Raw genomic sequence first — 56,728 nt, forward strand, 5'->3', positions numbered from 1 at the left:
CGGGCACATGTCGATCGTCGAGCGTCCCGCCGCCGCCGCCGATGCCGTCAACCGATTGATAGCCAAGGGTCAAGCACGATGACACCGCGCCACGCCACGTTCCTGCTCGCCGCCGCGATGCTGCTCGCCGGCTGCGAGAAACCCGATCCGAAGATCGCCGAAGCGGCCAAGGCCGCGCAGCGCGAACAGGAGGCCGCGGTCGAAGCCAAGAACTTCGACGCCGCCTACGGCCAGCAGAACTGGGAAATGGCTTCGGCCTACGGCGAGATCGTCACCTCGCGTTATGCCGGTACGCCGACCGCCGACCGCATCGCCGCGCAGTACGAGGAGGCCAAGACCAAGGCCAAGCAGATGCGCGAACAGCGTCGGGTCGAGTCGCTGTGGTCGTACATGAGCACGCCGGTGAAGACCGCCAAGGGCAAGGCCGGCACCCAGCTCTCGGCGTCGATCTACGCCAAGGCGAACGTGGAGACCGACGGCGGCGTGCCGCGCCCGGTGCAGCTGATCTTCCGCGATCACCCCGATTGGGGCCGCAGCGCCTACCTGGTGCTGCAGACCGGTGACTTCAATTGCTACGGCGGCTGCAAGCTGAAGGTCGTCGCCGACGACAAGCCCAAGACCCTGCCCGGCAGCCGGCCCAAGACCGACGAGGCCATCGCCATGTTCGTCGAGGACGAACGCGGCTTGTGGCGCATCGCCGGCGCCGCCAAGGAACTGAGCATCGAGTTCCCGGTCAAGGCCGGCGGTACGCGCACGGCGAGCTTCGAAGTCGGCGGTTTGAAGCCGGAGAAGATGCCGGGTTGGAAGTGAGGGCGTAACGACCGTCGATTCGTTTCGACGCTATTGCCAGGGATGAGCGAATGGTTTTCGCATCGAAAGCTTGCGACCGTAACGGTCGCTCCATTGGTTGCGGCGTTGGCATTGCGTTGGCGGCGAAACCGGGCTGATGCATGGCCAGTCTTCGTGCCGTGCCGATAGCGGCGAGCGCGGACGCGCGAATCCAGGCGGCGAAGCCGCCTGTGGGTTGCGGGCCGCCCGATGAATAATGCCCGGAGGTGGCTGGTCGGGACGGCCGCAATCGGGCTGCTGATCGGTGCCGTTTTCGTTTCGGCGCGGTGGTGGTTCCTGCATTGGCAGCCCGATCGAATGCGTTACCCGCTGCGCGGCCTCGATGTCTCGCATCATCAGGGCATCGTCGATTGGCCGGCCGTGGCGCGGGACGATGTCGCTTTCGTATATCTGAAGGCCAGCGAAGGCGGCGATCATCGCGACCGTCGCTACGCCGACAACGAACGCGGCGCGCGGGCGGCCGGGATCGCGGTCGGCGCCTATCACTTCTTCACCTTCTGTCGCAGCGGCGCCCAGCAGGCGGCGAATTTCCTCGCCGCGGCGCCGGCGCGCGGCGATGCGCTGGCGCCGGCGGTGGACCTGGAGTTCGGCGGCAACTGCGGCCGGCGGCCCGACGCGGCGGCGATGCGCGCCGAGCTGGACGCGTTCCTGGCGCCGGTCGAAGCGGCGTACGCCAAGCCCGCCTTGCTGTACGTGACGCCGGAGTTCTTCGAGGCTTATCGCGCCGCGCTGCCGGCGCGGCCGTTGTGGCGGCGTTCGATCCTGAGCGCGCCGGAGGCGTCGGCGGCGTGGACGTTGTGGCAGTACCACAACCGGGGCCGGGTCGCAGGCATCGACGGACCGGTGGATCTGAACGTGCACGTCGGCGATGCCGCGGCGTTCGCCGCCTGGCGCGCGCAATCGGGCGTCGCGCGCTGAGCGAACTGTGACCGGCGCGCGGGAGCGGGGCAGGGCGGTCGTTATGATCGAAGCCATGAACGCCGTTTCCGATTCGAAGATTGCGTTGCGCTCGCGTCGCGCCGATGCGGAGCGCGCATGAGCCGCGGCGGGGTGCCGGTACAGGTCGAGCTGCTGGCCGCGCATCGCTCGGCGGTCCCGGTCTTGCAGCGCATGTTCGAAAGCGAATGGCCGGACTATTACGGCGGCGACGGTCCGGGCGACGCGGCCGCGGACTTGGCCTCGTTCTGCCGCGACGATGCGCTGCCGCTGGGCGTGGTGGCCTTGCTCGGCGGCGAGGCGGTCGGCGTGGCCGCACTCAAGGACGCTTCGATCGATGCCTATCCGCAATTCTCGCCCTGGGCGGCGGCGGCTTGCGTTGCCTCGGGCTGGCGCGGCCGCGGCATCGGTGCGCAGCTGATCGTCGCCCTGGAAGCGCAGGCGATGCGCCTGGGGCATCGCGCGATCTACACCGGCACCGCGACCGCCGGCAGCCTGATGCGGCGCCTGGGCTGGGAGTATCTGGACACCACTCCGCAGCACGGCGTGCCGGTGGCGGTGTTCCGCAAACGCCTGTAGCGCAGGTGGCGAACCCCGGGGCGTTGCTTCGGTTGAGGGCTTCCTGGCCGGGGTTCTACGCGGTTTCGTCGCGGCTACCAGGGCCCGCGACGACCTCCGGGGTAGGCGCGACGCGAGTCGCGGCCGTGATGCCGCAGATGGCGTCGTTGTTGCGGGGCGTGGTCGCGACTTGCGTCGCACCTGCCCTCAAAGCGGGGGGGGCGCTTCGGCGAGGGCGTTGTAGCCGCAGGTTCTGCGCGGTCTCTGTCGCGGCTTACGCCGCTCCTACAATGGGGCGTTAGTCGCGGCGAGAATGCAGGCGAAAAAAATCCCGGCCGGGGCCGGGATTTTTCGATCGACGTGCGATGCGGGTGGGGCAGCGGAACGCGGATTCAGTCCGCCGGCATCCGCCTCAAACCAATCCCCAATCGCGAATTTCCCATCCCGGCTTAAAGCGCATACCCGAACTGTTGCTTGAACTGTTCGGCGAATTCTTCGTAGTCGAAGCGCTGGTTCTGGGTGCCGGGGTGTTCGACCTTCAACGCGCCCATCAGATTGCCCATGCGGCCGACGGTCATCCAGTCGTAGCCCTTCTCGATGCCGAAGATCAGGCCGGCGCGGAAGGCGTCGCCGCAGCCGGTCGGATCGGTCACGCGGCGCTCGTGCGCCGGCGGGATGTCGTAGGTCTTGCCGAGCGTGTGGATCTGCGAGCCGTGCGGGCCGCGGGTGGTGATGTAGGCCTTGACCCGCTGGACGATGTCGTTCTCGCTCCAGCCGGTGCGCTCCTGCAGCAGGTTGGACTCGTAGTCGTTGACGGTGACGTAGTCGGCCTGCTCGATGAAGGCGCGCAGCTCTTCGCCGTTGAACAACGGCATGGCCTGGCCCGGATCGAAGATGAAGGGAATGCCGGCGTCGGCGAACTCCACCGCGTTCTGCAACATGCCTTCGCGGCCGTCGGGGCTGACGATGCCGAAGCTCACGCCCTTCACGTCGCGCACGTGGTTTTCGTAGGAGCGCATCATCGCGCCCGGATGGAAGGCGGTGATCTGGTTGTTGTCGTGGTCGGTGGTGATGAACGCCTGCGGCGTGAACAGCTCCGGGATCTCCTTGACGTGGTCGAGGCGGATCTTCTGTTCGTCGAACCACTCGCGGTACGGGCCGAAGTCCTGGCCGACGGTGGCCATCGGGATCGGATCGCCGCCGAGCAGCTTGAGGTTGTAGGCGATGTTGCCGGCGCAGCCGCCGAACTCGCGGCGCATGCGCGGGACCAGGAACGAGACGTTCAGGATGTGGACCTTGTCCGGCAGGATGTGGTTCTTGAACTGGTCCGGAAACACCATGATGGTGTCGTAGGCCAGCGAGCCGCAGATCAGCGCAGACATGTTCACCCCGAAAATTTTTTGAAGTCGCGACGCAAAAGCGGGCGGTCGATAGACCGCCCGGCGGCGTAGGGTAGCGGCTGAAGCGGCGCGCGGCCAGTTTTTGCGTACGCGGGGGGATGGTCGCGGGCGGCCGGGCGGTTTTCCGGCCTCCGGCGCGGAGACCGCCGGGGCCGGGTCGGCCGGGCCGGAACCGGGTGGGCGGCGACCCGGCGAGGGGGCGATTCCGGACCCGCCGACCCAGGGTTATCCCCAGGGGGCGGGCGCCGCTCCTGAACAGCCGGGCAGCCGTGAAACCGTTGATTTTCCTTGCTCGCAGGGGGGGCGATTGCTAGGCTAACGGCCCCGCTTCGCCCATACTTTTGACGGCCCAATCCCCCGATGTTCAAGAAGTTTCGCGGCATGTTTTCCAATGACCTGTCCATCGACCTGGGCACGGCCAACACCCTCATTTACGTCCGCGGCCAGGGGATCGTGCTGAATGAGCCGTCCGTGGTCGCGGTGCGCCAGGACCGGATGATCGGCGGCAACCGTACGGTGGCGGCGGTCGGCGGCGAGGCCAAGCAGATGCTCGGCCGGACTCCGGGCCACATCACCACGATCCGGCCGATGAAGGACGGCGTCATCGCCGACTTCACCTACACCGAGGAAATGCTCAAGCATTTCATCCGCAAGGTGCACAAGTCGCGCTTCCTGCGCCCCAGCCCGCGGGTGCTGGTGTGCGTGCCCTGCGGCTCGACCCAGGTCGAGCGCCGCGCGATCAAGGAATCGGCCGAGGAGGCCGGCGCGCGCGAGGTCTACCTGATCGAGGAACCGATGGCCGCGGCGATCGGCGCCGGCATGCCGGTGACCGAGGCGCGCGGCTCGATGGTGGTCGACGTCGGCGGCGGCACCACCGAGGTGGCGGTGATCGCGCTCAACGGCATCGTCTACTCGGCTTCGGTGCGCATCGGCGGCGACCGCTTCGACGAGTCGATCATCAACTACGTGCGCCGCACCTACGGCACCCTGATCGGCGAAGCCACCGCCGAGCGGATCAAGCTCGAGATCGGCTGCGCCTACCCGCAGGAGCGCGCCAGCACCATCGAAATCTCCGGCCGCAACCTCGCCGAAGGCGTGCCGAAGATGGTCACGATCAACTCCAACGAGGTGCTCGAAGCCCTGCGCGAGCCGCTGTCGGGCATCGTCTCGGCGATCAAGCTGGCGCTGGAGCAGACCCCGCCGGAACTGTGCGCCGACGTCGCCGAGCGCGGCATCGTCCTGACCGGCGGCGGCGCCCTGCTGCGCGACCTGGACCGCCTGATCAGCGAGGAAACCGGCCTGCACGTGCAGGTCGCCGACGACCCGCTGACCTGCGTCGCCCGCGGCGGCGGCCGCGCGCTGGAGCTGGTCGACATGCACGGCAACGAGTTTTTCGCTCCGGAATAAGCCGGGATTTGGGGTTCGGGATTCGGGATCGGAACAGCGCCCGGCTCTCGCCTCCCGCGTCTTCGACGCGCCCGCCTAGCGTCACCCGCAGTCCGGCAAGCGCGCGCAGCGGTCACTCGCTGCGTTCGCGCTTTTCCAATCCCCAATTTCGAATCACGACTCCCGGCCTCAATGCCCCCCTACGCCGGTCCCTCCACCGCAGCCCGTAGCGGCGAAGTCGCCGACACGCTGCGCCTGCTGGCGTATCTGGCGTTGGCGCTGGTGCTGATCGTGCTCGACCATCGCGGCGGCTGGCTCAGCCAGGCGCGCAAGCAGGTCGCCACCGCGGTGGCGCCGTTGTGGGCGGTGGCCGGCATGCCCGGACGCCTGATCGAACGGGTCAGCGACGACGCCGGCACCCTGAGCCGGCTGACCGAAGAGAACCGCCGCCTGCGCAACGAGGCCTTGGTCAACCAGGCGCGGATGGCGCGGCTGCAGTCGGTCGCCGCCGACAACCAGCGCCTGCGCGGCCTGCTGGAAGCGGCCGAGCGCGGCAACCTGGACGTGGTGCTGGCGCCGATCCTCGACATCGATCTCGACCCGAGCAAGCAACGGCTGGTGCTCGACGCCGGCAGCCGCGACCGCATCCGGGTCGGCCAGAGCGTGATCGACGCCGGCGGCCTGCTCGGCCAGATCACCGGCATCACCGCGATGCACGCCAGCGTGCTGCTGATCACCGACCCGTCGCACGCGGTGCCGGTGGCGGTGGCGCGCAACGGCGTGCGCCTGGTGGTGTACGGCGAAGGCCGCAGCGACCACCTGACCCTGCGCAGCGTGCCGCTGTCCAGCGACGTGCGCGAGGGCGACGTGCTGGTGACCTCGGGCCTGGGCGGGCGATTCCCGCCGGGTTTTCCGGTCGGCACCATCACCGCGCTCAAGCCCGACGACAGCCGCGCCTTCCTGGTCGGCGAAGTGCGGCCGGCCGCGCAGCTGGACCGTGGCCGCGAAGTGCTGGTGCTGCTGTCGTTGCCGCCCGCGCCGGCGCCGAGCGAGCCCTTCGACACCCAGCCGGCGATGGCGCAGGCCGCAGGCGCGGCGCCCGCCGCGAACCACCCAGCGGCCGGCGCCGCGGGCAACGCAGCGAATGCCGCGGCCAGGCCCGGCGCCGCTCCGGCACCGGCGGGCACCGCCGCGAGCCGCCCGGCGACGGTTGCGCCGCCCGCGTCGCCGTCCACCGCGCCGCGCCGCCCGGCTTCGCCCGCGACCGGCCCGGCCGCGCCCGCCGCCAGCGAGGACACGCCGTGACCCGCGCCCGCCACCATTGGGTGCTGCCGACCAGCCTGGTCGTCGCGCTCGCGCTGAGCCTGTTGCCGCTGCCGCAGTTGCTGCAGCCGCTGCGGCCGTTCTGGCTCGGCCTGGTGCTGGCCTACTGGGTGATCGAGGACCCCGAGCGGGTCGGACTGGGCTTCTCGTTCCTGGTCGGCCTGGCCGGCGATCTGGTCTCCGACGGCCTGCTCGGCGAGCAGGCGCTGCGGCTGGTCATCATGGCCTTCATCCTGCAGCGCTTCCGCGCCCGGTTGCGCTTCTTCCCTTTGTCGCAGCAGGCGCTGGCGATCGGCGGGCTGATGCTCAACGACCGCATCGTCACCTTCGCCATCCACACCGTGCTGCGCGAGCCGACCCTGCCGGCGGCGTTCTGGCTGGCGCCGCTGGCCGGCATGCTGCTGTGGCCGCCGATCTTCCTGCTGCTGGACGCGCTGCGCCTGGGCAGCTGGCGGAGACGCTGAGATGCGGCCGCGCCGACGGGTGCTGAAAAACAACGCGGCCGAGGCCGACCAGTTCCGCGCCCGCGCCGCGATCGCCTTCGCCTGCGTGCTGGCGGGCGTGATCGGCCTGGGCTTCTGGTATTTCCGCCTGCAGGTCTGGCAGCACGCCGACTACGCGATGCGCTCGGAAGCCAACCGGGTCAAGCTGCGCCCGGTGGTGCCGGGACGCGGGCTGATCTACGACCGCCAGGGCCGCATCCTCGCCGACAACGTGCCCGCGTTCCGGATCGAGGTCACCCCGATGGAGGCCGGCGACAGCGACAAGTGGCTGCCGCAGTTGGCGTCGGTGGTGAACCTGTCGCCGGAGGACATCAAGCGCTACGAGAACGAGCGCAAGGCCACCCGCGGCTTCAAGCCGATCGTGCTGAAGATGCGGGTCAGCGACGAAGAGGTCGCCGCGTTCGCGGTCGACCGCTGGCGCTTCCCCGGCGTCGAGCTGGTGTCCTACCTCAACCGCCGTTATCCCTACGGCGACCTGTTCGCGCACGTGATCGGCTATGTCGGCCGGGTCGACACCAAGGACCAGGAGTCGATGGGCGCCAACGCCGGCGTGCTGACCCACACCGGCAAGACCGGCCTGGAACGCTTCTACGAATCGCAGTTGCGCGGCCAGATCGGCTACGAGCAGATCGAGACCAACGTCGACGGCCGCCCGATCCGCCAGGTCGGCCATGTCCCGGCCAAGCCCGGCGCCGACCTGCGTTTGAGCATCGACATGGACCTGCAGCGCGCCATGGTGGCCGCGTTCGGCGAAATGGACGGCTCGGCGGTCGCGGTCGACCCGCGCACCGGCGAAGTGCTGGGCATGGTCAGCCTGCCCAGCTACGACACCAACCTGTTCGTCAACGGCATCTCCAGCGCCGACTACAAGCGCCTCAACGAAGACCCCTCGCGGCCGCAGTTCAACCGCAACGTGCTCGGCGGCGGCCCGCCGGGTTCGACCATGAAGCCGTTCGTGGCCCTGGCCGGCCTCGACAGCGGCTTGCGCCGGCCCGAGGACCGCACTCTGTCGACCGGCGAGTTCCACATTCCCGGGCAGAAGCGCGGCTACCGCGACTCGCACGGCGGCGGCCACGGCTGGGTCGACCTGCGCGAGTCGATCGCGCAATCGGTCAACACCTACTACTACAAGCTGGCGCTGGAGATGGGCATCGCCCGCTTCGACCAGTACATGCTGCGCTACGGCTTCGGCCAGCAGACCGGCATCGACCTGGCCGGCGAGAACACCGGCATCCTGCCGTCGCCGGAGTGGAAGGCCAAGCGCAACAAGAAGGAAGGCTGGTATCCGGGCGAAACCGTCATCGCCGGCATCGGCCAGGGCTATTGGGTGGTGACCGCGCTGCAACTGGCGCGCGGCACCGCCGCGATCGCCAACGGCGGCCACCTGCAGCAACTGCACCTGGTGCGCGAAATCCGCACCGGCTACGAGGCGCCGTGGGTGCCGAACGTGGTCAAGCCGCCGAGCCTGATCACCGACCATCCGCAGCACCTGCGCGCGGTGCGCGAAGGCATGGAGGCGACCATCCACGGCGGCCGCGGCACCGCGCGGATCATGGCCCGCGGCGCGCCCTACCGCATGGCCGGCAAGACCGGCACCGCGCAGAAGGTCAGCCGCAAGGGCAACGTCAGCATGAATCCGCATTCGCTGCCGTACCACCTGCGCCACCAGGCGCTGTTCGTCGGTTACGCGCCGGCCGAGAACCCGACCATCGCGGTCGCGGTGGTGGTCGAGCACGGCGGCTACGGCGGCAGCACCGCCGCGCCGATCGCGCGCAAGATCTTCGACGCGTGGCTGCTCGGCAAGATGCCGGAGACCGAACCGTCCAAGGACGCGCCGGCGGTGCCCAGCTTCGCCGACGTCTCGGTCGAGTCCGGCACGGTCGCGGGCGCGGAGCCGGCGGTGGTGCCGGTGGCGGTCAACGGCGCCTGGGCCGCGGCGGTCGCGCAGGCCAACGCGCGCGTGGCCGCGCAGCCGGGGCGCGCGCCGCAGGCGCTGGCGCGGCCCGCCTTGCCGGGACTGCCGGCGCCTGGCGAACGCGATGCGGGCGCCGGCGCGGCAGGCGACGCCAGCCGGGCCGATGCCGCCGCCGAAGCGCCGGCCGAGCCCGCCGCCGACACCGGTGCGGCGCCGGCGACGGAGCCGCAACGATGAGAGTGATCCTGCGCTACCTGTGGGACCTGGCCCAACGCTTCGCCCGCACCCTCGACCTGCCGCTGCTGGGCGCCTTGCTGGCGCTGATGGCGATCGGCCTGGCGGTGCTGTACAGCGCCGGCGAACATTCCACCCGCATGGTCTTCGCCCAGGGCTCGCGCTTCGCCGTCGGCCTGGGAGCGATGTGGGGCCTGTCGCGGCTGCCGCCGTCGCAACTGCGCAACTGGACGCCGCTGGCCTATGCGTTCTCGATGGTGCCGCTGCTGCTGGTGCTGCTGATCGGCACCGGCAAGCACGGCCGCCATTGGATCGACCTGAAGGTGTTCTATTTCCAGCCGGCCGAACTGCTCAAGCTCAGCCTGCCGATGATGGTGGCCTGGTTCCTCAATCGCCAGGCGCTGCCGCCGAAGGTCGGCACGGTGCTGATCGCCGGCCTGCTGATCGGCGCGCCGACCGGACTGATCCTGCTCCAGCCCGACTTCGGCACCGCGATGCTGGTCGGCATCAGCGGCGCGTTCGCGCTGTACCTGGCGGGCCTGCCGTGGTGGTGGTTCGGCGCCGCCTTCAGCGCGGTCGCCGCGATCGCGCCGGTGGCCTGGTTCTGGCTGCTGCGGCCGTACCAGAAAGACCGCATCCTGACCTTCCTCAACCCGGAAACCGACCCGCTCGGCACCGGCTGGAACATCATCCAGTCCAAGATCGCGATCGGCGCCGGCGGCATGACCGGCAAGGGCTGGCTGCAGGGCTCGCAGTCGCACTTGAACTACCTGCCCGAACACACCACCGACTTCATCTTCGCCGTGCTCAGCGAAGAGTTCGGCTGGGTCGGCGTGGCCACGGTGCTGGCCTTGTATCTGTTCGTGGTCGGCCGCTGCCTGTGGATCGCCGCCGAGGCGCGCGACGGCTACTCGCGCCTGATCGCCGGCGCCCTGGGACTGGCCTTCTTCGTCTACGTGATCGTCAACGGCGGCATGATCTCGGGCCTGCTGCCGGTGGTCGGCGTGCCGATGCCCCTGCTCAGCTACGGCGGCACCTCGGCGGTGTCGTTGCTCGCCGGCCTCGGCGTGGTGATGGCGGTCAAGGCGCATCGGCCGGTGCATAGCGGCCGCTGAGCCGGCTGCAGCGCCGGGCTCCGGGCTCTCCGGGGTAGGAGCGGCGTGAGCCGCGACCGCGAACCATCACGCATGCCAGCACAAACACAGGCTGCCGTAAATTCGACTACGGTTTCATTGTGCGCGGTGCCCATTCGACTACAGCCACGCGGCATTCGCGTAGGTAGACTCAACGATAGGCCGTCCACTGAACACAACCGTCGCGCGGCCGCCAGGACCTGGGACGAAGGACGCTGCCATGCCCCCTGCTCGATGGCTCCACCCCACCGCTGCGCTGATCGCCGGTCTGGCCTTGCTCGGTTGCGCACGCCAGCCGGCGCAAGCCGCCGCCGATACGGAAAAGGACTCCGCCGTGACTCAAACACAAGCCCCGCAGGGCGGTGAGGCCTCCGCCGATGCCGTCGCCGCACAGTTGGATCGCATCGCCGAGCAGTCCGTTTCGCCGTCCACGCCTTCCATCGCGCCTGTGCCTTTGCCGCCGGTGCCCCCCGGGCCTGAACTGACCGCAGAAGCCTGGCGTACGCGCATCCTGCGGCTCATCGACGGCCTGAAGACCCCGCTGGACACCCGGCCGGAACGCGTCGCCGAATGGCTAGGGCTGACCTTGGTGGATAGAAACGGCAGCCACGAGGCGACCGGCCTATTGCCGGGCGGAGCCACGTACAAGGTCTGGGTGGACGCGCTGTATCGCGAATCGCCGGACAAATGGACGGTGGGTTTGTCGCAGACAGTGTACGAAGGACCGGTTGCCTGCCTGTTCGAACTGGACAGCCTGCGTCGCCACGTTCAACCGCTGGGCTACGCAGGCAAGGAGGGCTGGCGCGACCGCGCTGGCGACGAACATGCCTCGTACTCCAAACGCACCGCCGAAGGCACCGTGATCGCACTGCTGGCGGACGTGATTACGGTGTCGGGCCAGTCTTGCGTGCGCAGCCTGCGCATCGACGCCTTCAAGGACGAGGCGCATGGCTGAAATACACGGCGATATCCGCCTCTTGATCGATGAGCTGTCCCATCAACCGGGATTGCCTCCGGGGGCCGTGAAGGATCTGGAAACGGCCATCGCGAGCTCGCCATATTTGGCTAACGTCTTGGCGTCGTCGATCCAAAGCGGCGACCTCAAGCATCTGGCGATCTCGAATCATCCCAACGAAGCAGGGCGCTACGACAGCAAGACGGGCACCATTTCCCTGGTTGCCGAAAATTTCGACCGCCAGCGCTGGCACGACCCGCAATTGCGCCAGGACAACATCGCGGTGGTGCTGGGCCATGAAGCCGGCCACGCGTTGCTGGCGGAGGCCGAGCGGCGCGAGCGCTATCTGCTCAACTACAACGCGACCGAAGCGGTGCGCCAAGCGTCGCATGAGGGAACGTCTGCAGACGTAACCGCCCCGGTCGAGCGCTATCTCAAGTTCACGCGACGCAACGAGGCGATGGCCGAGTTGGTGGGCATGAACGCATTGGCCAGCCGTACCAGCGGCGGACAAGCAGCCGAGTTCAATCGGGAGGAATTTCTGCGGCGGGCAGACCCTTCCACGCCGTGTGTGGAGAACGGCGTATTGGCGTCCGGGGTTCGCCTCTCCCCCGATGGGATCCAGCGAACCGGCAACAAGCTGGTCAGCCCGGCGGTGGAAGCCGTGGCGCAGTGCTATACCGATCGGGCGTCACGCCTGGGCCTGCATGGCGATTCCGGCTACGCGGCCTATTACGGCGCCTACGCCATGGAAACCTTGCACGAGGCGAGGCGCAACTATGCCCGGGGGACGACGATGCATGTGCCGGACATCGAACTCGATTTGGCCGCCCTGAAGCTCGACCCACGCAAGATCGAGCGGGCCGGTGTCGACCTGGGTGGGGAGGGGCAGTCGTTCGCCTATGTCGATATCAGCCACGGGCAGCGCAACTATGAGGCCATATCGCACACCCACTCGCGCGTCGCGCCGGGGTCGCGCAAAGACGTGGCCGAGGTCGCGCAACCGGCAGTGCCGAGCCAACCGCGTGCGGACCATCCATCGCATCCGGACTTCGCGGCCTACAATTTGATCCGGCAAGCCGTCCGTAGCGACGGGCGATGGAGCGAACAGCAATCCGACAACATCGCGGCTGCGTTGCTGCGTGAACACAAGGCCGATCCGCTGAGCAAACGGCTGGATGAGGTGGTGGTCGGCCGCCCTACCGAACAGGGTGAGGTGAACGTCTTCGCGGTCTATGCGCCATTCGGCAAGCAAGGGCCGTTCTTCACCACCCACGTGGATACTCATGCCGCATCGCAGGTTCCTGCTGAGCGGAGCCTCGCCAAGGTAGAGCAGATCAACCAGCAGCGGGCGCAAGAACCCGCCCAGGCGCAGTTGCTAGAGCCAGCGCCGGCGCAGGGCGGACCGCGGCTAGCGCTGTAATCGAACTGCGGTTGGCTTCCGGGCTGCCTACTTGTCTCAGCTCAGCTATGCCAGCAGCTCGGTGGTGCCATGCTCGCTGAACTCGTCCTGATAATCGCGATCAAGACCTTCGCCCCATGCACAGCGGCCACTCTGCTTGCCCACTCAGAGAGGCAGGGGCGGCGCCAGCCGCGATCACGACGTCCGCGCGCCGGCGCAAACCGCACCCAGGGGGCGCACCGGCCGTCTGCGTGACAGGTCGCTATCCCGATTTGCGAACCGCTCTGGCGCGCCTGCCTTGCCGCGACTTGCAAGCTGTGTCGGGGCACACATCCCGCGAAGGCGACGCCGGGGCTTCGCCATCTGCCAACCGCCGCGCCAAATCGGGATGCTCTCGGCAGAACCGCGCGTTAGCTGCCAATCCGCCCCAGTGCTGCGCGTAGGCCAGAGCATCGTCCGCTCGCTCCACAAAACGACGTTGTCGCTCAGGAGAAAGATCTGCCTCCATCGACTCAAGGGCTACTTCCAGGAACTCTCTTGCCTCGGTCACTGCCCGGTGATGCAGGTCCGATGCTTTGGTGTGCAGATAGTCGAGCACAGCCATGTCTAGGCGTGCGAGCTGCAGGGGCAGAGTTACGGCGTCTGGAGTCGATTCAAGTAGCTGGAGCAGGAGTGATGTTCCTTGCGGCGAGGTTGGGGCTTCAGACATAGCGGCTCTCCATGCGTTCGAAGTCTTCGGCGGATGCGACTGCCGCAGGGCGGTGTCCTACGGCTGTCGCATTGGCGTAGTTATATCTGTTTTTCCGATATCTGAAAAGTAGATATAGCGTTCTTGTGGACCGTGTCACGACAAGGCCACAGAGATGCCGAAGAAGTCAGTCCATCAGGAAGAACATGCAGTGCTTGTCAGGCTACTCAAGGAGGTACGGTTGGCATCGGGAGTCACTCAAGTAGGACTAGCGGAGGCTTTGGGCCGTTCGCAATCTCACATTAGTGATATAGAAAACGGTACGCGTAGATTGGATCTAATTCAGCTCCGCGAATACTGCCTGGCTTGCGGCGTATCGCTCGTTTCATTCGTTAAAAGGTTTGAATCCGAAGTGACATAGTATTTATATATTCGAGAAGGGGTGGGGAATGGTTGCAATATCGGACAAGTTAGCACTCGAAATCATCAGGAAGGCTTTCCTTCCCCTTCACTGTGGAGCGGAGGTTTATGATTACGAAGAAAAAATTAGGTTTCGTGTGGTCAATGGCCAGGGCGAGACGATCCTGGATATCACTAACTTGCGGCGTTCAGAGTTTTCGGATAGCGATCAGCTTGAAAGGATTTTGAATGGCTTCAGGGAGGATCTTGCCGATCATAGAGGTATATTTCTAGATCCCTGGGCTATGCAGATTCGGTTGATTTAAGGCTCTTGCTCGATGTGGTGGTGGCCGAAAATCTACCTTTTCTGTTCGGGCTGAAAGTGGGAGCAGATTAACTCGGGAAGGGGCAGCGCTCCGGCGTGAACTGTTAGGGCTTAAAAATGGACTTCATGCAGATAATGCAAGGGCTTCCTGCTCCAGTGTGGGGATTGGCTGGAGCAGTCGTTGGCGTTGTTGGAACACTTGGCGCTAACTTCTTGTCGAATAGAAGTAATGACCGACGCTTTGATCGACAGCTGGTGCATGACGCTACACAAAAGGCCAAGGATCGAGCATCTCAGCTTCGACGTGACGTTTACCTTACGGCGATGGATGAGGCTGTAGCGATTAGCGAGTTCATTGGGTTGCTCGCTAGTCTTGATCCTACTGATAGAGCCGCGCTTGCGAGTGGATTCAGCAATTTTCAGCGGGCCTGCGCGCGGGTGCAACTGGTAGCTAGTGAAACCACTCGGGTGAAAGTGTCTGAGTTGTCGAATGCTTACGGAAAGCTATTTGTTGATCTGATGGGGGAGGCAAGCATCGCTCATAATTTGAAGATTGCTTTGAATGTCAATCGCGAAAGCTATGAGGGCTTGATGGCTGAACGCGTCAGATTGACTTCGGCAATGCGGATGGCTCGAGAAGAAATGGATTCGAAGTATCAACTGGGCGCCCTTCTGGCTTCTTTTGAGCTTACTGTAAAGTCGTTCGATGAGCTGGTGCTGGAGTACTCTGAACTGTCTGATCAGTACAATCAGGCGCTGATGAACTACGGGGCGGAGGTCGCGAGGAGAGTTGCCGATCTCGCAGTTTTGCAGGCAGAGGTGTCTGCATCGCTTCGTTCAGAGTTTGATCTGGATGTTGATGTGGAGAGCATGAGGCGTCAAGCTCGCGATCATGCTTCTCAGGCTGCGAATTCTATGGATGGTTTCTTTAGAAAGCTAAAGGAAAGTGGTGATGAGTGAAGATTCTCAGCTAAGAATTCGAAAGCTTACTCCAAGCGTATTTGGTATGACTCTTGGCTTTCTTGCTTAGGCCATGTTTCTTCTTTCTTCATGCGCATGGATCGAGACCCCGCCGCCCTAGACCGTTCGCAACACCCTCTCATTCGCCAAGGCGACCTCTTCTGGATCGAAGCCGACCCCTCGCGCGGTTCGGTGCCCGGGGTGCCGCATCCGCACGTGGTCGTGCAGGACGATCTGTTCAACGCTTCGCGGATTTCGACCGTGGTGGTGTGCGCGCTGAGTTCGAACCTGGGCCGGGCCAGCGAGCCGGGCAATGTGTTGCTGGAGCCGGGCGAGGGCGGGTTGCCGCGGCAGAGCGTGGTGGTGGTGTCGCAGGTGTCGTCGCTGTACAAGGCGCGGCTGGGCGAGCGCATCGGCGCGCTGTCGTCGCAGCGGGTGGCGCAGATCCTGGCCGGGCTGGGGTTCGTGCAGGCGGCGTTCCAGCGTGTCTGACGCGTGGCCATGACGTCCGTCTGGCTTCCCTCCACCGGCACTCTGCGCTACAGCCCGCAACTGGGCCGCGGCGGTCATCGGCGCCGCGACGGCGGCAGTACCGTGTGGTGGCTGATCGTGGATTGCGACCCCGAACTCGGCCGCTATCTGCGCCATCAATACCTGCTCGGCCATCGGCGCACGCGCAGCCTGCAGGCGCCGTTGTGGGGCCCGCATATCTCGGTGGTCCGGGGCGAAACGCCGCCGCGGCCGGCGACGTGGAAGCGCCTGGACGGAGCGACGGTCGGTTTCGACTACGACCCGCAGGTGCGCGAGGCGCAGGGCTATGTCTGGTGTCCGGTGCGTTGCCCGGCCCTGCTCGGTCTGCGCGAGGAGCTGGGCCTGCCGCGCGAGCCGCAGCCGGCGCTGCACCTGACCATCGGCAACGCCAACGGCTAGCCGGCACCGCGCGCTCTGGCGCCGATTCGCAATCGCGGGCCAAGGCGGCGGCCGGCGCGGGCGCTATCGTGCGTTCTCGCCAGGGGTGCGCGCCGCCGTGGCGCGAGACCGCCGACGGATCGCCCGCGATGCCTCGATCGTCCTTGCTCGTGCGCCTGTTCGAACGTTGCGGCCATCCTTTGCTGATCGCCGCCGGCCTGGCGCTGTGGTGGGCGCTGGGCGGCGGCGAGGGCGCCATGCTGGCGACCGCGGCCGCCTTGTTGCTGGCGATGGAAGGCCTGGAGCGATGGCGGCCGGCGATGCCGCAGTGGCGGCTCAGCGGCGTCGCCAAGCTCAAGCCGGTCGGGGTGTATCTGTTCGGCGTCGTGGTCGCCGCGCTGCTGGTCGGGCTGTACGAGGCCTGGCTGCCGCGGCTGCTGGCCGGCGCGCGCGGGCCGGTGGGCGCGGCCCTGTGGCCGCACCATTGGCCGTGGCCGCTGCAGGCGCTGCTGCTGTTCTTCGTCGGCGACCTGATCTATTACTGGGTCCACCGCGCGATCCACCGCTGGGCCTGGCTGTGGCGGCTGACCGGGCACGGTTTCCACCACGGCTTCCACAACCTGCACGCGCTCAACGTCGGCAGCAACCATCCCTTCGAAGCGGTGTTCCTGGCCCTGCCGCTGACCCTGGTCGCGGCGCTGACCGGGATCTCGGCGCAGATCGTCGCGGCGGCGGCGATGCTGTCGCTGCTCAACACGACCCTGGCCCACGCCAACCTGCGCCTGCACACGCCGCTGTGGAACCTGTTCTTCACCGCCGGCCATCACCACCGCCGCCACCACTCACAGGTGTTCGAGCACAGCAACAGCAACTACGCCTGCAACGCCATCGTCTGGGATCGCGTGTTCGGCACCTTCGGCCGCGGCGCGGTCGAACAGACCGGGATCGGTCCGGAGCAGCCGTCGATCTGGCGCATGTACCTGCTGCCGTTCCGCGAGCCGGCCAGCGCCGACACGGTGGCGACGCGGGCCAAGGCGCGGCACTGACGGAGCGCTCCAGAGCCGGCGCGCGCTGCGCACGGCTGCATCGGGGCTTCGGGTCCGGCCTCTGCGTCGGCGAATCGAACGCCGCGAACGTGCGCGTCCGCGCCGTGTGGACGGATCGGCGAGGTTCGCAACATCTGCAGCCGGCGGGCCAGCGTCCGACCGCTTCGACCGCGCTACCGCTTGCATCGTCGTCGGCGGGGTCTGCGAGTCTGCTGCGCTCGACGGCGGCAACGCAAGCGCTGGGCGATCGCCGGTCTCTGCGCAGGGGGCCTAGGAAGATTCTTATAGGAGTATTCCGTATACGACTTTCCGCGCGTGCGTGCCTAAATGTTCGCGGGTTATGGCGCAGCAGGGTTTAGCGGGTGCCGGAACACGACTCAGGCACCGCCGTCGCGACGATGGCGAACCGCTCGACCGAGCTTGCCGTAGCCGCACGCGGGCGGTGATCGATCACTGCCTCCAATCGCAACGTTCAGGCCGTATCTGCCGTGCGCCTCGATCAGCATCGGTGGCAGCCAGCATCGCCTGATCCTGAACAGGAGGGTTACGATGTTGCACTCGAAGAAGAAAAACGTCGGCTTCATGGCGGTCGGCGCGGCATTGCTGAGTTTCGTCCTGGTCGGGGTGTCCACCGAGGGCGACGGGAGCGCGGTGTCGGATGCTCGCGATCGCGCGCCCGGTCCGGTGGCCGTGGCCGATGCCTGGCTGGCGAAGATGTTCGGCGCGGAAAAGCCGGGGCGGTTGTCGGCGCAGGATGGGAACTACGCGCTGCTCGGTCCCGGCGGTACTCCGTTACCTTCGCGCGATGCCTACGCGATGGGCGGGGAGGACCACAGCCATTCTCGTTCGGGGCGCCCACACTCTCCGGCCGGCGCGTATTCGCGCCCGGGGCCTGCGGCCTCGATGAGCGAAGCGATGTTCGGCGGCGCGCATGTCCAGGCGCGGCCGCTGGAACCGGCGCTGGTGCCGCCGAGCCGTGACCCGCAGGCCTATCGGGTCAAGATCGGCGAGGAGCAAGCCGCGATCGAAGCATTCGACCGCAAGCGTCCGTCGCAGAAAGCGCAAGCCAAGCGTGCGAACCCGGGGCAGGACGCGTTGCACGCAGCCACGGGCGCCGGCAGCCGCGCGCTGCTGGGTGCCGCCGGAGATGAGGGTTGCGCGTTCGCGGATGCGGCCGGCGCGGATCTGCTGGGAAGGCTCAAGCATGCCGATACGGCCTGCGTGAACTCCCTGTTCGGTCTGTCCCGGGACGACGCGCTGCGGACCTTCACCAACGAGAAGATGGCCGCCGTTGCCGACGAAATCGCCCGGCTCGCGCCGGGCTACGATGGCGACAACGACCAGGATATCCTGCAGCTGATCATCTTCGTTCGCGCCGGTTACTACAATCAGTTTAAGTACCGTGACCAGGGGCTGGGGGCATTCAACACGGCCGTCGCCCAGTCCGTGCGCGCCGCGCTCGATGCGTTCTTCGCAAACAACGTGGCCCTGGCTTTGGAGAACGACGCGCACGGCGAAATCCTGGCCGAAGCCGTGATCATGATCGACTCGGCCCGTGAGAACGCCCGGTTCCTGCCGCAGGTCCGCACCCTGCTCGCAAACTACGACGATGCCTACGGCTACTTCATGGAGCGGGCGCTCAACAACTGCTTCTTCGTCTTGTTCAACCAAGGCGTCGAGCTGCCCGGCCTGACCGAGCAGGCCGCTTCCGGCTTGGCCGATACGCTGTCGAGCTTCATTCGCAGCAACCTCGGCAAGCTCGGCGGCGGCAAGGAGTATCTGGTGCTCAACGCCGCACGCGAGCTGTCGCGGCAGATGCGGTACCCGGGCGGCATCAAGGACTACGCCGCCGCCAAGGTCGACCAGCTGGTGGAGCTGACGGCGTTCAACAATGCGACGGCGCCGTTGCGCACCATCTTCGGCCAATACGTCGAAACCTACGATCGCGATAATTGCCAGAGGTACGGCCTGTGCAACTACAGGGACGATCTGCGCGCGGCGGTGTTGCCGGTTCAGCACGCCTGCAGCCCGACCATCAGCATCCGCGCGCAGAGCATTTCGGCCGATGAACTGCGCAGCGCCTGCGATTCCGTCGCCGGCGAACAGGCCTACTTCCATCGCGCCCTGGCCACTAGGAACCTGCCGGTCGGCAACGACAACAACACCGCGCTGGAAATGGTGATCTTCAACAGTTCGTCCGACTACGCAAGGTATTCCAGCGCGATCTACGGCAACGATTCCAACAACGGCGGCGTCTATCTGGAAGGCAATCCCGCGGTGGCCGGCAATCAGCCCCGCTTCATCGCCTACGAGGCCGAATGGGTCCGGCCGACGTTCCAGATCTGGAATCTGGAGCACGAGTTTGTGCACTACCTCGACGGCCGCTACAACCTGTACGGCGACTTCATGACGGGCTACAGCCAGGGCACGGTGTGGTGGACGGAAGGGCTGGCGGAATACATTTCATGGTCCTATCTGAATCAGGAAAACACCCGCGCCCGCGAACAAGCAGCGCGCAAACCCTGGACGCTCAGCCAGTTGTTCCAGAACGGCTACGGCGACCAAGCGCGGGTCTACCAGGGCGGGTATCTGGCCGTGCGCTACATGTTCGAGAAGCGCAGCGGCGATGTGAGCACCATCCTGTCCTATCTGCGGCCCGGACAGTACGATCGCTACAAGCAGCACATCGCGGCGATCGGGACCGGCTACGACGCGGACTTCGGCAACTGGCTGGACTGCGTGGCCGGCAGCGCCAGTTGCCAGTCCGCCGGTAACAGCGGCTGGTACGTCTATCGCAACACCGTCGTGGCGCTGGACGCCGCCAGCGGCCGCGCGAAGTGCATCACTCCGCGCGGCAACCCGACCGGCTGCTACCAGTTGCCGCGAACCGATCGCGAGTACCTTTTGCAGCTCATCGGCGAGGCGGTGCCGGCTGGCGATGTGCTGACGTGCGGTAGCCCGACCTACGTGGCGGCCTGGGGGCCGGTGCCGAACGATTGGTCTCATTGGTGCAATGCCTTCCCTAACGATCGGACGGGGTTGCCGCAGATCTAGCGTCGCAAGAGGTGCAGCAGCGGGGCATGTTTCCGGCACAAAGGGACGCAGGGGGTTAAGCTCGCTCAACCCCCTCGTCCCGGCCACTGCATGAGCCGCAACTACCGCGTATTCCAAGTCGACGCTTTCACCCGCCGGCGCTTCGCCGGCAACCCGGCCGGGGTGGTGCTCGACGCCGACGGCCTGAGCGAGGCGCAGATGCTGGCGATCGCGCGCGAGCTCAACAACTCCGAAACCGCCTTCGTGCTGGCGCCGCGCGACGACAGCCACGAGGTGTGGATCCGCTACTTCACCCCGACCGTGGAGGTGCCGGTGTGCGGCCACGCCACCGTCGCCGCGCACTACGTGCGCGCGCAGGTCCTGGGCGCGCGCGGCCGGCTGCGCCAGCTGACCGGCGCCGGGGTGATGCAGATCGATATCGAGCCGGCCGAAGCGGGCGAGGTGCGGGTGTGGATGCGGCAGAACCCGCCCTCGTTCGAGCATGCATTCGACGCTGCGCAACGGCAGGCGCTGGCGGACGCGCTCGGCATCGCAGCGGCGGAGTTCGGCGAGGGCCCGATCCAGGTCGTGTCCACCGGCCACTCCAAGGTGATGGTGCCGCTGCGTTCGCGCCGGCGCATGGACGCGCTGACGCCGGACGGCCCCCGGCTGGCGGCGATCAGCCGCGCCATCGGCTGCAACGGGTTTCACGTGTTCGCGCTCGACGCGCCCGAACCCGGCGTGCTCGCGCACGGACGCATGTTCGCGCCGGCGATCGGCATCGCCGAAGACCCGGTCACCGGCAACGCCAACGGCCCGCTCGGCGCCTACCTGGTGCGCTACGGCCTGATCGAGCGCGCGCGGTACCGCGACGGCCTGTCGGCGACGATGGGGCAGGGCGAGGCGATAGGCCGGCCCGGGCGGGTGCGGGTCGAAGTCGCGGTCGAAGGCGACGTGCCGGTGTCGGTGCGGATCGGGGGCGACGCGGTGATCGTGTTCGAGACCGCGATGGTGCTCTGAGCGCGCGCTCAGGCGATCGGCGCCGCGCCCAGTTCGGCCAGTAATGCGCGCAGCTTCGGCGAGGCGACCAGGGCCGGGCGGGTCGCGGCCTGCACGCGGCGGCTCAACGCCGCGCCGGCGGCCGTGCGCACCGCCACGCCGTCGATGCGCGAGGGTTCCAGCGCCAGTTGCGGCACGAAGCCGACCCCGAGACCGGCCGCGACCATGCGCAGCATCAGGTCGTAGTCGTCGACGGTGTGGCTGATCCGCGGCGCGAAGCCGGCGGCGGCGCAGGCGCGCTCGGCGAGCAGGCCGTCGTCGGTCTGGCGCGAGCCGACGATCCATTCGGCCTCGGCCAGCGCCCGCAGTTCGACCGCGCCGCGTCTGCGTCGCCACGACGGCGGCAAGGCCAGTCGGACCGGCTCTTCGAATACCGTGCGCGAGGCGAGGTCGGCGGCGACGGGGCGCGGCACCAGGCTGTAAGCGAAGCTGAAGGCGAGATCGCAGCGACCGTCGCGCACGGCATCCAGCGCATCGGGCGGTTCGAGTTCGCGCACCACCACGCGCAGCGCCGGATGACGCTCGCGCAGGCGCAGGATGGCCGGCAATAGATGGCGCTTGGCGTAGCTGGCGAAGCAGGCGACCTGCAGTTCGCCCTGCGGCGACTGCGCGGCGCCGCGCAGGTCCAGCGCCGCGGCTTCGACCGCCTGCAGGATGCGTTCGGCGTGCGCGGCCAGGCGCTCGCCCTCGGCGGTCAGGCGCACGCGGCGGCCGACCTGCTCGAACAGCGGTGCGCGCGCCTCGCGCTGCAGGGTCGCCAGCTGCTGCGATACCGCCGACGAGGTCAGCCGATGCGCCTGCGCCACCGCGGTCATGGTGCCGAGGCGGGCGAGGTCGCGCAGCAGGCGCAGGCGGGCCAGATCGAACATCAAGAAAATCTAACCGTATCGATCAGTTTTGCGAAGTAGACCTGCGCAAAGGCCGGGGGCTAAGGTCGCCGCCGGTGCTTCGACCGCCTTGCGAGACCCTCCGCCATGACCGCGCTATCGCTGCTGGGCATTCCCAACGACGACAACTCCTCGTACCTGAAAGGCAGCGCGTTGGCGCCGCCGCTGATCCGGCGCGAGCTGCACTGCGACGCCTACAGCATCCGCAGCGAAAGCGGGATCGATTTCGGCGCGCCCGGACGCCTGCTCGATCACGGCGACCTGCGCTTCGACGACGGCGTCGACCCGTGGCAGACGATCGAGCGCGGGGTGGAGCGCGCGCTGGCCGCGGGCGGGCCGTTGCTGTGTCTGGGCGGCGATCACGCCGTCACCCATCCGATCCTGCGCGCGGTGCGCCGCCATCAGCCGCGCCTGACCATCGTCCATATCGATGCGCATGCCGATTTGTACGACGCCTATCAGGGCAATCCGCATTCGCACGCCTCGCCGTTCGCGCGGATCATGGAAGAAGGTTTGGCCGACCGCTTGATCCAGATCGGGCTGCGCACGATCAACGACGAACATCGCGCGCAGTTCGAACGCTTCGGGGTCGAGGTGATCGAGGCGGCGGCCTGGCGCGAGGGCTTGCGCCTGCAACTGGACACGCCGGTCTACGTGTCGCTGGACCTGGACGGACTCGACCCGGCCTATGCGCCGGGCGTGTCGCACCGCGAACCCGGCGGCGCCTCGCCGCGGCAGGTGATCGATCTGCTGCAGGGCATCGCCCAGCCGATCGTCGCCGGCGACATCGTCGAGTACAACCCGAGCTGCGATATCGCCAACCTGGCCGCGGCGGTGGCGGCGAAGCTGGTCAAGGAACTGGGCGGGCGGATGATCGAGACCGCGCCGCACCGCGACGGAGGGGATTAGTCGCGGACGCTTAATCCCTTCCGCCCCCTTCAGCCCTCTTCAGCCTGTTCATGTTTGCCGGGTCGCGAGCGGGCCGCCGCGGCCGTCGCGTCCGCGGGTTCCGCTTCGACAACCTCACATGAATAAAATCGGTTAAGTCCCGAAGTCCCAAGGTTTTTTTCGGTCGCGGTCGCATGCTAACCTCGCCCCGATGACCCGACGTCCCTACGCCCGTTGCGCCCTGCTCGGCGCCCTCACCTTGGCGTTGGCCGCCTGCGCTACGCAGGCGCCGACGGCGCCGATCGCTTCCACCCCCGTCCAGCAGAAAGCCCCGGCTCCGGCCGCGGCGCCGCCTCCGGCGGTCGGCACGCCGGCCTTGCCCGACCCGGTGGTGCCGATGCCGATCGAGCAGGCGCGCGCGCAGTTCGTGCGCGATACCGCGGCCAAGTACGCGATCGACCCGGCCTACATCGAATCGGTGCTGGCCAAGGCGCAGATCCGCGACAGCATCGTCGCGGCGATGTCGCGGCCGGCCGAGGCCAAGCCGTGGCGCGATTACCGGCCGATCTTCATCACCCAGGCGCGCATCGACGGCGGCAAGGCCTTCCTCGCCGAGCATCGCGCGCAACTGGCGCGGGTCGAGGCCGCGACCGGCGTGCCGGGCGAAGTGATCGTGGCGATCGTCGGCGTGGAAACCAGCTTCGGCAAGAACACCGGCAAGTACAGCGTGGTCGATGCGCTGTACACCCTGGCGTTCGCTTATCCGCGCAGCGGCGACCCGGCCAAGGCCGATCGCGAGAACCGCCGCGAGGCTTTCTTCCGCGGCGAGCTCGCGCAGCTGTTCGCGCTCGGCAAGGAAGAGAAGATCGACATCGCCACCCTCACCGGCAGCTACGCCGGGGCGATGGGCTGGGGCCAGTTCATGCCCTCGAGCTACCGCGAATTCGCGGTGGACGGCGACGGCGACGGCAAGCGCGATCTGTTCACCGATCTCGACGACGTGTTCGCCTCGGTCGCCAATTACTTCGTCAAGAAGGGCGGCTGGGTGCGCGGCGGCCCGGTGGTGGCGCGCGCCAACCGCGACGCGACCGCGCAGGACTTCGTACCGGACAACCTGGACCCGGTGTACTCGCTCAGCGATCTGGCCGCGCGCGGCTATCGTCCGCTGACGCCGGTGGCGTCGACCGAGACCGCGACGCTGCTGAACCTGGACGGCGTCAACGGTCCCGAATACTGGCTCGGTTTCCGCAATTTCTACGCGATCACCCGCTACAACATCTCCAAGCACTACGGCATGGCGGTGTACCAGTTGGCGGAAGCGATCGCCGGACGGGAGAATCCCTTGGCCACCGATACCGCATCCAACGCCGTTCCCGCCGCGCCGGCCCGCCCCGCGCCCGCCAAGGCGCCGCAGGCATGAGCGGCCACGGCACGAAGCGGCCGCCGATCGCGACGATCGGGCGGCTCGCCGCCGCCGTGCTGCCGCTGGCCCTCGCCGCCTGCGCCAGCGCCCCCAAGAAATCCAATTCCGAAGCCCTGGCCCTGCCGGACCGCGATCGCGTCCACAGCAGCGGCCTGCCGGCGCACGCGCCGGGACGCGGCAAGAAATCGCCTTACGCGCCGGCCCAGGAAGACCTGAGCAAGCGCGGCAACTACAAGGCCGGCGGCCTGTACGCACCGGGGGTCAAGGACTCCACGCCGGACTACATCCCCGACGTCGATGCGATTCCCGAGCCGGAGGTCGTCGCCGAGGCGCGCTCGCAGTTCGGCAACCGTTCGCCGTACAAGGTGCTGGGCAAGAGCTACAAGGTGTTGGACTCGCACGAGGACTACGTCGAGACCGGCACGGCGTCCTACTACGGCCAGAAATTCCACGGCCGCCGCACCTCCAACCTGGAGGTGTACGACATGTACGCCTTCACCGCCGCGCACAAGTCGCTGCCGCTGCCGAGCTTCGCCCGGGTCACCAACCTGGACAACGGCAAGGCGGTGACGGTGCGGGTCAACGACCGCGGCCCGTTCCACGACGGGCGCGTGATCGATCTCAGCTACGCCGCCGCGGTCAAGCTCGGCATCACCCAGCGCGGCACCGGCCGGGTCGAAGTGCGCGCCCTGCATCCGGGCGAGGCGCCGCCGCCGGTCTACGCCCGCGCCGCCAACAACCCGCCGCCGGGCAGCGAGAAACCGGTCAAGCCGAGCGCGATCGACCGTCTGGTGTCGGCCATGCCGATCGCCAGCGCCAACGCCGGCGAACTGCCGCCGGGCGTGCGCATCGCCACCGGCAAGCCGGCGCCGGTCGCCGCGGCCGCTCCGGTCAAGACCACGGTCGCCACCGGCAAGCCGGCCGCCGCGGCCGCGACGGCCGCCACCGCCACCGCGAGCGCGGCCAAGCCCGCCGGCGGTGCGTACGACTACCGCTTCGACATGATGCAGAACGGCAAGTCGATGACGGCGGACGAATTCGACGCCTGGATGAAGTCGCGCCAGGTGCGCGTCGCCACCGGCAAGGGCGTGCAGCTTGCGCCGCCGAAACCGCTGACCCGGGCCGAGCAGCGCGCCCTGGCCAGGCAGCAGAAGGAACAGGCGCGCGCGCTGGCCGCGGCCGAAAAGGCCGCGCGCAAGGCCGGCAAGGCCGCTCCGGCGACCGCCGTGGCCGCGACCGCGGCATCGTCCGCGGCCCTGCCGGCACCGCCTGCCGCGCCGCCGCCGCCGAGCCCGGCCAAGGCCGCCGCGGTGGTCGCCGCCGCGGCGCCGCGCGACGGCGACGTGACCTTGCAGGTCGCCAGCTTCTCCGCCCGCAGCAACGCCGATCGCGCCCTGTCGATGCTGCGCGGCGCCGGCATCGACGAGGCCCGGTTGCTCGACGGCAACGCCGCCAACGGCCAGAAGATCTGGCGCCTGCGGGTCGGTCCACTGCAGGCCGCGGCCGCGCCGGAACTTGCCGCGCGCATCGTCGGTCTGGGGTTCGGCCAGCCCCAGCGCGTGCGCGAGTGAGCGCGCGCGGCGGGCGTCAACGGCCTTTTGGGCTGCAAGCTCGGTCGATCTGAGGCAGGATGCACGGTTTCGCGGACCGGGTAGGAGCGCCCGGTCCGGCCCGATCCGCAGCGTGCGCCAGGACGGCGGCGCCGGACCCTTCCCGTCCCCGGCCGTTCCGGTAGCGGCCTCCGGAGTAGTTCAACGATGAAATTCCGCTTCACCCCGCGCGCGGCCGCCCTCGCGCTGTCCTCGGCCTTCCTGGTCACCACCGCCGCCGGCCTGGCCGCCGCGCAGGCGCCTGCGGGGGCGACCGCCGCGCCGGCCGCCGCGCAACCGCCGGCCAGCGACGCGTTGCCGGTGCCGCCGCCGCCGGCGATCCAGGGCACCGCCTGGGTGCTGATGGACGCGGCCAGCGGCAACGTCCTGGCCAGCCACAACCCCGACCTGCGGGTCGAGCCGGCCAGCATCACCAAGGTCATGACCAGCTACGTGATCGCCGCCGAAATGGCCGGCGGCAAGGTCAAGGACACCGACCAGGTGATGATGACCGAGAACGCCTGGCGCAAGGGCGGCGCGGGCACCGACGGCAGCTACTCGGGCTTCGAGGTCAACAAGAGCGCGCCGCTGGTCGAGATGGAAAAGGGCATGGTGGTGCAATCCGGCAACGACGCCGCGATCGCCCTGGCCGAACACGTCGCCGGCAGCGAGGACGCGTTCGCCGCGTTGATGAACCAGTACGCCGCGCGCATCGGTCTGAAGAACTCGCACTTCGTCAATCCGCACGGCCTGTCCGACCCGAACCATTACTCGACCGCGCGCGACCTGGCCCTGCTCGGCCGCGCGATGGTGCGCGACTTCCCGGTCGCCTACTCGTACAACAAGATCAAGGAACTGACGGTCGGGCCGATCACCCAGCCCAACCGCAACCTGCTGCTGTGGCGCGATTCTTCGGTCGACGGCATCAAGACCGGCCACCACTCCAAGGCCGGCTACTGCCTGATGGCCTCGGCCAAGCGCGGCGACCAGCGCCTGATCTCGGTGGTGATGGGTTCGACCTCCGAGGCGCAGCGCGCCACCGACAGCCAGGCGCTGCTGAACTGGGGCTTCCGTTTCTACGAAACCCACAAGCTCTACGACGCCGGCAAGTCCATCGCCAAGCAGAAGGTGTGGAAGGGCGCGTCCGACGAGATCCAGCTCGGCGTCGCCGAGCCGCTGCTGGTGACCGTGCCGCGCGGCAAGTACCCGCTGCTGAAGCCGAGCATGGACGTGCCCAAGACCCTGGTCGCGCCGATCAAGAAGGGGCAGGCCATCGGTTCGGTCAAGGTCATGCTCGGCGGCAAGGTGGTCGCGCAGCGCCCGCTGGTGGCATTGGCCGCGGTCGAAGAGGGCGGTTTCTTCAAGCGCCTGTGGGACGAGTTCTGGATGTGGTGGGAGTCGTGAGGCTGGTGCGCTGAGGTAGCGCAAGCGCGATCCCCGCCCGGCCCCCTTTTCCGACGGGGGGCGAACGACGACGAGCCGGCATTGCCGGCTCGTCGTCGTTTGGGGCGGCGCGCATATCGCCGCGCGGCGTGCGTTAGTCGATGCCGTTCATGCTCATCGCCACGTCGGTGGCGCGGGCGTACTCGACGTAGTCGACGTAGAGCAGGTTGATCACCCGGTCGTGCTCGTTCTCGCGCGGGGTGGCGGCCATCCACGCGCCGAGCTGGCGGTTGGCCTCCTTGGACACCGGCCAGACGCCGGTGAACGGGGTCAGGGTCCAGGACAACAGGAACTGGTCGCAGGGCAGCGCTTCGTCGCCGACGCACATGCCGTTGTAGTCGGCGAACTTCTGCAACTGGTCGGCGCTCATGCGTTCGAAACTGGTGGTGTTGGAGTAGCGGTCGAACACGCGCAGATCGCCTTGCTCGACCGTCGCCGACTCGGAATCGCGATAGACCCAGATTCCGGCCGCCGGTATCCGCACCGGATAGTCCTCGTCGCAGACCGCCAGCACCACGCCGCTGTGTTGGACGAAGTCGCGCAGCGGGATCTCGGCCAGGCGCCGGCCGCGCGGCAGGCCGCGGTACAGCCAAGCGCCGAGCCTGCTTTGCAGCAGTTCGACCAGGTACTCGTACACCGGATTGTCGAAGCCGGCGTAGTGGGAGAACTTGAGGGTCACCAACTCGCGATGGCCTTCGGCCATGAATCGCGCGATGTCGTCGACGATCTGGGTCAGCGAGGGGCCGGTGATCGGGCCGTGGGCGACGTACAGCCGGCCGTCGCTCCACTTCGGCCGCAGGTCGAAATAGCGGATGCCGTTGCTGAGCTGCTGATAGAGGTTCAGGTCCTGAGTCTTGCCCAGGGTCATCAGCGTGCCGTGCTGGTACATGCCGGCATCGTGCGAGGCGCCGGTGGTCAACTGCGGCAACGTGCGCGCGCCGATCCGGTCCAGGTGGTCCTGCATCCAGCGCGAGCGATCGACGATGCGCGAGCTGGACGCCCACAGGGTGTAGAAGTTCTCCGATTGATGCACCTGCACCGCCTTGTTGCCGCGGCACGCCACCGCCGGCCGCTGGCCGTCGTCGAATGGCTGCGGTTCGTCGGCGAACACGACCTTGCCCTCGACGATGCTGCCGAACATCTGCATCAGCGCCGTTCCGTCGCCGGCTTCGTGCACCGCGATCACGTCGCCGTCGTGATTGAGCGCTACGCACGGACGCGCGCCGGCGGCGTAGCGTTGCGGCGCGTCCCAGACGATTTGCGGGTCCTGGCCGTGCTCGGCGTCGAGCGCCTCGATCCGGCCGACCCGCAGATACAGATCGCCGTCGTCGGATTCGTGCGCGATCACAATCTGTCCGGCCTGGTTGATCGCGACGCTGGGGCGGTTGCCGTCGCCCAGGTACAGATTGCCGTTCCAGTCGATCTCGTCGCGGTCCAGCACGAAGCGGCCGATGTTGCACCAGATCGTCCGATTCCAGGACGACTCGTGCACTTCGATCACCCATTCGCGGTTCATCGCCACGCTGGGCTTGGTGCCGCTGGCGTAGCGGCGGGCCTGGCCGAAGGCCACGCCGTCCCGGTTCCACACGCCGATGCGGCTGTACAGGCCGTCGCGGTCTTCGCCGCGATGGACTTCGACCAGGTAGTCGCCCTGCATGGCGATCGCCGGGCGCTGGCCGCGGCCGTAGTCGGCGCCGTCGCCCCAGACGATGGCCATCTGGTCGAGCCGGCCGGTGCGGTAGCTGAGGGTGATGCCCTGGTCCTGGCACACGGCGAGTACACGGCCGTCGTCGCCCAGCGCGACGTGCGGATGGGTGCCGGCATCGGCGTATTTCAGGCCGAGGCCGAAGAACACGTTCTTCATGATGGGATTCCCGCGTGATGGCGACGCGCGTCCCTCCGTCGCCGGGCGCGCATGGCGCCGCGAACGCGCGGCGTATCAGCAGGAGCGCGCGAGCGTCGCGCCTGTGAAGCGCGACGTGCCCGGCATGGCGCGGTCAGCGCTTGGACGCGGGCAGGGCGGCGATGATGCGAGCGCGGAAACGGACCGCCAGGTCGTGGAAACCGGCCTCGGTGGGATGCATCTCGTCGAACCAGTCGCTGTCGTCGGCCAGCACGCCGCGCAGGTCGACATAGTCGAAGGTGGCGGCGAAGCGCGGATCGGCCTTGAGCGCGCGCAGGACGTGGCGTTCGAAGCCGTCGATCAGCAGGCGTGCGAAGCGGCGGCGCTCGGCCGCGGTGTCGGCGGGATTGCCGCGCGAGATCGCGCCCAGGTGCGGGCCGATCCACGGCCCGACGCTTTTCTTCAGGGCTGCGGCGACGCCGATGTTGCCCAGGGTCAGCGGGCCGGAGCGGCCGATCAGGCGAGGGTAGTCGTAAGTATGCGCCAGCACCGGCACCCGCGGCCGCGCCGCGATCGCGGCCTGCAGGAACAGCGCATAGGCCTCGCGCACGCGCGCGTACTGGCCGCTGTCGAGCACGCGCTGGAAGGCCGCGTCGGCATCCAGACTGCTGTGGCCGGCGAAGGTGCGGGCCAGGAAAGGACCGACGAAATCGTTGCCGCCCGCACTGAGCAGGATCAGGTCGAACTCGAAGCGGGAATACCAGGCCATCAGATCGTCGATGTGCTCGCGCACGAACATCGAGCGCTTGGGCGCCTCGGGATTGCGCGCGGCGTGGTCGCCGCTGCGTTCGACCCGGAAAAACAGCCCGCCCTGGCCGAACAGCGGTACCCCGCGTTCCTCCTCGTCCGGCGCCGGCGAGACAATCCAGTCGAGCAGGTTCATCGCCAAGGGAGTGGAAAACCAGGAGTCGCCCTCGCAGAACACCACCGGCGTGCGCTGCAGCAGGCCGGTGCGCTTGAGCGAGGTGTACAGGCTGCGGAACTGGCCGCGCAGCGACAGGGCGGTGGATTGGCTGACAGGCATGGCGCTGATGTCCCACGGCGCGGGGGCGCCGCTCTGCGGTCCGAGGTCCACAGTGATAACAGATGGGAATTGCAGGCGTTGAGAAACGCGCGGCGGATAATGAGAAGCGGGTCGCGAACGCGGCCGATTCAGCGAGCGACGCTCCCGCCGCCACCTTCGCGAAAGCGGGGCGCCGGAGACTTCAGAGCCGTGCGTCGGCGAAGCCCTGGGGGTTCGGCTGCGCGAAGCGGCGTGCAGCCTGCGTTCGCGGAACCGACGTCAGGGGGGCGAATCGTCCGCTCGTCACCCTCGCCAGCGCCGCTTCTCGATCCGGCGCACGTTCGGCTCGTCGGCGAGCCGGTCCAGGTAATCGGTCAGCCGCAGCAACTCGTCGTCGTCCTCGTCCTCGCCGAGGTACTCGCGCACGCACACCAGGTTGCCGTAGTTGTCGGCGTGCTTGAACGGACTGTCGTCGACCGCCAGCACCCGCTCCAGCCGGTAGCCATGGCGCTTGAGCTTGCGCAGTTGCTTGCGGCCCTCGTACTCGCCGGTGTTCCAGTCGCGGCGCAGGGTCAGGCGCGGCGACGCCCACAGGAAGCGCAGCGCACCGTGCGGAAACAGCATCGCTGCCACCGCCGCCGCATAGACCTCGCCCGACGAGGTCCATACGCCGACGTGGTAGCGCGCCAGGACGTGGTCGAGGAAGCGCTGCAGATGCGGCCGGCGATAGACGTGGTAGTGCAGGGCGAAGAAGTCCGCGGGCCGGTCGAGTTCGACTTCGCTGGCATGGATCAGCGTCTCGTCGAGATCGAGCACCAGCAGCAAGCGGTCGTGGACGGCGGCAGTCATGGCCGGAGTCTGGCACGACCCGGTCCTGTGCCGATCCTGGCGCTCCGTCCCGGCGATCCACGCCCCGCCCCCCGCCGTTCCAGCGCCGGCACGCCGCCGTCCCACCGCTGCGCTTGGGTTGCCCCGGCGGCGGACCCATAATGGCCGCCATGGACCTTCATTCCGACAATCCCGACCACGGCTTCCAGTTTCCCGGTGTGTTCGAGCTCAGCGCGATGGGCTCGGCGGAGGCCGGGCTGGAGCGCGAGCTGCCGCAGCGGCTGCTGCAGGCCGGGCTCGACGTGCTGACCGAAACCATCCAGTGGAAGCATTCCTCGACCGGCAAATACGTGTCGGTACGGATCAGCTTCCGCGCCCAGGACCGCGCCCAGTACGATCTGGCCCACCAGGTGCTGCGTGACCATCCGGAAGTGAAGTGGACGCTCTGATCGACACCGTCGCCGAAGTGTTGGGCGCCGGCGCCGCGGCGCCGCCGCCGGCGCAGTTGCGCGACCTCGGCCGCCAGCCCTACGAGCCGGTGTGGCGGGCGATGCAGGCTTTCACCGACGCCCGCGACGGCGGCACCGCCGACGAGCTGTGGCTGGTCGAGCACGATCCGGTGTTCACCCTCGGCCAGGCCGGCAAGGACGAGCATGTGCTGATGCCGGGCGACATCCCGGTGATCCACGTCGACCGCGGCGGCCAGGTGACCTACCACGGCCCCGGCCAGATCGTGCTGTATCCGCTGCTGGACCTGCGTCGGCTCAGGGTCGGGGTGCGCGAGTACGTCGACCGGATCGAGCAGGCGGTGATCGACACCCTGGCCGAATGGAACATCGAAGGCGCGCGCCGCGACGGCGCCCCGGGCGTGTACGTGGCCGGGGCCAAGGTCATGGCCCTGGGCATCCGGGTCCGCCGCGGCTGCACCTTCCACGGCCTGGCGTTCAACATCGCCATGGACCTGGAGCCCTACCGCCGGATCAACCCCTGCGGCTACCAGGGGCTGCAGGTGACCTCGGTGGTAGACTTGGGCGGCCCCTCGGGCATGGACCAGGTCAAGCCGATGCTGGTGGCGCAGATCGCGCGCCAGTTCGGGCTGACCGTCGAGGACGCGGCGCCGCCGAGCTTCGCCTAGGCCGCCGGTTTTTCCCTGCTCCGCTTTGCGGGAGAAGGTGCCCGCAGAGCGGATGAGGGCAAGCGTATCCGCCCGCTGCCGCGATGACACCGGCCGCCGATGCCCTCACCCCAGCCCTCTCCCGCCCGCGGGAGAGGGGGTTCAACGAATCAGAGTCGAATGCCCAGATGAGCGACACCGCGACCAAGACCATCCCGCTCACCGTCGTCGGCGCGGCCGACCCGGTCGCGGCCCCGGCGGTGTTGCAGTCCACCACCCTGGCTCCCGGCGCCAAGCAGCTCGGCGGCGACAAGATCAACCGTTCGCCGGTGCAGTTCGCCGAGGCGCCGGTGCTGCGCAAGCCGTCGTGGATCCGGGTGCGGATTCCGTCCGGCAACTCGGTCCAGCAGCTCAAGGCCAAGCTGCGCGAGAACCGGCTGGTCACGGTGTGCGAGGAAGCCAGCTGCCCGAACATCCACGAGTGCTTCAGCCACGGCACCGCGACCTTCATGATCCTCGGCGAGGTCTGCACCCGCCGCTGCTCGTTCTGCGACGTCGCCCACGGCCGGCCCAAGCCGCCGGACCCGAGCGAACCGGCCAACCTGGCGCGGACCGTCGCCGACATGGGCCTGAAGTACGTGGTCATCACCAGCGTCGACCGCGACGACCTGCGCGACGGCGGCGCCCAGCACTTCGTCGACTGCATCGCCGCGGTGCGCAACGAAAGCCCGCGCACCAAGATCGAGATCCTCACTCCCGATTTCCGCGGCAAGGGCCGCATGGAACGGGCGCTGGAGATCCTGGCCCACAACCCGCCGGACGTGTTCAACCACAACGTCGAGACGGTGCCGGACCTGTACGCCAACGTCCGACCGGGCGCCGATTACCAGTGGTCGCTGACCCTGCTGCAGAAGTTCAAGGCCCAGCACCCGCAGGTCGCGACCAAGTCCGGGATCATGCTCGGCCTGGGCGAGACCATGGAGCAGGTGCAGGCGACCCTGCGCGACCTGCGCGCCCACGACGTCGACATGATCACCATCGGCCAGTACCTGCAGCCGACCGCGCACCACCACCCGGTGCTGCGCTACTGGACCCCGGACGAGTTCAAGCAGCTCGAGGTCTACGGCCTGTCGCTGGGCTTCACCCACGTCGCCTCCGGCCCGCTGGTTCGCTCGTCCTACCACGCCGATCGCCAGGCGATCGAAGCCGGCTTCGCCGACACCGCCAATCACTGAGCCGGCGGGTCCGCCAGGCGCAGTTCGATCGTGCCGCCGCCTGGGCGGCGGCGCAGCTGCAGGCGCGCGTCCGGGGGCAGGCAGCGCCCGGCCGGCGAGCCGGCGACGTAGGGCTCGGCGACGTAGTAGCCGGCATCCAGCGCGATCAGGCGTTCGCCGCCGTCGATCCGGAAGCGCAACTGCGGCGGCGTGTCCTCGCCGAAGCAGAGCTGCCGCCAGCGGAAGCCGGTCAGGACGGCGGCCGACACCAGCGCGCGCTCCCGCGTCCGCAGCAGGGCCTGGATTCGCGCCTGGACCTCGTCGCGGAGCGGATCGCCCGCGCAGGCGCCGAGCAGGACCGGCAGCGTCGCGAGCGCGACGGAGCGGACGGCGCGCCGGGGGCGCCAGGGTAGAGCGGTCATTTCCGGGTCCTTGGAATGCGGCCGGGCCGCGACCGCGCGATTGGCGCACGCCCGGCGCCGCCGCCGCAAGCCCGGCCGGAGCGGCCGGCCGCTGCCGTTGGCCTTAATACGGCACCGGGGCAGGGGCGGGACAGGCCCGCAAATGGCCGTCTAACCGTTCGCTAACGCTTCGGCCGGCCAAACTGAACCGCTTTCACGGCTGCAACACGCAATCGCGCCGGACGGGCGTGACAGCGCCGGCAACTTTCGGCACTGTGGGCTTGTCCAAGGCCGGACCATGCTTTCGACGCCGGCCCACGCCGAGAAGATTCCGCGATGACCCCCAAGAACACGCGTGCCCTTACCCTGTTCGCAGGGCTGCTGCTGACCGCCCCGCTGGCCCTGCTGGCGCGTCCGGAAGCGGTGGCGCCGACCGCCGGTTCGGCGGCGTTGCCGACCGCTCCGACCGCGGACCAGACCACCGCCGCCAAGCTGGTCTACGGCCTGTTGTCCGACAGCCGCTACGCCTACCGGCCGCGCGCGCTCGACGACGCGCTCTCGGCCGACATGTACAAGCGCTACCTGGAAGCGCTCGACGCCGGCAAGCAATTCTTCACCGCCGCCGACATCGCCCGTTTCGACGCCTACAAGACCAAGCTCGACGACGCGATCAAGAGCGGCGACCTGAGCCCGGCGTATGCGATGTTCTCCACCTACAAGCAGCGCGTCGATCAGCGCGTCGCCTACGCGCGCGGCCTGCTCAAGCAGCCGGGCAATTTCGAATTCGACGGCAGCGACCGCTACGAGTACGACCGCAAGGACGCGCCGTGGGTCGCCGACGCCGCCGCGCTCGACGCGCTGTGGAAGCAGTCGGTGCGCAACGACTGGTTGCGCCTGAAGCTGGCCGGCAAGAAGAGCGAAGACATCGCCAAGACCCTGGACAAGCGTTACGCCAACCTGAGCAAGGGCATCGCCGAGCTCAAGGGCGAAGACGTGTTCCAGACCTTCGTCAACAGCTACGCCAACGCGATCGATCCGCATACCGACTATCTGACTCCGAAGTCGGCCGACAACTTCAACATGACCATGTCGCTGTCGCTGGACGGCATCGGCGCGCAGCTGCAGAAGCAGGACGACGTGGTCGCGATCCGCGAGATCATCCCGGGCGGCCCGGCCTCGCGCAGCAACCTGCTCAAGGCCGGCGACCGCATCGTCGGCGTCGGCCAGGGCGAAAGCGGGGCGATGGAGGACGTGATCGGCTGGCGCATCGACGACGTGGTCGCCAAGATCCGCGGCGCCAAGGGCACCAAGGTGCGCCTGGACGTGGTTCCGGCCGAGGCCGGCCTGGACAGCAAGCCCAACCGGATCGTGCTGGTGCGCGACAAGGTGCGCCTGGAAGATCAGGCCGCCAAGTCGGAGATCATCGACATCCCGGCGGCCGGCGACGCGCCGGCCAAGCGCATCGGCGTGATCAAGCTGCCGGGCTTCTACCAGGACTTCGAAGGCCGGCGCAAGAACGCCAACGACTACGCCTCGGCGACTCGCGACGTGGCCAAGCTGCTGACCAAGCTGCGCGGCGACAAGGTCGACGGCGTGGTGCTGGACCTGCGCAACAACGGCGGCGGCTCGCTCAACGAAGCCATCGAGCTCACCGGTCTGTTCATCGACCGCGGCCCGGTGGTGCAGGTGCGCGAATCCGGCGGCCGGGTCAGCGTCGAAGGCGACAGCGACACCGGCATCGCCTGGGAAGGCCCGCTGGCGGTGCTGATCAACCGCGGTTCGGCCTCGGCCTCGGAGATCTTCGCCGGCGCGATCCAGGACTACGGCCGCGGCCTGGTCATCGGCGAGACCAGCTTCGGCAAGGGCACGGTGCAGAACCTGGTCGACCTCGACCGCTGGCCGGCCAACGAGAGCGCGCGCTTCGGCCAGGTCAAGCTGACCATCGCCCAGTTCTTCCGCGTCAGCGGCGGCTCGACTCAGAACAAGGGCGTGGTGCCGGACATCGCCTTCCCGGTGTCGGTCGACGCCACCGAGTACGGCGAAAGCACCTACGACAACGCGCTGCCGTGGACCAAGATCGCCGCGGTCGACCACACCAGCTACGGCAATTTCGCGCCGCTGCTGCCGAAGCTGGAGGGCCTGCACAGCGCCCGCATCGGCTCCGACAAGGAGTTCCAGTGGTGGTCGCAGGACGTGGCCGAATTCCGCGCCGAGCGGGCCAAGAAGTCGGTCTCGCTCAACGAGGCCGAGCGCCGCGCCGAGCGCGACCGCGACGACGCCAAGCGCAAGCTGCGCCAGGCCGAGCGCAAGCAACTGGGCCTGGCCCTGGACCCGCTGGCCGACGACGCCAACGACGACGGCCTGTCCGGCAACGAGCGCGACATCGTCAAGGACGCGGCACGCGAGAAGCTGGCCGAGAAGCGTCCCGACCCGCTGCTGCGCGAATCGGCCTCGATCCTGGCCGACGCGGTGCGCTTGCTCAACAACGACCGCCAGCTGTCGGCGCAAGTGCTGCCGACCGCGACCCGCCCGGGGCATTGGGCCGACTGAGGCCGTCGCATCGACCGAACACGTCCGCGCCGAGCGTGGGCATCGCACCAGCGAAACGCGCCCGCCGGGCGCGTTTCGTTTTGTCCGACGCATCCGCATCGCGGCGGTTGTTGCGGTGCCATCGGCCGTTCCGGTGGTCGCGGCTCACGCCGCTCCGACAGGGAGAGGCGCCGCCGGCTCTTGTAGGAGCGGCGTCAGCCGCGACAAACGCAGCGGTGTGCGCGAGCGTTTGCTGCGAAGCACCGTCCCGCGAGTGCTTGTTGCCCGGTCGTCATCGTTTCTGCCGGCGGCGTGGTATTTCGTCCTCTTCGGCTGTCGCGGCTTACGCCGCTCCTACAGGGGAGGGATGCCGCCGCCCTGGTAGGAGCGGCGTGAGCCGCGACGACCGCAGCGGTGTTCGTCAGCGCCGAGGCCCAGGCCCGCGAAATACGCTCGAACTGAACGCCCGCGACGGCGCGCAAGAAGCGGATAGCCGCGGCCGCCGGGCAGGCCTAGTCTGGACGCCATGAACGCCAAATCCGCACTGCGCCCGGCCCCGGCCGGCACGTCTTCCGCCGACAAGCTCGAACGCGCCCGCGCCCTGCTCGATGCGGGCGAGCCCAGCCTGCACGAGCTGGCCGCCGCGGTCGGCCTCAGCGCCTCGCACCTGCAGCGTCGCTTCAGCGCGCGCTACGGACTGAGCCCGGCCGAGTACCTGGCCCAGCGCAAGCTCGGCAGCCTGCGCTCGGCGCTGCGCGACGGTCAGGAGGTCAGCGCGGCGCTGTACGACGCCGGCTACGGCTCGCCGTCGCGGGTCTACGAGGCCGGCGCCGCCAAGCTCGGTATGACCCCGGCGCGTTACCGCGCCGGCGGCGCCGGCGAGCAGATCCGCTGGAGCCTGGCGCCGACCGCGATCGGCATCGCCCTGGTCGCGACCACAGTGCGCGGCATCTGCATGGTCGAGCTCGGCGACGATCCGGCGGCGCTGGAAACCAAACTGCGGCGCGAGTTCCCGCAGGCGCAGCTGGAGCGGGTCGATGCCGGTCGCGACGAATTCCTCGCCCCGCGCCTGCGCGCGGTCGCCGACACCCTCGGCGGCCGGCGCGAGGAGGTGCCGCTGGACCTGATCGGCACGGCTTTCCAGAAGAAAGTCTGGGACGCGCTGATGAAGATCCCGCCCGGCCAGACCCGCAGCTACGCCGCCATCGCCGAACAGATCGGCGCCCCGCGCGGCGCGCGCGCGGTGGCCCAGGCCTGCGCCAACAACCGCGTCGCGGTCGTCGTGCCCTGCCACCGCGTGGTCCGCGGCGACGGCTCGCTCGGCGGTTATCGCTGGGGCTTGCCCTTGAAGGAACGGCTGCTGGAGCGGGAGAGGGCTTAGAGCCGGGATGGGGGATTCGGGATCAGGGATTCGGCAAAAAGCCGCGGCTTTCGCTCTTGCTGTTACCAATCCCTAATCCCTAATCCCTAATCCCGAATCCCCGCCTCACCGGCTTACCGCCTCTTGCGCGCCGCCCGCGGCGCGTCCCGGGTCGGCAGCTCCAGGCCGTGCTTGACCACGTCGAACACCAGGTGGGTGTCGTAGCGCTTGACGTTGCCTTCGTCGAGGAACAGGCGGTCGACCACTTGGCGGCAGTGGGCGACGCCGGTGGTGGCCAGGATCACCAGGTAGTCCCATTCGCCGGCCAGGGTGTAGCACTGCTGCACCTCCGGGGCGGCGCGCACGCGGGCGTGGAAGGCGGCGTGGCGCTCGGCCGACTCGCGCTCCATCGTCACCCAGACCGCGGCCAGCGTGCTGCCCAGGGCCATCGGGTCGAGCACCGCGACCTGACGCATCAGGCCCTCCTGGCGGTAGCGGGTCATGCGGCGCTGCACCGCGCTCGGCGACAGGCCGACGGCGTCGCCGAGCTCGCTGAGCGTGGCCGAGGCATCGCGCTGCAGCAGTTCCAGCAGTTTGTGGTCGAACTCGTCGAGAGCCAGGGGTGCGGTCATGCAAGATTTTTGCGTTCCTGCGGGCAAATTTTCAACCGCAAATTGACTGACATCGATACGCTATTCGTGATCTCATCGCATGAAGAATTTTTATGTGATGGTTCGCTCCCACCCCCAAGACGGACGCCCCCGGGATGTCCCGGTACGTGACGCAAGCTGCCGTGCCCGAGCAGATCGGCGAGATCCTCGCCCTGATCCGCGAGCACGGGCCCAACCCCTGGAATTTCCTGCCCGAGTTGGAGCTGGCCGAGCACTTGGCGGCGATCCGGCGTGGGCGTACCCAGGCCGTGGTGGCTGTACAGGAGTGTGCGATCGTGGCCGTGGTCACATTCGAGCCGAGCGATGCGTTCCATCGTTATCAGCCGGCCGGGCGCGAAGTCGAATGGCAGGGGCATGTCCGCGAGGCCGTGGTCCACCGCGCGCATCGCGGCCGGGGCCTGGGCTCGCAGTTGCTGACCGCCGCGGTCGCGCGCCTGCAGCGGATGGGATTGAGCGAGATCTACGTCGAGCGCCACGAGGAGAACGAGGGTTCGGCGGGGATGATGCGCAAGGCCGGCTTCGTGGTCATCGACGTGTTCGACGACCCGCGGCGCCGCGACGTAGGCAGCCGCCGGACCGCGGTATCGCGCTACGAATCACGACCCTGATCGGCCGTCGCCGGACGCGCGCCAGCGCAGCCGACGGCGTGGAGTTACCGCTGCACTGCGTCGCGCGGCCGCTGCCGCTGCGACACGACTTCGCCCAATGCTTATCGGCCGATTCCGTCGGCCGGCTTCTCCCGCCGTTCCCCGACCTCGGAAATTCGCGTCATGAGCGCCGCCGCCCCCTCCGCCGAACGCCTCGCTCCCGGCCCCCTCGCCGTCGCCTTCGCCCTGGCCTCGGTCTACATCCTGTGGGGCTCGACCTATCTGGCGATCCGCTTCGCCCTGGCCAGCTATCCGCCGTTCCTGCTCGGCGCCGGACGCATGGCCCTGGCCGGCGCGATCATGTACGCGGTGCTGCGCTGGCGCGGCGTCGCGCCGCCGACGCGCAAGCAGTGGCGCACCCTGTGGGTGCTGTCGATCTGGATGGTGCTGCTGTCGAACGGTCTGGTGAACCTGGCCGAGACCGAGGTCGATTCCGGCCTGGCCGCGATCGCAGTGGCGTCGATGCCGCTGTTCGCCGGCGTGTTCGCGATGCTGCGCGGGCGCCATCCGTCGAAGATCGAATGGGTCGGCCTGACGATCGGCTTCTTCGGCGTGGTCTGGCTCAATGCCGGCGGCAAACTGTCGGCCTCGACCCTGGGCCTGGTCTGCCTGATCGTGGCGCCGATCGCCTGGGCCTGGGGCTCGATCTGGAGCCGCGACCAGGACCTGCCGTCGCCGTTCATGGCCGCCAGCGCGCAGATGCTGACCGGCAGCGTGTGGATGCTCGGCGCCGCGGCGCTGACCGGCGAGCGCATCGTCGCGGTGCCGACCGCGGGCGCCACCGCGGCGCTGCTGTACCTGGTCGTGGCCGGTTCGATCTTCGGCTTCACCGCCTACATCTGGCTGCTGCACCACGTGCGCCCGGCGCTGGCGACCAGCTACGCCTACGTCAACCCGCCGATCGCGGTGCTGTTCGGCGCGCTGCTGGCCGGCGAACGCTTCACTTCGCACGACCTGGGCGCGATGGCGGTGATCCTGGTCGGCGTGGTCATCATCACCCTGGCCCGCGCGCGCGCGGCCAAGCCGGCGGCGCCGCTGCCGGCGCCGCAAGAAAAGGAAGGCTCATGAATCTCGTCGCCGATCGCCGCGGGCTGTGGATCGCGATCGCTTCGTTCGCGCTGTGGGGCGTGATGCCCTTGTACTGGCACCTGCTCAAGTCGGTGCCGTCGTTGCAGATCGTCGCCCATCGCATCGTCTGGAGCACCCTGCTGGTCGCCGCCTGGCTGTGCTGGAAGGTCGGCCGGCACTGGCTGCGCGAAGTGCTGGCGCAGCCGCGCAAGGCGGCGATGCTGGCGCTGAGCGGCGTGCTGATCGCGTTCAACTGGGGCCTGTACATCTGGGCGGTCAACGCCGGCCACGTGCTCGAAGGCAGCCTGGGTTACTTCATCGGCCCGCTGGTCAGCGTGATGCTGGGCGTGCTGTTCCTCGGCGAACGCCTACGCGCGGTGCAGTGGGTCGCGATCGCGCTGGCCTTCGCCGGGGTGCTGTGGCTGACCCTGCGCTACGGCCAGCCGCCGCTGATCGCGCTCGGCCTGGCGGTGTCGTTCGCGATCTACGGCCTGGTGCGCAAGCTGGTCGCGGTCGAGGCGGTGACCGGCCTGGGAGTCGAGAACGTGTACCTGTTCCTGCCCGCGCTGGGCCTGATGCTGTGGGGCGAAAGCCACGGCCAGGGCGGCTTCTTCGGCGAATGGGGCTTGGGCACCGACCTGCTGCTGGTGATCGCCGGCGCGCTGACCGCGCTGCCGCTGATCGGTTTCGCCTATGCGGTGCGGCGGGTCTCGCTGACCGCGATCGGCCTGCTGCAGTACCTGGCGCCGTCGCTGCAGTTCCTGATCGGCGTGTGGGTATTGCGCGAGCCGTTCGACGACACCCGCGCGATTGGGTTTGCGATCATCTGGTTGGGCCTGATCGTGTTCGTCGGCGAAGGCATGCTGCGCTCGCGCCGGCTCGCGGCGGCGGCGCAGGCGGCCTGAGCCGCGCGGCTCGTTCGGCTCAGCCGAGCAGGCCTTCGAAGCCGGCGCGCGCCAGGACCTGGGCGGCCAGCAGCGCGGCAACGATCCCCCGCTGCAACCCGTCCTGCAGTAACAGCCGCTTCCGCTGGAAAAACGAGGCAGGGGATCGGGTTTGGCTTCCGCCCCGCGTTTCGTCGCCGCCGGTCGGCCGATGCCTGTGCGCAAACAACAAGGCCCTCTTCCGGCGAAGAGGGCCCCGATGCCGAACCGCTGCGGCGCGGTAGCTTACAGCGCGCGCAGGGCGGTGGTGACCGGCAGGGTCGCCGCGCGCAGGGCCGGGAACAGGCCGCCGACGAAGCCGATCGCCAGCGCCCACTTCAGCCCGCTCCACAGCAGCGCGCCGGTGACCCGGAAGTCGAAGGTCAGCTGGCCGACGCCGCCGGCGATGGTCGAGGCGGTGTAGCCGTTGAACACCAGCCAGGCCAGGGCGCCGCCGATCAGGCCGCCGAGCAGCGCCAGCAGCATGGTCTCCAGCATCACCGCCACCACCACCGGCACGCCGCGGAAGCCGATCGCGCGTAGGGTGGCGATCTCGCGGGCGCGGGTGGCGACCGTGGCGAACATGGTGTTGAGCGCGCCGAACACCGCGCCGATGGCCATGATCGAACCGACCACGATGCCGATGATGCGGATCACCTTGGTCATCGCCTCGCTCTGCTTGGCGAAGTACTCGGCGGTCGTGGTGGTGTCGACCTGCAGCCGCGGGTCGCCGGCCAGCGCGGCCTTGAACGCCTTGAACTGCTTGGCGTCGGACAGCTTGGCCACGACCGAGTTGCGCGAAGCGCCGCGGCCGTAGGTGGCCGCGACCATCTGCGCGTCGGCCCACACTTCCGAGTCCATCGCGTCGCCGGACTTGAACACGCCGACCACGGTCCAGCGTTCGTTGCCGAGGCGGATCTGCTTGCCGACCTCCAGGCCGGCGAACTGGCGCTGGGCGCCGCTGCCGACCACCACTTCGCGCTTGCCGGTTTCGAAGCGTCGGCCCTGCACGATCTTGACCTGCGGCCGCACCTGCCAGGCACGGTCGCCGACGCCGCGCAACTGCACGCTGCCGTCTTCGTCGGGGGCGCCGCCCTTGATCGGCAGGTTGGCCGCGACCACGGTTTCCGGCGAGGCCAGCGGCCGCCCGTCGGCGCCGCGGGCGATGCCCGGGGCCTGTTCGATCACGTTGATGCTGGCCAGGTCCAGGGTCGACATCACCTCGGCCGCGGACGCGCCGCGCAACACCATCACGCTGTCGTCGCTGCCGGTGCGGCGCAGGGTTTCCTGGTAGCCCTCGGCCATCGACAGCATCGCCACCAGCACCGCGACCACGCCGGCGATGCCGATCACCACCACCGACGACGAACCCAGGCGCTGGCTCAGCGTGCTGATGCCGACGCCGGCGACCGAGGCCGCCTGGCGGCCGCTGCGGGTCAGCAGCATCCACAGCGCGAAGGCGACGGCCAGGCCGAGCAGGGCCGGCCAGGGCAGCAGCGACCAGGCGACCAGGGCGATCGCCAGGATCAGGCCGGTCAGGGCGCCGCGGAGCAGGGATTTGAGCTTCTTCATGAGTGCGTTCTCCTCAGCGTCCGGCCAGCGCGTCGACGATGTTCAGGCGCATCGCGCGGATCGCCGGCAACAGCCCGACCAGCACGCCGATGCCGAGCATCAGACCCAGGCCCAGGGTCCAGCTGCCCAGGCCGATCGGCGGCACGTTGATCGCGCCGCCGCTGATCGTGGCGACGATCGGCCCGAGCGCGCCGGCGATGGCCACGCCGATCACGCCGCCGATCAGCATCAGCAGCACCGACTCGGCCAGCACCAGCAGCAGCACGCTGCGGTCGGGGAAGCCCATGGTCTTGAGCACCGCCAGCTCGGAGGTGCGTTCGCGCACCGCCTGGGCCATGGTGTTGCCGGTCAGCAGCACCAGGGTGAAGAACACCGCGCCCATGATCGAGCCGACGATCAGGCCGATGTCGGCCATCTGCTTCATCCACGAGGCGGTCGCGGCCTGCTCGGTCTGGGTCTTGGTCTCGTGGTCGGAGTTGGCCGACAGCGCGTCGATCGCCTTGGCCACGCGGTCGGCGCGGTTGACGTCGGCGACTTCGCTGACGTACCAGCCGACCGTGCCGCGGTTGTAGGGCGTGGACTCGTCGAAGTACTTCCAGTGCATCAGCAGCATCTGGTCGTACCAGCCGCCGGACTTCTTGTCGGTGACGGCGAGCGTGCCGACGATGTCGAAGCTCCAGTTCTTGCTGCCGTCGCGGTTGGGGAAGATGGTCGACTGCAGCGGAATCTTCTGCCCCACCTTCCAGCCGAAGCGCTTCATCAGCCCCTCGCCGACCAGGATGCCGGTGCGGGTCTGGGCGAAGGCCGCGCGCTGCGCCTTGGACACGCTCATCTCCGGGTACAGGTCCAGGTAGTTGTCGGCCACGGCGAAGCTGAAGATCTGGTTGTGCGGGTCTTGGTAGGCGCCGCCGAACCAGTTGGCGTAGGTGACCTGCTTGACGCCGTCGACCTGGCCGATGCGGCCGTGCAGGGCCTGCGGCAGGGTCTGGATGAAGGACAGCCGCGAGCCGGTCTGCAGGCGCTTGGCGCCGTTGGCGCTCTGGCCGGCCTGTTCGAAGCTTTCGCGCACGCCGTCGAGCAGGCCGAACAGCAGGAACGCGGCGATGATGGACATCAGGGTCAGCGCGGTGCGGGTCTTGCGCCGCATCAGCTCCGCCCAGATCAGATGGAAGTATTTCATCTCGGACGCTCCTGCCTCAGGCCGCGTGCGCCTGCTGCTCGACCAGGGTGCCCTTGTCGAGGTGCAGGGTGTGGGTGGCGTACTCGGCGGCCTTCGGGTCGTGGGTGACCATGACGATGGTTTTGCCGTGTTCGCGATTGAGCAGCTGCAGCAGGTTGAGGATTTCCTCGGCCGAATGACGGTCGAGGTCGCCGGTGGGTTCGTCGCAGATCAGCAGGGTCGGGTCGGAGACGATCGCGCGGGCGATCGCCACGCGCTGCTGCTGGCCGCCGGACAGTTCGTTCGGGCGGTGCTTGCCGCGTTCGGCCAGGCCCACCAGCTGCAGCGCGATCTCGGCGTTGCGGCGGCGCTGGGCGGCGCCGAGGTGGGTCAGCAGCAGCGGCAGTTCGACGTTCTTCTGCGCGTTCAGCGCCGGCATCAGGTTGTAGAACTGGAACACGAAGCCGACGTGGCGGCTGCGCCACTGCGATAGCTGGCCGGCGCTCATGCGGTCGATGCGCTCGCCTTCGACGGTGATCTCGCCGCTGCTGGGCGTGTCCAGGCCGCCGATCAGGTTGAGCAGGGTGGTCTTGCCCGAGCCGGACGGCCCCATCAGGGCGACGAAATCGCCCTTGGCGATGTCCAGATCGATGCCGTGCAGGACTTCGACCTTTTCCGGCCCGCGCTGGTAGGTCTTGGTGAGGTTTTGGATCGAAACCAAGGTGTCGGCCATCGTCGAAGTCCTCGTGCATGTTGCGGAGAAGGAAGCGGGGCGCGCTTGCCGCGCCGTCCGCGTGAATCGATTGCGATCAGTCGCTGTTGTCCGACGAACCGGAGTCGGCGTTTTCGACACGCACCGCAGCGCCGTCGCTCAAACGGTCGGGCGGCGTCAGTACCACGGTCTCGCCGCCGCTCAGACCCTGGGTCACCTCGCGGTCCTCGCCGAGCTTGCGGCCCAGGGTCACCGCGGTCTGGCGGGCTTTTTCGCCCTCGACCACGAACACGACGTCGCGGCCGTCGCGCTGGGCCAGCGCCGCGGCCGGCACCATCGCGCTGGGCTTGGCCTGCACCGCCTGGACCGGCTTGGCCGCTTCCAGGAAGCTGACCCGCACGCCCATGTCGGGGACGATGCGCGCGTCGCGCAGCTTGATCGCGATGCGCACCTTGACCGTGGCCTTGCCGCGGTCGGCGGCGGGGATGATGGCGATGACCTCGGCCGGGATCTTCCAGTCCGGGTAGGCGTTGAGCACCGCTTCGACCGGCATCTTCGGCTTCACCCGGCCGATGTAGGCCTCGCCGACGTCGACTTCGATCTCCAGCGAGTCCATGTCGACGATGGTGCCGATGCCGGTGCGGGTGAAGCCGCCGCCGGCCGACAGCGGCGAGACGATCTCGCCCGGCTGCGCCGCCTTGGCGGTGACCACGCCGGCGAACGGCGCGCGCACCACGGTGTTGTCGACGCCGATGTCGGCGATGCGCAGGCTGTCGCCGGACACCTCGACGTTGCGCTGCGCGGTCAGCAGCTGCGCGCGCAGCGCGTCGCGCGTGGCCACCGCCTGGTCGTACTGGGCCTTGGACACCAACTGCTGCTTGGCCAGGGTGGCCAGGCGGTTGGCGTTGGCTTCGGCCTCCTTGAGCTGGGCCTGCACGCGCGCGGTTTCGCTCTGCGCGGCACCGAGCTGGGCGGCGCTGAGTTCGCGCTGGGCGTTGGCGTCGATCGGGTCCAGGGTGGCCATGACCTGGCCTTCCTCGACCCGCTGGCCTTCCTCGATCAGCACTTCGCGCACCTTGCCGGTGATCTTGGCCGAGACCGTGGCCATGCGCCGCGCGACCACGTAGCCGGTGGCGTCGAGCACCGAGGCGCCGGCCCCGCCGCCGCCACCGATCGCGGTGACCGTGGCGGTGTCCACCGGGGTCGCGGCATTGCGCCCGAACAGCGCCCAGGCGGCGACGCCCAGCACCAGCACGACCAGGCCGATCAGGCCGATGACCAGGCCGCGTCCCGGGCCGGATCGCTCCGGCGGACGGTTGCGGTCGATGCGAAGTTCTTTCAGCAGATCAGCCGATGCACTCATGATCTCAACCAAGACGCCAGAACCGGCTTAGTGTGACCGCGGCGCGGTGACCCGCCAACCTGTGAAAAGTCAGGTTCTGTCAGTCCTGCAGTCGTCGGTTTTTCATGACATCTGTCACGCAACGGGCTCGGTCAGAAGCCAAACTTCTCCGGCCCCCTTCCAAGGAGGAACGGCGGAAGCCGGGTGGGTCGCGTTGCGTGCGCGAAACCCCGTCTCGTTGGGACGAGGGAGCGGTGCGCGGCCCCAGTGTGCTTCCGAGGGGGAGGACGCGAGGGAGATTCGCTTGCCGCGGGAGGGGCGGAAAGCGAATCCTCCCTGGCCCCCTCTTTCAAGGGGGAACAGCAAAAGAGGAACAGCAAGAGCGGAACAGCAAGAGCGGGGGCGGTTCCCGGCGGTTGCGACCGGTGACCGCGGCCCGCGGCTTAGACCGCCGCGCGCGCCTTGAGCATCGCGTACGCGGCGCGCAGGCCCTGCGCTTCGCCGCCGGCGGGACGGCCCGGGCGGTCGGCGTCGTTCCAGCTGTACACGTCCAGATGCGCCCACGGCAGTTCGGCCGGGACGAAACGCTCCAGATACAGCGCTGCGGTCACCGAGCCGGCCATCTTCGACGGGCCGCCGTTGGCGAGGTCGGCGATGTGGCTGGTCAGGTAACGCAGGTAGGGACGCCACAGCGGCATCCGCCACAGCGGGTCGCGCTGGGTCTGGCCGGCTTGCAGCCAGGCTTCGGCGACTTCGTCGCGGTTGGCGTACAGCGCCGGCAGGTCCGGACCCAGGGCGATGCGCGCCGCGCCGGTCAGGGTGGCGAAGTCGAGCAGCAGCTCCGGCGCCTGTTCGGCGGCGTAGGTCAGGGCGTCGCACAGGATGACCCGGCCCTCGGCGTCGGTGTTGTCGATCTCGACGCTGACGCCCTGGCGGGTGGCGATGACTTCGCCGGGGCGGAACGCGTTCGGGCCGACCGCGTTCTCCACCGCCGGCACCAGCAGGGTCAGGCGCAGCGGCAGCTTGCGCGCCATGATCAGCTCGGCCAGGGCGATCGCGTGCGCGGCGCCGCCCATGTCCTTCTTCATCCAGCGCATGCCGTCGGCCGGCTTGAGGTCCAGGCCGCCGGTGTCGAAGCACACGCCCTTGCCGACCAGGGTGATGTGCGGATGGCGTTCGTCGCCCCAGCGCAGCGCGATCAGGCGCGGCGCGCGGTGCGAGGCGCGGCCGACCGCGTGGATCGCGGGGAAATTGCGCTTCAGCAGCTCGTCGCCGGCGAACACTTCGACCGCGGCGCCGTGGCGCTGGCCGATCTCGCGCGCGATCGCTTCCAGCTCGTCCGGGCCCATGTGCTCGGTCGGGGTATTGACCAGGTCGCGCACGCGCAGGCTGGCGGCGATGAGGGCGAAGCTTTCGCCGTGGTCGGCGCCGGCTTCGACCAGCAATTGCGCCGGCGCGCGCGGCGCCGCCTTGTAGCGGTCGAAACGGTAGCTGCCCAGGCCCCAGCCGATGCGCAGCGCATCCAGAGTGGCGGCGTCGTACTGGCCTTCGGCGCGCCAGCGCCGCGCCGGCAGCGCGAACGGGGCGTGGCCGTAGGAATACGGGTCCAGCGGGTCGCCGATGCCGAGCACGCCGGCGACGATGCGGCCGTCGCTGCCGGGCAGGGTGGCGGCGGTGCCGGGCGAGCCGTCGAAGCCCTGGCCGTCGAGCCAGGCGGCGGCGGTATCGGCCAGCGATTCGCGCCAGGCCTTGAGGCTGTTGCGGCTGACCAGGACCAGCGGCAGGGCGTCGCTGGCGTCGTCGGTGAAACCCAGGGGCAGAGTCATGCGGCAGCGGTATCCGTGCGGTGGCCCGCGTCGAGCCAATCGGCCAACGCGGCGAGGGTGGTGAATTCCAGGTCCGGGCGCAGCCCGGCGTGGGGCCAGTGGCGGCCTTCGCGGTTGATCCAGCAAGTACGCAGCCCGGCGCGTGCGCCGCCGACGATGTCCAGCTCGATGTCGTCGCCGACGTGCAGCACTTGCGCCGGCTCGACCCCGAGGCGTTCGCAGGCGGCCAGGAAGATGCTCGGGTCGGGCTTGGCCCGGCCGTGCTCGCGCGCGCCGAGCTGGAAGCGGAATAACGGCATCAACCCGATCCGTTGCAGGTCGGCGTTGCCGTTGCTGAGCGCGGCCAGCGGCACCCGCCCGGCCAGGCGCGCCAGCGCGGCCTCACTGTCGGGGTAGTGTTCGACCTCGCAGCGCGCGGCGAAGAACGCGTCGAAGGCGGCGTCGACCAGGGCGACGTCGTCGCCGGATTCGCGCAGCACGTGTTCCAGGGTCAGCCGGCGCTGCTGGGTGAAATCGTGGGCCAGGTCCGGGCGTTCGGCGGCGATGCGATCGCGCAGCGCGCGCATGGCGTGGACCGGGAAACGCTCCGCGGTGGCCGGCGCGTGCCGGCGCAGCCAGTCGTCGAGGGCCGCCTCGGCGCGCACCATCACCGGCGCGATCGGCCAGATGGTGTCGTCGAGGTCCAAAGTGATGGCGCGGACGGGAAAGCTCATGCCGGCAGTTTAACGCGCCCGGCCGCGGCGGCCGGCACCGCGGTCGCGGACCGGCGCGGTCGCGGCCTCAGGCGCCCGTGCGGGCCAGCCGGCCGGCCCGCTTCGGCAAGTCCGGCGCCGCATTCATTCCAGCAGCCGCGACCAGCCCTCCAGGCCGTCGATCCGCGCCAGCACCAGCTTCACGCAGACCAGCAGCGGCACCGCCAGCAACAGGCCGACGATGCCCCACAGCCAGCCGAACAGCATCAGCGCCAGGATCAGCACCAACGGCGACAGGCGCATGCGCCGCCCGAGCACGATCGGCGTCACCGCCTGCGACTCGATCGTGTGCAGCAGCAGGTAGACGCCGGCCGGCAGCAGCGAGGGCCACAGCTCGTCGAAGGCGACGAAGCCCATCAACAACATGATGACGATGCCGATCAGCGGGCCGACGAAGGGCGCGAAGTTGAGGGTCGCCGCCATCGTGCCCCACAGCAGCGACTCCGGCAGCGGCACGCCGAGCGCGTACAGGGCGCCGGCCAGGGCCAGGCCCAGGCCGGTGTTGATCAGGCTGATGGTCAGCACGTAACGCGAGATCTCGCGCTCGATCGAATGCAGGATGTCGATGGTCAGCTTCTTCTGCTGCGGCCCGGGCAGCAGCGCGATCGCGTTGCGCTGCAGTGTTTCGCCGTACACCATGAAGAAAAAGGTCAGCAGGATCACCGCCAGCACCTGCGCCAGGTACTTCGGCGTCGCGGTCAGCGAGCGATAGGGGTCGTTGAGTTCGGTCTTGACCACCTGCACCGGCTTGGCGGTGCTCTCGCCGCCGGCGGCGCGGGCGATGTTCTGCGCGGCGCGGTTGGCGTCCTGCATCGGCTTGGTCATCTGCCGCAGCTTGGGCGCGAGCTGCTTCATCTCGCGCGGCACCTGCCGCACCCATTCGCCGGCCGGCTCGGCCAACTGCAGGGCCAGCACGCCGGACACCGCCAGGCCGCCGGCCAGCACCAGCACCGCGCCGACGAAGCGCGGCAGGTACAGCTTCTGCAGCAGGCGCAGGATCGGATTGCCGACCAGGGCGAAGAAGGCGGCGAGCAGGATCGGCAGGATCAGCTCCTGCGCCGCCCACAAGGTGAAGCCGACCGCGAGCGCGGCGAGGATGCGCAAGGACAGCGGCGCGCGCGGGCGCGGCAGCGCCGGTTCGGGCGAGGCGGCGGGCGCGGGTTCGTCGGCGGCCGGCGGCGCCGGCGCGTCGGCGGCCGGCGGCGGGTTGGGGGTGCTCAAGGCGGAACCGTCAGGCCTGTTCGGTGGTGGAACTGTGCGCCTTGCCGCGTTTGGACGCCACTGCCGTGTAGCCCGGCGCGACGGTCGCTTCGGCCGCGGCCTGGGCGCTGTCGGCCGCCTGTCCGGCCTCGCCGGCGGCGCGATCGGCCTGGTCGGCCGCCTGCTGCGCGCTGCTGCCGGCGAACAGGCCCGACAGCAGGGTGAGCAGTTGCATCAGGTGGCCGCTCTTCGCCGCCAGCTTGACCGGCTCGGCGCGGCCCACGACGAAGCCGGCGGCCAGGCCGGCGACCACGATCCGGCCCGGCGTCCAGGCTTCCTGCCAGCGCGCCTTGAGTGTGTTCTTGCGTTCCAGCGCCTGCTCGTAGCGGCCCTCGAGCAGTTGCTCGCGCTTGGCGACGCGGCGTTGCAGGCGTTCGAACCGGCTCATGCGCGCTCCTGGCGACGCGCGGCGTCGGCGGCGAGGTGGGCCTGCAACTGGTCTTCGTCGAGGTCGCCCAGGCCGAGCCGGCGCAGCTGCCGCCGGGTGGCGTGCAGGCGGGTGTATTCGAAGTAATGGATCGCCCGCCAGACGCCGACCGCGGCGACCGCCAGGCTGAGCCCGGCGGCGGCCGACATCGAACCCAGCCAGGACCAGCCCAGCACGCCCTGCAGCAGCGCGATCAGCGCCGCCATCAGCAACAGCCAGGACGAGGCGCCGAACACGATCGCCACGCTGACCCACAACAGGGCGCGGCCGAGCGCACTGCGGGCCAGGGCGAAGTCGGCGATCAACAGTCCGCGCAGCGCGCGGCCGGTGTCGATCGCCGCTTCCAGGCCCTCGCGGCCGGCGTCGCGGATTTCGCGGTAGGCCTCTTCGATCGACGGCGAGCGCGGACCCGGCGCGGCCGGGTCGGGCGCCGCGCCGTCGTCGGGGGCGGGGTCGTCCGCGGGGCGATGCGGATCGCTCACGCTTACTTGTCGCTGCCGCGGGCCAGCTTGGCGATGATGAAGCCGGCGGCGAAGGCGATGCCGAACGAGGCCAGCGGACGCTCGCGGACCAGGTCGGCGGCGCTTTCGATCAGGTCGCGGCCCTTGTCCATCAGCGCGTCGACTTGCTCGCGCGCGGCGCCGCCGGCGTGCTCGGCGGCGGCGATCCCGGCCAGGGCGCCGTCGGCCAGGTCGGACTTGACGTTGGCCTTGCCGATCTTGAGTTCGTCGCCGGCCACGCTGGCGGCGCTGCGGATCGCGTCGCCGGCGTCGACCGCGGCCTGCTTGAGGTGGGAACCGGCCTGGCCGAGGTTGCTCTTGATCGCGTCGGTCGAGGTGGGGGTCATCGGGGTCTTCCTCCGTGCAAGGGACGAACCGCGGAACGAATCCAGGGTTCTGGCGGACCGCGGTCGGGCGCGGGCCGGAGCCCGGTTCCTAGGCGGCGAGGGGCGCCGCATCGTGCGGCGCGCGTTCATGCCGTTCGCGGCGGCGTGGCGCCCCGCGACGTTACTGCATTTGCAGGTCGCCGCGGCGGTTGCCGCGCACGATACGCAATACCAACTGTGCCGGGGTGCGCGTGAAGCTGGCGCGGAAACCCGGCAGATCGTCGAATTCGCCGCTGGTCGCGGCGACGATGATGTCGTCCTTGCGCAACTGATTGGCCTCGGCGCGGCTGCCGCGGGCGACGCTTTCGACCAGCACGCCGGCGTAGCCGGACTGGCGCAGGCGCTCGGGCATCTCGGCGAAGGTCGCGCCGGTCAGGCGCGGGTCGAGCTCGCCGCCGGCGATCGCCTTGGGTTGCTCGCGCAGGCTGGCGTTGAGCTGCAGCGACTGGCCGTCGCGGCGTACCTCCAGGACGATCTTGCTGCCGATCGCCTGCAGGCCTTCGAAGTTGCGCAGCGCATCGCGGTTGTCGATGCGCTGGCCGTTGGCGCTGAGGATCACGTCGCCCGGCTTGAGCCCGGCCGCAGCCGCGGCGCTGCCGCCGAACACGCGCGAGACCAGCGCGCCGCGCGGTTCGTCGAGCTTGAGCGCGGCCGCCAACTGCGCGGTCACGTCCTGCGATTCCAGCCCCAGGGTGCCGCGCCGGACCACGCCGTTGTTGGCGATCAGCTGGTCCTTGATGCTGCGCGCCAGGTTGACCGGAATCGCGAAGCCCAGGCCGATGTTGCCGGCCATGCTGCCTTGCGGGTTGAAGCTGGCGGTGTTGATGCCGATCAGCTCGCCGTTGAGATTGACCAGGGCGCCGCCGGAATTGCCCGGATTGATCGAGGCGTCGGTCTGGATGAAGTTCTGGTAGCCCAGGCCGCGCAGGCCGCTGCGGCCGACCGCCGAGACGATGCCCGAGGTCACCGTCTGGCCGATGCCGAACGGGTTGCCGACCGCGACCACGAAATCGCCGACCTTGAGCGCGTCGGAATCGGCCAGCTGGATGGCGCTGAGGTTCTGCGCCGGAATCCGCATCACCGCCACGTCGGTGTCCGGGTCGGAGCCGAGGAACTCGGCCTTGACCGTGCGCCCGTCGGACAGGGTCACCGAGACCTCGTCGGCGCCTTCGATGACGTGGTGGTTGGTCAGCACGTAGCCGTTCTTGGCGTCGATGATGACGCCCGAGCCCAGCGACTCGTTGATCCGCTCCTGCGGGATGTTGGGGAACATGCGGCGGAAGAACGGATCGTTGGCGAACGGGTTGCGGATGCGCACGGTCTGCTTGGTGTGCACGCTGACCACCGCCGGGGTCACCCGCTGCAGCATCGGCGCCAGCGAGGGCAGGACCTGGCCGCCGACCGAGGCCGGCAGGGCGGCGGCGGTCGGCAGCGGCATCGCCGCGGCCGCCGGCGATGCGTGCGCCGGCGCCTGCAGGCCGTCGCGGATCGCGGTGGCGGCGAAACCGCCGAAGGCGGCGGCGAGGGCGAGGGTGAGCAGGGTCGGCAAGGGGCGCATCGTGTAGCGATTCCGGTCGGCGTGGTCGGGATGGGCGGTCGATACGGTCGAGATCGTGGCGGCGGCGCGGCCGATCAAGCCTCGCCGGCGGATCGCGCCGCCGGCTTGGACCGCGCCGGCCCGATCTGGTTCAGTCTTCGCGCCAGTGTCGGAGAGCGGCAATAAATAGCCGATGAAGTGGCTGCCGCGAACCCGGTTCGGCGCGGCCCGGCGGGCGTCGCCAGCAGCCTTCGCCGGCGCCGCGCCGGAACTGCGATGCGTGCCCGCGCGGACACTGATAAAGCGTGATAGCCATCAAAAAGGCGTTGACTTCCCGAAAGGGCGGGCGTAGTTTGAAGTCCCTGCGGGGCCACAACATCTAGTGGTCGGCCCTGCGGAGGGAGCCCAAGCTTAGGGGTTCGGCTTGGGTCGGTTGGGCGTCGCCTTGACAGCGAGCGGGCGCATGACAGCTACGGGCGCGAACCTCGAAACACCACCATAAACAGCCGCACGCGGCGCGTAACCACGCGCTCGCGCGCATTGCCGTCGGCGGGGGGCTGGCGGCGAACCGGTGTCCGGGAGGCGCCTCCGGAGGCCGGTCGCAAGACCGCTACACGACCTAGACGAAACAAGCGTTACACAAGACGTTCCGGTACCGACGTTCGACCCCCTCGCCGCCGCGCGCGCCGAGCCCCGACCCGGTTGCCACGTATAAGAAACCACCGATGGCGGGCGCAACCCAACGGCCCGTCGTCAAGATTGAGGAGACGAAACAGGCATGAGCACGGTGCGCCTCGAGGCGGTCAAGAACGCGGCGGTGGAACGAGACATCGCCCTGCAACCCGCGTCCCAGGACATCTGGGACAAGAAATACCGCCTCAAGACCAAGAGCGGGGAGGCCGTCGATGCCGACATCGACGGGACCTACCAACGCGTGGCCCGCGCCCTGGCCGATGCCGAGCCGAGCGCCGAGAAGCAGCAGTACTGGTACGAGCGCTTCGTCTGGGCGCTGCGCCGCGGCGCGATCCCGGCCGGCCGCATCACCTCCAACGCCGGCGCGCTGGAGCACAAGCCGGCCACCTCGACCATCAACTGCACCGTGTCCGGCACCATCGAAGACTCGATGGACGGCATCCTGGAGAAGGTCCACGAGGCCGGCCTGACCCTCAAGGCCGGCTGCGGCATCGGCTACGAGTTCAGCACCCTGCGCCCGCGCGGCGCCTTCGTCGCCGGCGCCGGCGCCTACACCTCCGGTCCGATGTCCTTCATGGATATCTACGACAAGATGTGCTTCACCGTGTCCTCGGCCGGCGGCCGCCGCGGCGCCCAGATGGGCACCTTCGACGTCAGCCACCCGGACGTGAAGGACTTCATCCGCGCCAAGCGCGAAGACGGCCGCCTGCGCCAGTTCAACCTGTCGCTGCTGATCACCGACGGTTTCATGGACGCGGTCAAGACCGATGCCGACTGGCCGCTGGTGTTCCCGGTCAACATCAAGGAACAGGGCGACCTGAACCTGGACGACGCCGAACAGGTGGTCTGGCGCGACTGGCCGACCCACCGCAACTACATCGTCCGCGACGACGGCCTGGTGGCGTGCAAGATCTACGGCCACATCCGCGCCCGCCATCTGTGGGACATGATCATGGTCTCGACGTACGACTACGCCGAGCCGGGCTTCATCCTGATCGACCGCGTCAACGAGATGAACAACAACTGGTGGTGCGAGACCATCCGCGCCACCAACCCCTGCGGCGAGCAGCCGCTGCCGCCGTACGGCGCCTGCCTGCTGGGCTCGGTGAACCTGACCAAGTTCGTGCGCAACGCCTTCACCGACCGGGCCGAGTTCGACTGGGAGGAGTACAAGGAAGTCGTGCGCGTGTTCACCCGCATGCTCGACAACGTGGTCGAGGTCAACGGCCTGCCGCTGGAACAGCAGCGCGCCGAGATCATGCGCAAGCGCCGCCACGGCATGGGCTTCCTCGGCCTGGGCAGCACCGTGACCATGCTCAAGATGAAGTACGGCTCCAAGGAGTCGTGCGAGTTCACCGAGCGCATCGCCCGCGAAATGGCCGTGGCCGGCTGGGAAATGGGCCTGGCCCTGGCCAAGGAGAAGGGCGCGGCGCCGATCATGGACGAGATCTTCGCCGTCACCGCCGAGATGCTGCGCAAGCGGCCGGAGATGAAGGCCGACGGCTGGAAGGTCGGCCAGGAGATCCCGGGCAAGGTGCTGCACGCCAAGTACTCGCGCTACATGCAGCGGGTGGCCGAGGTCGCCCCGGAACTGGTCGAGGAGCTGGCCGACGTCGGCGCCCGCTTCACTCACCACAGTTCGATCGCCCCGACCGGCACCATCTCGCTGTCGCTGGCCAACAACGCCTCCAACGGCATCGAGCCGTCGTTCGCGCACCACTACAGCCGCAACGTGATCCGCGAAGGCAAGAAATCCAAGGAAAAGGTCGACGTTTACTCGTTCGAGCTGCTGGCCTACCGCGAGCTGATCAATCCCAAGGCGATGCCGTTCAGCGACGAAGCCGAGGCCAAGCTGCCCGACTACTTCATCGCTGCCGACGACATCACCCCGAAGGAGCACGTCGACGTCCAGGCCGCCGCGCAGAAGTGGGTCGACAGCTCGATCTCCAAGACCGCGAACGTCCCGACCGACTACCCCTACGAGGACTTCAAAGACATCTACCGCTACGCCCACGAGCAGGGCCTCAAGGGCTGCACGACCTTCCGCTTCAACCCGGCCGCCTTCCAGGGCGTGCTGGTCAAGGAAGCCGACCTGGAGAACACCACCTACCGCTTCGAGCTCGAAGACGGCAGCGTGCTCGAGGTCAAGGGCAACGAACAGATCGAATACGACGGCGAGCTGCACACCGCCGCCAATCTGTTCGACGCGCTCAAGGAAGGGTATTACGGCAAGTTCTGACGGCGACCGCCGCCGCCCCGCCCGCTGCGCCGGGCGGGCGCGCGACGGCTCCGTCCGGTCGGCGGCCGCACCGCCCGCACGCGGACCCCGGGCCGGTCCGCGGGCAACTTCCAGCCAGGCCCTGGCGTGTGGAACCGGCCACTGTTCCGCGCGCGCGAAGCAGGTATAGCATCGTCACGGCAACACCCCGATTGCAGTAACCGCATTCATCGCCCAGAGCAGTTTGCCCACCAGGAGGGCATCATGAGCAACGGTAATGGAGTGACGGCGACGCTGACCCAGGCCGCCGAGAACGTGAAGGAAACCGCGTCCCACATCGGCAGCGCGATCGCCTCGCGCGCCGAGGAGGCCGTGGCGTCGGTCAAGAAGACCGCCACCAAGGCGCGCAAGGCGGCCAAGAAGGCGGTGGGCACGGCCAAGAAGAAGCTTGCCAAGGCCAGCGCCAAGGCCAAGAAGGAAGTGTCCGAGCTGACCGGCAAGAAGACCGCGAAGAAGGCCACCAAGAAGACCGCGAAGAAAGCCGCCAAGAAGACCGCCGCCAAGAAAGCGGTGAAGAAGGCGGCGAAGAAGGCCCCGGCCAAGAAGGCGGCCGCCAAGAAGGCTCCGGCGAAGAAAGCCGCCGCCAAGAAGGCGCCGGCCAAGAAGGCCGCGTCCAAGAAGACCGTAAAGAAGGCGGCCAAGAAGGCGCCGGCGAAGAAGGCCGCCAAGAAGGCCGCCAAGCGCTGATCCGTCCCCTCCCTCTCCCGCGGCTGCGGGAGGGGGCTAGGGCGGGGCCGCTCCGGAGCCGCCGGCGGCCGCCGCCGCAACACCCACAAGAACAAGCAATACAGCACCAGGAGTCGGGCCCATGGCCGTCAAGATCGAGAAGAAAATCAAGGGCTACAGCGTCGTCACCCCGGAAGACAAGGCGAAGGAGGCCGCCGCCAAGTCGGCCGCCGCCAGCGCCGCGTCGGCCAAGGCCGAGGAATCGCCGGCCGACAACGTCATCCAGATGCACGAGCGCATCGAGCGCCCCGAGATCCTGATCGGCTCGACCTACAAGATCAAATCGCCGCTGTTCGAGCACGCCCTGTATGTCACCATCAACGACATCGTGCTCAACGCCGGCACCGAGCACGAATCGCGCCGTCCGTTCGAGATCTTCATCAACTCGAAGAACATGGACCACTTCCAATGGATCGTGGCCCTGACCCGGATCATGTCCGCGGTGTTTCGCAAGGGTGGCGACGTGACCTTCCTGGTCGACGAGATGAAGGCCGTGTTCGACCCGCGCGGCGGCTACTTCAAGGCCGGCGGCGTGTACATGCCGTCGCTGGTCGCCGAGATGGGCGCCATCGTCGAAGACCACCTCAAGTCGATCGGCATGCTGCACGACCCGGAGATGAGCGACGCCCAGCGCGCGCTGATCGCCGAAAAGCG

Annotated in this window: 50 protein-coding genes and 2 pseudogenes (2 of these 52 running past the window's edge); 33 read left to right on the top strand and 19 right to left on the bottom strand. The window is 68.8% G+C overall.

What is annotated here, in order from left to right; all coding sequences use genetic code 11:
• The 4 genes from V2J18_RS03140 to V2J18_RS03155 all read left to right on the top strand — a co-directional run.
• Positions 1–82, top strand: partial view of an alpha/beta fold hydrolase gene (locus tag V2J18_RS03140; RefSeq protein ID WP_336130942.1) — the 3' portion only. The gene continues 896 nt to the left of window position 1, outside the view; 82 of the gene's 978 nt are visible here — the last part of the coding sequence; its start codon lies beyond the left edge, outside the window; its stop codon occupies positions 80–82.
• Positions 79–810 (top strand): hypothetical protein, encoded by a 732-nt coding sequence (locus tag V2J18_RS03145; RefSeq protein ID WP_336130944.1) that lies wholly within the window; start codon positions 79–81, stop codon positions 808–810. Before V2J18_RS03140 ends, V2J18_RS03145 begins: the two co-directional genes overlap by 4 nt.
• A 336-nt stretch (positions 811–1,146) precedes the next feature.
• Positions 1,147–1,767 carry a GH25 family lysozyme gene (locus V2J18_RS03150; protein ID WP_336130945.1) on the top strand — a complete coding sequence of 207 codons (621 nt, stop codon included), beginning with the start codon at positions 1,147–1,149 and terminating at the stop codon, positions 1,765–1,767.
• Positions 1,768–1,884: 117 nt separating this feature from the next.
• The gene (locus tag V2J18_RS03155) at positions 1,885–2,364 is read left to right on the top strand and encodes a GNAT family N-acetyltransferase (RefSeq protein WP_336130946.1); all 480 of its coding nucleotides are present in this window, start codon (positions 1,885–1,887) and stop codon (positions 2,362–2,364) included.
• A 428-nt stretch (positions 2,365–2,792) separates the two neighbouring features.
• Here V2J18_RS03155 and V2J18_RS03160 read toward each other — a convergent pair whose 3' ends face one another.
• Positions 2,793–3,725 carry a carbohydrate kinase family protein gene (locus tag V2J18_RS03160; protein WP_064749755.1) on the bottom strand — a complete coding sequence of 311 codons (933 nt, stop codon included), beginning with the start codon at positions 3,723–3,725 and terminating at the stop codon, positions 2,793–2,795.
• A gap of 378 nt (positions 3,726–4,103) precedes the next feature.
• Between V2J18_RS03160 and V2J18_RS03165 the strand changes: the two genes are divergently transcribed.
• The 14 genes from V2J18_RS03165 (at position 4,104) to V2J18_RS03230 (ending at position 20,974) form a co-directional block, all read left to right on the top strand.
• Positions 4,104–5,150, top strand: coding sequence for a rod shape-determining protein (locus V2J18_RS03165; protein WP_064749756.1), 1,047 nt, complete (start codon positions 4,104–4,106; stop codon positions 5,148–5,150).
• A 171-nt stretch (positions 5,151–5,321) separates the two neighbouring features.
• Entirely contained in the window at positions 5,322–6,434 is a 1,113-nt protein-coding gene (gene mreC, locus V2J18_RS03170; protein ID WP_336130948.1) for a rod shape-determining protein MreC, read from the top strand.
• The gene (gene mreD, locus V2J18_RS03175; RefSeq protein WP_336130949.1) at positions 6,431–6,916 is read left to right on the top strand and encodes a rod shape-determining protein MreD; all 486 of its coding nucleotides are present in this window, start codon (positions 6,431–6,433) and stop codon (positions 6,914–6,916) included. Before mreC ends, mreD begins: the two co-directional genes overlap by 4 nt.
• Before the next feature lies 1 nt (position 6,917).
• Positions 6,918–9,107, top strand: a complete 2,190-nt coding sequence (mrdA, locus tag V2J18_RS03180; protein ID WP_064745847.1) for a penicillin-binding protein 2 — start codon at positions 6,918–6,920, stop codon at positions 9,105–9,107.
• Positions 9,104–10,219: a rod shape-determining protein RodA gene (rodA, locus tag V2J18_RS03185; RefSeq protein ID WP_064745848.1), complete on the top strand. Its 1,116-nt coding sequence runs from the start codon at positions 9,104–9,106 to the stop codon at positions 10,217–10,219. The genes mrdA and rodA overlap by 4 nt, the downstream gene beginning before the upstream one ends.
• A gap of 238 nt (positions 10,220–10,457) precedes the next feature.
• Positions 10,458–11,192, top strand: a complete 735-nt coding sequence (locus tag V2J18_RS03190) for a hypothetical protein (RefSeq protein ID WP_141233289.1) — start codon at positions 10,458–10,460, stop codon at positions 11,190–11,192.
• Complete coding sequence (locus V2J18_RS03195; RefSeq protein ID WP_336130950.1) at positions 11,185–12,615, top strand: XVIPCD domain-containing protein; 1,431 nt, start codon at positions 11,185–11,187, stop codon at positions 12,613–12,615. Before V2J18_RS03190 ends, V2J18_RS03195 begins: the two co-directional genes overlap by 8 nt.
• 842 nt (positions 12,616–13,457) lie before the next feature.
• Positions 13,458–13,703: a helix-turn-helix domain-containing protein gene (locus V2J18_RS03200; protein WP_336130952.1), complete on the top strand. Its 246-nt coding sequence runs from the start codon at positions 13,458–13,460 to the stop codon at positions 13,701–13,703.
• 420 nt (positions 13,704–14,123) lie between these two features.
• Positions 14,124–14,966, top strand: a complete 843-nt coding sequence (locus tag V2J18_RS03205; RefSeq protein WP_336130953.1) for a hypothetical protein — start codon at positions 14,124–14,126, stop codon at positions 14,964–14,966.
• Between the two features lie 96 nt (positions 14,967–15,062).
• Complete coding sequence (locus V2J18_RS03210; protein ID WP_336130954.1) at positions 15,063–15,458, top strand: type II toxin-antitoxin system PemK/MazF family toxin; 396 nt, start codon at positions 15,063–15,065, stop codon at positions 15,456–15,458.
• Between the two features lie 9 nt (positions 15,459–15,467).
• Complete coding sequence (locus V2J18_RS03215; RefSeq protein ID WP_336130955.1) at positions 15,468–15,896, top strand: hypothetical protein; 429 nt, start codon at positions 15,468–15,470, stop codon at positions 15,894–15,896.
• A gap of 128 nt (positions 15,897–16,024) precedes the next feature.
• Positions 16,025–16,921: a sterol desaturase family protein gene (locus V2J18_RS03220; RefSeq protein ID WP_336130956.1), complete on the top strand. Its 897-nt coding sequence runs from the start codon at positions 16,025–16,027 to the stop codon at positions 16,919–16,921.
• Positions 16,922–17,470: 549 nt separating this feature from the next.
• The gene (locus V2J18_RS03225; RefSeq protein ID WP_064745854.1) at positions 17,471–19,975 is read left to right on the top strand and encodes a collagenase; all 2,505 of its coding nucleotides are present in this window, start codon (positions 17,471–17,473) and stop codon (positions 19,973–19,975) included.
• A gap of 90 nt (positions 19,976–20,065) precedes the next feature.
• Entirely contained in the window at positions 20,066–20,974 is a 909-nt protein-coding gene (locus tag V2J18_RS03230) for a PhzF family isomerase (RefSeq protein WP_336130957.1), read from the top strand.
• An 8-nt stretch (positions 20,975–20,982) separates the two neighbouring features.
• Here V2J18_RS03230 and V2J18_RS03235 read toward each other — a convergent pair whose 3' ends face one another.
• Complete coding sequence (locus V2J18_RS03235; RefSeq protein ID WP_064745856.1) at positions 20,983–21,882, bottom strand: LysR substrate-binding domain-containing protein; 900 nt, start codon at positions 21,880–21,882, stop codon at positions 20,983–20,985.
• Positions 21,883–21,987: 105 nt separating this feature from the next.
• On the opposite strand from V2J18_RS03235, the gene V2J18_RS03240 reads away from it, so the two are divergent.
• The 4 genes and pseudogenes from V2J18_RS03240 (at position 21,988) to V2J18_RS03255 (ending at position 27,204) form a co-directional block, all read left to right on the top strand.
• Complete coding sequence (locus V2J18_RS03240; protein WP_336130958.1) at positions 21,988–22,809, top strand: arginase family protein; 822 nt, start codon at positions 21,988–21,990, stop codon at positions 22,807–22,809.
• Positions 22,810–22,999: 190 nt separating this feature from the next.
• A pseudogene (mltB, locus tag V2J18_RS03245) lies at positions 23,000–24,136 on the top strand (lytic murein transglycosylase B); the annotation flags it as partial.
• A 68-nt stretch (positions 24,137–24,204) separates the two neighbouring features.
• Positions 24,205–25,782 carry a septal ring lytic transglycosylase RlpA family protein gene (locus tag V2J18_RS03250; protein ID WP_336130959.1) on the top strand — a complete coding sequence of 526 codons (1,578 nt, stop codon included), beginning with the start codon at positions 24,205–24,207 and terminating at the stop codon, positions 25,780–25,782.
• Between the two features lie 186 nt (positions 25,783–25,968).
• On the top strand, positions 25,969–27,204 hold the full coding sequence (locus tag V2J18_RS03255; RefSeq protein WP_336130960.1) for a D-alanyl-D-alanine carboxypeptidase family protein: 1,236 nt from the start codon (positions 25,969–25,971) through the stop codon (positions 27,202–27,204).
• A 133-nt stretch (positions 27,205–27,337) separates the two neighbouring features.
• On the opposite strand, the gene V2J18_RS03260 is transcribed toward V2J18_RS03255, so the two are convergent.
• The 3 genes from V2J18_RS03260 to V2J18_RS03270 form a co-directional block, all read right to left on the bottom strand.
• Positions 27,338–29,107: a PI-PLC domain-containing protein gene (locus tag V2J18_RS03260; RefSeq protein WP_336130961.1), complete on the bottom strand. Its 1,770-nt coding sequence runs from the start codon at positions 29,105–29,107 to the stop codon at positions 27,338–27,340.
• Between the two features lie 133 nt (positions 29,108–29,240).
• Positions 29,241–30,170, bottom strand: a complete 930-nt coding sequence (locus V2J18_RS03265; RefSeq protein ID WP_141233291.1) for a hypothetical protein — start codon at positions 30,168–30,170, stop codon at positions 29,241–29,243.
• 282 nt (positions 30,171–30,452) lie between these two features.
• A complete protein-coding gene (locus tag V2J18_RS03270) occupies positions 30,453–30,998 on the bottom strand; it encodes an HAD family hydrolase (RefSeq protein WP_064745862.1) in 546 nt (181 codons plus the stop codon).
• A 149-nt stretch (positions 30,999–31,147) separates the two neighbouring features.
• On the opposite strand from V2J18_RS03270, the gene V2J18_RS03275 reads away from it, so the two are divergent.
• The 3 genes from V2J18_RS03275 (at position 31,148) to lipA (ending at position 33,326) form a co-directional block, all read left to right on the top strand.
• Positions 31,148–31,426, top strand: coding sequence for a DUF493 family protein (locus V2J18_RS03275; protein WP_064745863.1), 279 nt, complete (start codon positions 31,148–31,150; stop codon positions 31,424–31,426).
• Entirely contained in the window at positions 31,426–32,112 is a 687-nt protein-coding gene (gene lipB / locus V2J18_RS03280; protein ID WP_336133046.1) for a lipoyl(octanoyl) transferase LipB, read from the top strand. The genes V2J18_RS03275 and lipB overlap by 1 nt, the downstream gene beginning before the upstream one ends.
• 167 nt (positions 32,113–32,279) lie before the next feature.
• On the top strand, positions 32,280–33,326 hold the full coding sequence (lipA, locus tag V2J18_RS03285) for a lipoyl synthase (protein WP_336130962.1): 1,047 nt from the start codon (positions 32,280–32,282) through the stop codon (positions 33,324–33,326).
• Here the strand turns inward: lipA and V2J18_RS03290 are convergent.
• A complete protein-coding gene (locus tag V2J18_RS03290) occupies positions 33,320–33,727 on the bottom strand; it encodes a hypothetical protein (protein ID WP_336130963.1) in 408 nt (135 codons plus the stop codon). The two genes, lipA and V2J18_RS03290, sit on opposite strands and share 7 nt — an antisense overlap.
• A 315-nt stretch (positions 33,728–34,042) precedes the next feature.
• On the opposite strand from V2J18_RS03290, the gene V2J18_RS03295 reads away from it, so the two are divergent.
• Together V2J18_RS03295 and V2J18_RS03300 are read left to right on the top strand one after the other, a co-directional pair.
• Positions 34,043–36,256, top strand: coding sequence for a carboxy terminal-processing peptidase (locus V2J18_RS03295; RefSeq protein WP_064745866.1), 2,214 nt, complete (start codon positions 34,043–34,045; stop codon positions 36,254–36,256).
• A gap of 505 nt (positions 36,257–36,761) precedes the next feature.
• Positions 36,762–37,616 (top strand): bifunctional transcriptional activator/DNA repair enzyme AdaA, encoded by an 855-nt coding sequence (locus tag V2J18_RS03300; protein WP_064745867.1) that lies wholly within the window; start codon positions 36,762–36,764, stop codon positions 37,614–37,616.
• A gap of 113 nt (positions 37,617–37,729) precedes the next feature.
• Here V2J18_RS03300 and V2J18_RS03305 read toward each other — a convergent pair whose 3' ends face one another.
• Positions 37,730–38,227, bottom strand: coding sequence for an Lrp/AsnC family transcriptional regulator (locus V2J18_RS03305; protein WP_064745868.1), 498 nt, complete (start codon positions 38,225–38,227; stop codon positions 37,730–37,732).
• Between the two features lie 146 nt (positions 38,228–38,373).
• Here V2J18_RS03305 and V2J18_RS03310 point away from each other — a divergent pair, with 146 nt between their 5' ends.
• The 3 genes from V2J18_RS03310 to rarD all read left to right on the top strand — a co-directional run bounded on the left by V2J18_RS03310 (position 38,374) and on the right by rarD (position 40,886).
• Positions 38,374–38,874 (top strand): GNAT family N-acetyltransferase, encoded by a 501-nt coding sequence (locus tag V2J18_RS03310; protein WP_336130964.1) that lies wholly within the window; start codon positions 38,374–38,376, stop codon positions 38,872–38,874.
• A 162-nt stretch (positions 38,875–39,036) separates the two neighbouring features.
• Entirely contained in the window at positions 39,037–39,981 is a 945-nt protein-coding gene (gene yedA, locus V2J18_RS03315; RefSeq protein WP_064745871.1) for a drug/metabolite exporter YedA, read from the top strand.
• Entirely contained in the window at positions 39,978–40,886 is a 909-nt protein-coding gene (gene rarD, locus V2J18_RS03320; protein ID WP_336130965.1) for an EamA family transporter RarD, read from the top strand. The genes yedA and rarD overlap by 4 nt, the downstream gene beginning before the upstream one ends.
• A gap of 19 nt (positions 40,887–40,905) precedes the next feature.
• Here rarD and V2J18_RS03325 read toward each other — a convergent pair whose 3' ends face one another.
• The 12 genes and pseudogenes from V2J18_RS03325 to V2J18_RS03380 all read right to left on the bottom strand — a co-directional run bounded on the left by V2J18_RS03325 (position 40,906) and on the right by V2J18_RS03380 (position 52,398).
• Positions 40,906–41,097 (bottom strand): hypothetical protein, encoded by a 192-nt coding sequence (locus V2J18_RS03325; protein ID WP_064745875.1) that lies wholly within the window; start codon positions 41,095–41,097, stop codon positions 40,906–40,908.
• Between the two features lie 53 nt (positions 41,098–41,150).
• Positions 41,151–42,476 carry an ABC transporter permease gene (locus tag V2J18_RS03330; RefSeq protein WP_336130966.1) on the bottom strand — a complete coding sequence of 442 codons (1,326 nt, stop codon included), beginning with the start codon at positions 42,474–42,476 and terminating at the stop codon, positions 41,151–41,153.
• Between the two features lie 13 nt (positions 42,477–42,489).
• On the bottom strand, positions 42,490–43,656 hold the full coding sequence (locus tag V2J18_RS03335; protein ID WP_064745879.1) for an ABC transporter permease: 1,167 nt from the start codon (positions 43,654–43,656) through the stop codon (positions 42,490–42,492).
• A gap of 16 nt (positions 43,657–43,672) precedes the next feature.
• Positions 43,673–44,368, bottom strand: coding sequence for an ABC transporter ATP-binding protein (locus V2J18_RS03340; RefSeq protein WP_064745880.1), 696 nt, complete (start codon positions 44,366–44,368; stop codon positions 43,673–43,675).
• Positions 44,369–44,444: 76 nt separating this feature from the next.
• Positions 44,445–45,710 (bottom strand): efflux RND transporter periplasmic adaptor subunit, encoded by a 1,266-nt coding sequence (locus V2J18_RS03345; RefSeq protein WP_064745881.1) that lies wholly within the window; start codon positions 45,708–45,710, stop codon positions 44,445–44,447.
• A gap of 422 nt (positions 45,711–46,132) precedes the next feature.
• Complete coding sequence (locus V2J18_RS03350; RefSeq protein WP_336130968.1) at positions 46,133–47,515, bottom strand: leucyl aminopeptidase family protein; 1,383 nt, start codon at positions 47,513–47,515, stop codon at positions 46,133–46,135.
• A pseudogene (locus V2J18_RS03355) lies at positions 47,501–48,228 on the bottom strand (HAD family hydrolase); the annotation flags it as partial. The pseudogene V2J18_RS03355 and the gene V2J18_RS03350, both read right to left, overlap by 15 nt.
• Positions 48,229–48,351: 123 nt before the next feature.
• Positions 48,352–49,488: an AI-2E family transporter gene (locus tag V2J18_RS03360; RefSeq protein WP_425605934.1), complete on the bottom strand. Its 1,137-nt coding sequence runs from the start codon at positions 49,486–49,488 to the stop codon at positions 48,352–48,354.
• Positions 49,489–49,498: 10 nt separating this feature from the next.
• Positions 49,499–49,915 carry a hypothetical protein gene (locus tag V2J18_RS03365; protein WP_064748756.1) on the bottom strand — a complete coding sequence of 139 codons (417 nt, stop codon included), beginning with the start codon at positions 49,913–49,915 and terminating at the stop codon, positions 49,499–49,501.
• Positions 49,912–50,436 (bottom strand): hypothetical protein, encoded by a 525-nt coding sequence (locus V2J18_RS03370; protein WP_064748757.1) that lies wholly within the window; start codon positions 50,434–50,436, stop codon positions 49,912–49,914. Before V2J18_RS03370 ends, V2J18_RS03365 begins: the two co-directional genes overlap by 4 nt.
• Positions 50,437–50,438: 2 nt before the next feature.
• On the bottom strand, positions 50,439–50,801 hold the full coding sequence (locus V2J18_RS03375; protein ID WP_064748758.1) for a hypothetical protein: 363 nt from the start codon (positions 50,799–50,801) through the stop codon (positions 50,439–50,441).
• A gap of 160 nt (positions 50,802–50,961) precedes the next feature.
• Positions 50,962–52,398 carry a Do family serine endopeptidase gene (locus V2J18_RS03380; protein ID WP_064748760.1) on the bottom strand — a complete coding sequence of 479 codons (1,437 nt, stop codon included), beginning with the start codon at positions 52,396–52,398 and terminating at the stop codon, positions 50,962–50,964.
• A gap of 757 nt (positions 52,399–53,155) precedes the next feature.
• Here V2J18_RS03380 and V2J18_RS03385 point away from each other — a divergent pair.
• The 3 genes from V2J18_RS03385 to V2J18_RS03395 form a co-directional block, all read left to right on the top strand.
• Positions 53,156–55,309: an adenosylcobalamin-dependent ribonucleoside-diphosphate reductase gene (locus V2J18_RS03385; RefSeq protein WP_064748759.1), complete on the top strand. Its 2,154-nt coding sequence runs from the start codon at positions 53,156–53,158 to the stop codon at positions 55,307–55,309.
• A 243-nt stretch (positions 55,310–55,552) separates the two neighbouring features.
• Positions 55,553–56,035, top strand: coding sequence for a hypothetical protein (locus V2J18_RS03390; protein ID WP_336130970.1), 483 nt, complete (start codon positions 55,553–55,555; stop codon positions 56,033–56,035).
• A gap of 121 nt (positions 56,036–56,156) precedes the next feature.
• Positions 56,157–56,728, top strand: partial view of a TSCPD domain-containing protein gene (locus tag V2J18_RS03395; protein WP_336130971.1) — the 5' portion only. 214 nt of this gene lie beyond the right edge of the window; only the first 572 of its 786 coding nucleotides appear in the window; it begins with the start codon at positions 56,157–56,159; the stop codon falls past the right edge of the window.

The organism is Lysobacter firmicutimachus, from assembly GCF_037027445.1.
Lineage (GTDB): Bacteria > Pseudomonadota > Gammaproteobacteria > Xanthomonadales > Xanthomonadaceae > Lysobacter > Lysobacter firmicutimachus.

Excerpts from the sequence above, each read along its gene's own strand:
- V2J18_RS03145 (WP_336130944.1), top strand. The coding sequence starts at position 79 with ATGACACCGCGCCACGCCACGTTCCTGCTCGCCGCCGCGATGCTGCTC.
- V2J18_RS03150 (WP_336130945.1), top strand. The coding sequence starts at position 1,147 with ATGCGTTACCCGCTGCGCGGCCTCGATGTCTCGCATCATCAGGGCATC.
- V2J18_RS03155 (WP_336130946.1), top strand. The coding sequence starts at position 1,885 with ATGAGCCGCGGCGGGGTGCCGGTACAGGTCGAGCTGCTGGCCGCGCAT.
- V2J18_RS03160 (WP_064749755.1), bottom strand. The coding sequence starts at position 3,725 with ATGTCTGCGCTGATCTGCGGCTCGCTGGCCTACGACACCATCATGGTG.
- V2J18_RS03165 (WP_064749756.1), top strand. The coding sequence starts at position 4,104 with ATGTTCAAGAAGTTTCGCGGCATGTTTTCCAATGACCTGTCCATCGAC.
- mreC (WP_336130948.1), top strand. The coding sequence starts at position 5,322 with ATGCCCCCCTACGCCGGTCCCTCCACCGCAGCCCGTAGCGGCGAAGTC.
- mrdA (WP_064745847.1), top strand. The coding sequence starts at position 6,918 with ATGCGGCCGCGCCGACGGGTGCTGAAAAACAACGCGGCCGAGGCCGAC.
- rodA (WP_064745848.1), top strand. The coding sequence starts at position 9,104 with ATGAGAGTGATCCTGCGCTACCTGTGGGACCTGGCCCAACGCTTCGCC.
- V2J18_RS03190 (WP_141233289.1), top strand. The coding sequence starts at position 10,458 with ATGCCCCCTGCTCGATGGCTCCACCCCACCGCTGCGCTGATCGCCGGT.
- V2J18_RS03195 (WP_336130950.1), top strand. The coding sequence starts at position 11,185 with ATGGCTGAAATACACGGCGATATCCGCCTCTTGATCGATGAGCTGTCC.
- V2J18_RS03200 (WP_336130952.1), top strand. The coding sequence starts at position 13,458 with ATGCCGAAGAAGTCAGTCCATCAGGAAGAACATGCAGTGCTTGTCAGG.
- V2J18_RS03205 (WP_336130953.1), top strand. The coding sequence starts at position 14,124 with ATGGACTTCATGCAGATAATGCAAGGGCTTCCTGCTCCAGTGTGGGGA.
- V2J18_RS03210 (WP_336130954.1), top strand. The coding sequence starts at position 15,063 with ATGGATCGAGACCCCGCCGCCCTAGACCGTTCGCAACACCCTCTCATT.
- V2J18_RS03215 (WP_336130955.1), top strand. The coding sequence starts at position 15,468 with ATGACGTCCGTCTGGCTTCCCTCCACCGGCACTCTGCGCTACAGCCCG.
- V2J18_RS03220 (WP_336130956.1), top strand. The coding sequence starts at position 16,025 with ATGCCTCGATCGTCCTTGCTCGTGCGCCTGTTCGAACGTTGCGGCCAT.
- V2J18_RS03225 (WP_064745854.1), top strand. The coding sequence starts at position 17,471 with ATGTTGCACTCGAAGAAGAAAAACGTCGGCTTCATGGCGGTCGGCGCG.
- V2J18_RS03230 (WP_336130957.1), top strand. The coding sequence starts at position 20,066 with ATGAGCCGCAACTACCGCGTATTCCAAGTCGACGCTTTCACCCGCCGG.
- V2J18_RS03235 (WP_064745856.1), bottom strand. The coding sequence starts at position 21,882 with ATGTTCGATCTGGCCCGCCTGCGCCTGCTGCGCGACCTCGCCCGCCTC.
- V2J18_RS03240 (WP_336130958.1), top strand. The coding sequence starts at position 21,988 with ATGACCGCGCTATCGCTGCTGGGCATTCCCAACGACGACAACTCCTCG.
- V2J18_RS03250 (WP_336130959.1), top strand. The coding sequence starts at position 24,205 with ATGAGCGGCCACGGCACGAAGCGGCCGCCGATCGCGACGATCGGGCGG.
- V2J18_RS03255 (WP_336130960.1), top strand. The coding sequence starts at position 25,969 with ATGAAATTCCGCTTCACCCCGCGCGCGGCCGCCCTCGCGCTGTCCTCG.
- V2J18_RS03260 (WP_336130961.1), bottom strand. The coding sequence starts at position 29,107 with ATGAAGAACGTGTTCTTCGGCCTCGGCCTGAAATACGCCGATGCCGGC.
- V2J18_RS03265 (WP_141233291.1), bottom strand. The coding sequence starts at position 30,170 with ATGCCTGTCAGCCAATCCACCGCCCTGTCGCTGCGCGGCCAGTTCCGC.
- V2J18_RS03270 (WP_064745862.1), bottom strand. The coding sequence starts at position 30,998 with ATGACTGCCGCCGTCCACGACCGCTTGCTGCTGGTGCTCGATCTCGAC.
- V2J18_RS03275 (WP_064745863.1), top strand. The coding sequence starts at position 31,148 with ATGGACCTTCATTCCGACAATCCCGACCACGGCTTCCAGTTTCCCGGT.
- lipA (WP_336130962.1), top strand. The coding sequence starts at position 32,280 with ATGAGCGACACCGCGACCAAGACCATCCCGCTCACCGTCGTCGGCGCG.
- V2J18_RS03290 (WP_336130963.1), bottom strand. The coding sequence starts at position 33,727 with ATGACCGCTCTACCCTGGCGCCCCCGGCGCGCCGTCCGCTCCGTCGCG.
- V2J18_RS03295 (WP_064745866.1), top strand. The coding sequence starts at position 34,043 with ATGACCCCCAAGAACACGCGTGCCCTTACCCTGTTCGCAGGGCTGCTG.
- V2J18_RS03300 (WP_064745867.1), top strand. The coding sequence starts at position 36,762 with ATGAACGCCAAATCCGCACTGCGCCCGGCCCCGGCCGGCACGTCTTCC.
- V2J18_RS03305 (WP_064745868.1), bottom strand. The coding sequence starts at position 38,227 with ATGACCGCACCCCTGGCTCTCGACGAGTTCGACCACAAACTGCTGGAA.
- yedA (WP_064745871.1), top strand. The coding sequence starts at position 39,037 with ATGAGCGCCGCCGCCCCCTCCGCCGAACGCCTCGCTCCCGGCCCCCTC.
- rarD (WP_336130965.1), top strand. The coding sequence starts at position 39,978 with ATGAATCTCGTCGCCGATCGCCGCGGGCTGTGGATCGCGATCGCTTCG.
- V2J18_RS03330 (WP_336130966.1), bottom strand. The coding sequence starts at position 42,476 with ATGAAGAAGCTCAAATCCCTGCTCCGCGGCGCCCTGACCGGCCTGATC.
- V2J18_RS03335 (WP_064745879.1), bottom strand. The coding sequence starts at position 43,656 with ATGAAATACTTCCATCTGATCTGGGCGGAGCTGATGCGGCGCAAGACC.
- V2J18_RS03340 (WP_064745880.1), bottom strand. The coding sequence starts at position 44,368 with ATGGCCGACACCTTGGTTTCGATCCAAAACCTCACCAAGACCTACCAG.
- V2J18_RS03345 (WP_064745881.1), bottom strand. The coding sequence starts at position 45,710 with ATGAGTGCATCGGCTGATCTGCTGAAAGAACTTCGCATCGACCGCAAC.
- V2J18_RS03350 (WP_336130968.1), bottom strand. The coding sequence starts at position 47,515 with ATGACTCTGCCCCTGGGTTTCACCGACGACGCCAGCGACGCCCTGCCG.
- V2J18_RS03365 (WP_064748756.1), bottom strand. The coding sequence starts at position 49,915 with ATGAGCCGGTTCGAACGCCTGCAACGCCGCGTCGCCAAGCGCGAGCAA.
- V2J18_RS03375 (WP_064748758.1), bottom strand. The coding sequence starts at position 50,801 with ATGACCCCCACCTCGACCGACGCGATCAAGAGCAACCTCGGCCAGGCC.
- V2J18_RS03380 (WP_064748760.1), bottom strand. The coding sequence starts at position 52,398 with ATGCGCCCCTTGCCGACCCTGCTCACCCTCGCCCTCGCCGCCGCCTTC.
- V2J18_RS03385 (WP_064748759.1), top strand. The coding sequence starts at position 53,156 with ATGAGCACGGTGCGCCTCGAGGCGGTCAAGAACGCGGCGGTGGAACGA.
- V2J18_RS03390 (WP_336130970.1), top strand. The coding sequence starts at position 55,553 with ATGAGCAACGGTAATGGAGTGACGGCGACGCTGACCCAGGCCGCCGAG.